We start from the raw sequence: 56,190 nt of genomic DNA on the forward strand, positions 1-56,190 counted from the left end.
GGCGTCCTGGACACCGCCATGGCGCGTGTCGACTTCAAGCCCGAGCTCGTGGTGAAGGCCAGCAACTGCGCCAACGCCGCCGAGTACATCACCGCCGGCAAGGCCGCCGACGGTGCTGTGGTGCCGAAGTACCTCAAGGAGCCGGCCGATCCCGAGATGACCGACGACGAGGGCATCAAGCAGTACCTGTCGCAGGTCAGCGACGTCGCCGACCCGAACAACACGATCACCGTGAGCGGCTGGCTCGCGGGCGACCTGCTGGTCAACACGCTCAAGCAGGCGGCCGCATCCGAGGACGGCCTGACCCGCGAGAGCATCATGAAGGCCGCGCGCGACCAGGACTACGCGTCCCCGGTCCTGCTCGACGGCGTCACCTGGAAGAGCACGGCGGAGCGCTCGGGCGGCGTCAGCGGCTTCGGCCCGTTCGCCTGGTCGCACGCCGACAAGCGGTTCGTGTCGGCCGGAGACGTCCTCGACGTCGACTGATCCATGCCTCACGCGAAGGGCCCGGTCCACCGACCGGGCCCTTCGTCGTGCCCGGACGGGGGTGGACATGAGTGACTTGCCTATCCGTATCAAATTGCTTGAGAGTTGATACGTCGATTGATTCTGGGCATTCTCGCGGAGACAGAGTCACTGTTAAAATGAAAGTATGAACGATGCAGACGTGATCGACGCCGAAGTTGCGGCCGACGACACCATCAGTTTCAGCCGGCACGGGTACGAACGGCGCCGCCCTACGTGGGACGACACGGACATGGCGGACGTCGCGGGGCGGACCGTCGTCGTTTCGGGTGGCACGGCCGGCGTGGGCCTGGGCGCCTCGACGAGCCTGGCGGCTCTCGGCGCCCACGTCGTGATGCTCGGCCGCAATCCCGACCGCGGCGCCGCGGCCGTCCAGGAGGTCACCGCGGCCACCGGGAACAGGGACGTCGAGTGGGTGCCGCTGGATCTCGCCTCGCTGAGCTCCGTGCGCGCCACCGCGGCCACGCTCCTACAGCGCTACCCCCGGATCCACGCGCTGGTCAACAACGCCGGCGGCATGTGGGACACCTGGGAGACCTCGGTCGACGGGATCGAGATGAGCTGGGCCACCAACGTCGTCGGCCCGTACCTGCTGACCGAGCTGCTGCTGGACCGGCTCGCGGAGTCGGCCCCTGCGCGCATCATCGAGATGACGTCCGGTGGCGCCTACAGCCAGCGGTTGACGCTGGGCGAGCTGCGCGGCGAGGAGGACGCCTTCGATCCGAAGGCCACCTACTCGCGGACGAAGCGCGCCCAGATCGTGCTGACGGAGCTGCGTGCCGCCGAGCTGGCCGACCGCGGGATCGTCGCCCACGTGACGCACCCGGGCTGGACGGACTCGCCCGGACTGCGCGAGTCCGGCGCGATGCAGGGCTTCATCCGGCGGTTCGAGTCGGACTTCCGCACGCCCGAGCAGGGCGCCGACACCGCCGTGTGGCTGACCAGCGCCCGCGAGCCCGGCCGGAGCTCCGGACTGTTCTGGCACGATCGTCGCCCCCGCGAGACGCACCGCACCGAGGCCACCCGCGAGACCGACGAGGACCGTCGCGAGCTCGTCGAGCTGTTGCGCCGCACTTGCGGCCTGTCCGCCTGACCCTGCGGAAAGACACCACCGCCCCGACCCTGAGTGGGTCGGGGCGGCGGCGTTTCCGGGGGGCGGCTCAGCTGCTGAACCGCAGCGCCTCGGCCGAGTCGATGTACTCGTCGAGACGCGTGATGAGCCCGTCCTCACCGACGGTGACGACGACACAGGCATGCAGCTGGACCGGCTCGCCGCTGCGCACGTTGATGCCGCGCAGGACGTGTTGCTGGACCACTCCACCGTCGAACACCTGGATCCGGCGGTCGGTGTACTCGCGGTCCGTGACGCGCTCGGAGATCCGGCGCAGCACCTTCGCGTTCTGCTCGACCGTCTGCTCGACGCCGTCGTTGTTGTGCCAGATGACGGCGTCGGGTGCGTAGACGTTGAACAGGTCGGCCGGGTCGCCGGCCTGGGCGGCCGCGATGATGCGGTCGAGCAGCTGGACGTAGGGGTGGCGATCGTTCATGGTCCTCCTCAGATCTGGGCGGTGCGGCGCAGCTCGCGCTTGAGCACCTTGCCGACGGGGTTGCGGGGCAGCTCGTCGCGGATCTCGAGCCGCTCGGGCAGCTTGTAGGAGGCGATCTTCGACTCACGCAGGAACTCGATGAGCTCCTCAAGGGTCAGGGACGCACCCGGGTTGAGCGTGACGACCGCGGCGACGCGCTCGCCCATCTGCTCGTCCGGATCGCCGACGACCGCGACGTCCGCCACGGCCGGGTGCTCGCCGATGAGGGCCTCCATCTCGGCCGGCGCGATGTTCATGCCGCCCCGGATGACGAGGTCCTTCCCGCGATCGAGGTAGCGCAGGAACTGGTTCTGGTCACCGGCGATCTCGAAGATGTCGCCGGTCTTCAGCATCCCCTCCTCGTCGAACGGGTTCGCGCGCGTCTCGGGGTTGAGGTAGCCGGCGAAGACCGTCGGGCCGCCGATGCGCAACTCGCCGGGCACGCCCGGCTCGGTGACCTCCTCGCCCGTGATCGGGTCGACCAGGCGCAGCTGGACCCACTCCGAGACGGCCGAGGACCACGTGACGCCCGGTGCGCCGTAGCGCGGGAAGAACTGCGCGCGGTCGTCCGCTTCGGGGAAGTCCTCGAGGCTCGACAGCAGCGCGATGCCCTCGTTGGAGCCGAAGAAGTTGATGACGCCGATGCCGAGCTTCTCCTGCCAGCCGCGCACCATGACGGGCTGCAGCGGCGCTGAGCCCGAGCCGATGCGGGTCAGGCTCGACAGGTCGATCTGGCTCAGCAGGGCGTCGTTGTGCAGGAGCATCCACAGCAGTGCCGGCGGCGCGACGGTGTAGGTCGCCCGCTCGCCGGCGATCTGGCCCAGGAAGGTCTTGAGGTCGAACGGGTGGTGCTGCACCAGCACGCCGCCCGTGCGCAGCCACGGCAGGAACATGCCGTTGATGCCAGCCATGTTGACCATCGGGAAGGGGTTGAGCAGGACGTCGTCGGCCGTGACCTTCGGGGCGTCGAGGGTCGCCGTGCTGATCGCGATCCACTCCAGGTGTGCGCGGGGCACGCCCTTCGGCTCGCTCTCGGTGCCCGAGGTCCAGCAAATCGTCGCGCAGTCGTTCGCGTCGTTCGGGTCGGCGGCACGGCGCTCGGCGACGCGGGCCCGCTGCTCGTCGGTCGCGACGGCGGGCGACCAGCCCATGACCTGGTCCGAGAGTCCCTCGAGCTCGGTCGCGTCGCTGAACGCGATGACGGTCTCCAGGGTCGGGACGCGCTCGCTCAGGGCGGCGGCCTCCTCGGCCGGCCGGCGGCCCGCGAAGGCGGGCGAGCCGATGAACGCACGGAAGCCGGCCTGGTTCGCCATGCCCACGATCTCGTGCTCTCGGTACTGCATGGGAAGCGGCGAGACGACGATGCCCAGCAGCCACGCGCCGAGGTAGACCTCGGCCAGCTCGATCGTGTTGGGCAGCTGCACGCCGACCACGTCGCCGCGCTGGAGGCCCAACTCGTCGAGGCGTGCCGCGACCGTTTGGACCTCGGCGTCCAGTTCGGCCCACGTGAGCCGTCGCGGAGCCGATCCGAGCAGGTCGGAGCGGTTCGCGGGGTCGACGATCGCGAGTCGGTCGGGCCGCTCGCGCACCTGCTGCAGGTAGAAGTCGTCGAGCGTCTCGTCGGTCCACCACCCCTTCGACTGGAACTCCCGGACCTTCGCCTGCGGATGCAAGCCCCGTGCGATCGACATGGCCTCTCCTCGTGACACTTCAATTGACAGTGTGATACAGATTACTACAATAAACGTAGTCAGTCGACAAGGGAAGAGGTGGGGTCCATGAGCGCCGGACGTCGTACGCCGGTCACCGGCAGCACCGTCGTCGTGACGGGAGCCAATCGCGGGATCGGATTGGCATTCGTCCAGGAGGCTCTTGCCGCCGGAGCGGCGAAGGTCTACGCCGGGGTGCGCGACGTCGGCGACGTCACGGACGAGCTGGTCGCCACGGGCGCCGAGATAGTCGCGCTCGACGTGGTCGACCGCGCCCAGGTGCAGGCCGCGGCCCGCACCTGCTCCGACGCCACCGTGCTGATCAACAACGCCGGACTCTTCACGGGGAACCGCCTCGTCCAGGCTGACGACCCCGACGCCGCCCGCCGCGAGATGGAGGTCAATTACTTCGGCCCGCTCGAGACGACGCGCGCGTTCGCGCCGGTGATCTCGGCCAACGGCGGCGGCGCGATCGTCAACGTGCTGTCGGTCGCGGCCATCGCGCCGACCGCGTTCATGGGCGGCTACTCGACCTCGAAGGCCGCCGCGCTGTACCTCGGCGGCATCGCGCGGGCCGAACTCGAGCCGATGGACGTCGGTGTGACGTCGCTGATCGTCGGCTCCGTCGAGACCCGCATGGCCGCGCACGTCGACGGCCAGAAGGAGGATCCGCGCGACGTCGCCCGGATCGGCCTCAAGGCGATGTCTCGCGGCGACTGGACCTGCGACACCGATCGCATGGCCATCGACTCGCGCGCTCGCATGGCGCGCGACCCCATCCGCTACGAGCGCGGCCTGGGCAAGCTGCTGTTCGTCGACCAGCTGGTCACCAAGCCGTGAGCACGCTCGCGGCCGGCCTGGAGACGCACGGGGACGGCTCGCCGTTCGTGCGGCTCGAGGACGTCGTGCGCCGGAGCGCGGCGCACGACCCCGAGGGCACCGCCCTGATCGAGCCCGGCCGGCGCGTGACGTTCGCCGAGCTCGACGCGTCGAGCAACCGGTTCGCCCGGGCCCTGCTCGCCGACGGCGTGCAGCCGGGGGACCGGGTCTGCCACATCGGCGAGAACAGCGCCGCCTTCTTCGACGTGCTCTACGGCGCGGGCAAGGCCGGCGCGATCCCCGTGCCGATGAACTTCCGGCTCGCGCCGCCCGAGGTGCTGCACATCGTGGAGGATGTCCAGCCCCGCGTGGTCGTCCTCGGCGCCGGCATGGAGCACCACGGCGCCGCGATCGCGGCCGTGCCGGGTGTCGCCCGCGTCGTCACCGTCGAGCCCGCCGACGGGCTGACAGACCTGTCCACCTGGACCTCGGAGCAGCCTGCCACGGACCCGGGCATCGCCCGCGACCCCGAGGACACGGCCGTGATGTTCTACACGTCGGGCACGACGGGCCGGCCCAAGGGCATCGAGCTCACGGGCGTGAACGTCAGCTCGTCGCTGGCCTGCCCGCTGTCGCTCGTGCGGTTCGACCGGGCCTCGGTCGCGCTGGCGCCGGTGCCGTTCTTCCACGTCACGGGCTTCGGACTGGCCCTCATGGCGAACCTCAAGGGCTCGGCCCTGCTGATGATCAACCCGCAGGGTCCGGCCGACCTGCTGCGCGTGTTCCAGGAGTACCGGGTCAGCCACGGCGTGCTGGTCCCTACCGTCATCCAGTTCATGCTGGACCTGCCCGAGTCCCGCACCGGCGACTGGTCCGCGCTGCGCTGCCTCATGTACGGCGGCGCGCCCATGCCCGAGTCGGTCCTGCGCGACGCGACCGACGTCTTCGGCTGTGACTTCATCCAGGGCTACGGCCTCACCGAGTCGACCGGCGGCGTCGCCTTCCTGGCGCCGGAGGACCACCGCACCACCCCCGAGACGGTGCACCGGCTGCGGTCGGTGGGCCGCGTGCGCGGCGGCAACGAACTCCGTGTGATCGACCCGAGGACTGGGGCCGACCAGCCGCCCGGCGAGCGCGGCGAGGTCCTCGTCCGCGGCGGCAACATCATGAAGCGCTACTGGAACCGACCTGAGGAGACGGCGGCGGCGATCGACGCCGACGGCTGGCTGCACACCGGCGACGGCGGCTCCCTCGACGCGGACGGCTATCTCTACCTGCACGACCGGCTCAAGGACATGATCGTCAGTGGCGGCGAGAACGTGTACCCGGCCGAGGTCGAGAGCGTGCTCACGGCCCATCCGGGCGTCGCCCAGGTCGCCGTCATCGGCGTGCCCTCCGACCGGTGGGGCGAGTCGCCCATGGCGATCGTCGTCCGGTCGAGCGGACCCGAGGGAGCCGCGCTCGACGCGGCGGCGGTGATCGGCTGGGCCCGCGAGCGGCTCGCGCACTACAAGTGCCCGGTCGACGTGGCGTTCGTCGACGCCCTGCCCCTCAATGCCAGCGGCAAGCTGCTGAAGGCGCGGCTGCGCGAGGAGTTCGCCGGCTCCTGAGGCGACCGGACGTCGGGGTTCCCCTCCCGGCGACGCGACAGGGGCGGGACCGTCACCGGCCCCGCCCCTGTTCGTCGTGCTCTCAGGCGTGCTGCACGCGGAAGGTGACCCGCCCGAAGTCGATCTCGTCGGGAAGGTCCTGCCCCGCCGCGGTCGCGACGACGTCGATGGCGCTGAGCCGTGCGACGTCGTCCTTGACGAAGCGCACCGTGCGCTCGCCCAGCCGGATGAGGGGCACGTCGTCCCACTCGTCGACCTCGACTCCCAGCACGGCGGCCCAGAGCTCGGCGCGGGCGACCGGGTCGGCCGTGGCGACGTCCATCCCCACCACGTCCTGGATCAGCGGCTCGGCGGGCGTCGCGAAGTCGACGTCGTCCCAGTGCCACGCCTGCGGGTCGGGGATCTCGTCGAGCTCGACGAGCAGACCCATGTCGGCGGGGTGGAACTGGATGATGCGCTTGCCGTGGACGTCCAGGTCGACCGCGATCCGGACACCGGCCGTCTCGGCCGCCGCCAGGTGCGGCGTCAGGTCGCTCACCTGGATCGAGGCGCAGTAGCCGGCGGTGCCGCCGACCTTCGCGAGCCAGCCGTTGATGGGGGCCTTCTCGTTCAGCGGGGCGACCAGCTCGAGGTAGGCGACGTCGCCCACGGGCAGCGTCTCGTCGGCCATGCCGACGTCCTCCAGCATCGGATCGGTGTATCCGGGGGCCAGCCCGAAGAGGGTGCGCAGCCGGTCGCCGTCACCGGCGAAGTCGGCGGTCCCGAGCGCGATCTGGCGCAGGATGGGGAAGGGGGACGTGGTCATCCGATTGTCCTTTCGGCAGCGGCCCAGTGGGGGGCGCGCAGCTCTCGCTTGAGGATCTTCCCCGAGGGGTTCCGGGGGAGCATCTCGATCACCTCGACCGAGGTGGGGCACTTGTAGTGGGCCAGGCGCTCACGGCAGAAAGCGATGATCTCCTCGGCCGTGACGGACTCGCCCTGGTGCGTCACCACGACGGCGTGCGGCGTCTCGCCCCAGCGCTCGGAGGGGATGCCGATGACGGCGACCTCCTGCACGGCCGGGTGCGCCATGAGCGCGTTCTCGACCTCGGCCGGGTACACGTTCTCGCCGCCCGAGACGATCATGTCCTTGAGTCGGTCCTTGAGGAACAGGTAGCCGTCCTCGTCCAGGTAGCCGGCGTCGCCGGTGCGGAACCAGTCGCCGTCGAAGTAGGAGGCCTCCGTCGCGTCGGGCCGGCGCCAGTACGAGCGGGTCACCATCGGGCCGCGGACGATGATCTCGCCGACCTCGCCGGTGGGCAGGTCCTTGCCCTCCCCGTCGACGACGCGGACCTCGACGCCGGGCACCGCGCGACCCGCGGACTGCAGCTTGCTGTCGGCGCCCGTGACGTGGTCCTCGGGACGCAGGATCGTGGTGACGCCGATGGTCTCGGTCAGGCCGTAGCTCTGCGAGAGCTTCGCGTCGAAGATCTTCTGCGTGCCGAGCATGACCGTCTCGGAGATCGGGGAGCCGCCGTAGACCAGGTGCTGCACGCTCGAGTAGTCGGCGGCGGCGGCCTGCGGGTTGGCGATGACCATCGCCATGACCGTCGGGACCATGATCACGTGGGTCGCGCGGTGCGCCACCAGGAGGCCGATCATGCTCTGCGGCGTGACCTCGGTGAACTGGACGATCCGCCCGCCGTGGGCCAGCGAGATGAGCGACCATCCGCCGGCGGCGATGTGGTAGTACGGCGTCGGCACGAGGCTGACCGTGTCCGGCCCGACCTCGAACTGCGCGGCGAAGGCGGCGACCGCGGCGAGCATCGCGTCGCCGGTGGTGGTGACGCCCTTCGGCGTGCCGGTCGTGCCGGAGGAGTACATCAGGGACAGCAGCTCGTCACCGCGCACGTCCTGCTGCGGATCGGTCGTGGACTGCTGTGCGAGCCACGGCTCGTAGCCGACCCAGCCGTCCGGGACGGTGGGCTCTCCCTCCTGGCTGAACACCACGCGCAGGCCGTCGTAGTCGGCGGGCACGAGGTCGGTGAGGTGATCCTCGACCACGAGGACCGAGGGCTCGGCGTCCGACAGGATCCAGGCGATCTCGGGGGCGGACAACCGGAAGTTCAGGGGCACCACGGCGGCGCCGGACTTGGCGGTGCCGAAGAAGAGCTCCCAGAACTCCGTGCCGTTGCGGGCGAGGTAGGCGACCCGGTCGCCGCGCCCGAGGCCGTGGGCCAGGAGGCCCGAGGCGACCTGGTTCGTGCGGGTGTCGATCTCGCCGTACGTGATGGTCCGTCCCTCGCCGACGATCGCGGGCGAGTCGCGGTGCGACCGGCTGCTCGCGCGGAGGAGGTCCGCGACGGTGCGTGCTCCGTTCATGGTGTTCCTTCGGGTGTGGTCCGGTCCTCGATGACCGGGACGATCGTGATGGAGCCGGTGACCAGCGGCTGACGGCACTGGTCGCAGGCGAGGTGGGCCACGAAGTCGTGGCCGCAGGCCGTGTGGGTCTGGACGAGCGCGGGCCCCTCCGGCGAGACGAACCACTTCTGCGCCCACTGCACGGACAGCGCGGTGATGGGGAAGAACGCGCGGCCCTTGTCGGTCAGGTGGTACTCGGGACGTCCGGGGTGGTGCGCGTGCTGGCGGGTCTCGAGGACGCCGAGGGCGCAGAACGAGCGCAGGCGCTCGGCGATGAGGGTGGGGGGCGCGCCGAGCGCGGTCTCGAACTGGCTGAAGCGCACCATGCCGCGGAAGGCCGCCCCGATCAGCGCCGAGGACCACCGGTTCCCGAAGATCTCCAGGGTCTGGGGGTACTGCAGCGAGTTCGGGACCGAGTCGGGTCGACGACGCGTGGAGGAGGCGGGGACCGAGCGCTCCCAGCCGCCGCTGGGGCCCCAGGCCGCGCGGACGTCGCGAGCCTCGACCGGAACGCCGCACGCCCGGCACGTCAGCAGGGGCGCGAACTCGGCGCCGCACGCCTCGTGACGTCGCAGGGGGAGGGCCTCCCCGGCGGGGCCGGTCCAGCTGCGCTCCCACTCCCAGATGGCCAGCATCATCGGCCACAGGGTGCGGCTGCGCGCGGTCGGCAGGTACTCGGCGCGCAGCGGGTTGGTCCGGTAGATGCGCCGCTCGAGCAGGCCGTGCTCGGTCAGTCGGGTGAGCCGGTGGGTCAGCACCGAGTTCGAGATCGGCATGACTTCGCGGAACTCCCCGTAGCGGGTCAGGCCCCGCGACGAGTGACCCAGGATCAGCAGCGACCACTCGTCCCCGAGCAGGCCCAGCATCTGTCCGACGGCGTTCGTCCCGCCCGGTTCGAGCAGCGTGGGTCCCCCGTCGGTCATCGGCCATCCCTCGAAGTCGTGCGGCGTCCCGCGTGGGGACTTGTCATCTGCGTCACACCGTACTACAACTAACGGAGTATCTCTATCAATCGAAGTGAGGATTCATGAGTCGAGCTCTCGACGGCCGGGTCGCCGTCGTCACCGGTGGCGGCAAGGGTCTGGGACGCGCGTTCGCCCTCCATCTGGCCGAGGCCGGAGCCGCGGTCGTGGTGAACAACCGCAACCGCCAGGTCGACGAGAACGGGCTGGGCCCCGCCGACCACGTCGTCGCCGAGATCGTGGCCCGCGGAGGTCGAGCGGTCGCCAACCACGACGACGTCGCCGACCCGGCGATCGGCGACCGGTTGGTCGCGGACGCCCTCGAGCACTTCGGCCGACTCGACATCCTCGTCACCAGCGCCGCCGTCAGCGCCCCGCAGATGGCGCACAAGACGACGGCCGAGAGCTTCCGCCAGGTCATGGACATCAACGTGACCGGCACCGTCCTGCCGGCGGCCGCCGCGATGGCGCACATGCGCCGGGCCGGGTCCGGTCGTGTCGTGCTCATCGCCTCCACCGCCGGCCTGCACGGTGAGACCACCGTGTCGGCGTACGCCGCCAGCAAGGGCGCCGTCATCGCGTTCGGCCGCACGGCCGCCGTCGAGGGCGCCGGCAAGAACGTGCTCACGAACGTCGTCCTGCCCTACGCCACCACCCAGATGACCGAGGCCGGGATGGACCCGCGTCATGCCGACCGCATGCGGTCCGACCTCGTCGCGCCGCTCGTCACCGCCCTGGCCTCCCCGGAGAGCACCATCAACGGCCAGGTCATCGTCGCCGCGGGCTCCGCGTTGCGTGCCGCCGACGCCGTCGAATGGGGCACGGTCGGCTACGACGCCGACCAGCCGATCGAGCCGGCAGTCCTCGAGCAGCTGCTGACGCAGTCGCGTGCGGGCGACCCGCACACCTTCACCCACGCCCAGAACGCCTTCCAGAGCCTCGCCGCGGACCTCGCCGCGAGCTCCCACCCGTAAAGAAGAGGACGCATGTTCGACTACCCCTGGGGCGACTTCGCCCTCAACCTGCTCGTCACCGCCGGTGCCCTGGTCGTGTTCTTCGCGATCGTCATGGCGATCGCGCACCTCGTGAACGACCACTCGATCATCGACATCACGTGGGGCCCGGCGTTCGTCGTCGTCGCCGTCGTGTCGTACCTGATGTCGGCCGGTTCCGACGGCGACGACACCCGCCGCCTCATCGTGCTGGCGCTGACCGCGATCTGGGGCCTCCGCCTCGGCATCTACATCGGCAAGCGCAACATCGGCAAGGGCGAGGACCCGCGCTACACAGCCCTGCTGCGCTCGCGCAAGGGCCGCCCGCTCATCCCGTTCCTGGTCAAGAAGATCTACGGCATGCAGGCCGTGCTGGCCTGGGTCGTGTCGATCCCCGTGCAGTTCGCGGTCTACGTGTCGCGCGGGTTCGACGCCCTCGTCGTGGTGGCCATCGCCATCTGGACCATCGGCTTCCTGTTCGAGGCCGTCGGCGACTGGCAGCTCGCCCGCTTCAAGGCCGATCCGGCGAACGCCGGCAAGATCATGGACCGCGGCCTGTGGGCGTGGACGCGTCACCCCAACTACTTCGGGGACGCGTGCGTGTGGGCCGGACTGTTCCTGCTCACCCTCGGCTCCGCCTGGGGCGTCCTGACGGTGTTCTCGCCGATCCTCATGACGTGGCTGCTGACGACGTTCAGCGGCGCGAAGCTGACGGAGAAGGGCATGCGCCGCAAGCGTGGCCCCGAGTTCGAGGCGTACGTCGCGCGCACCAGCGGCTTCTTCCCGCGGCCGCCGCGGAAGGTGGCGGCAGGACCGAAGTCGTGACGACGTCGGTGGCCGCGCTCGGGTCGATCCTCGACCTGAGCCCGGCCGGCGACGGCGCCTGGATCGGACACGCCGACGGCGTGGCGCTGCCCCAGCTGTACGGCGGCCAGCTCGTGGCGCAGTCGATCATGGCGGCCGGCCACAGCGTGCCCGGCCGGCTCGTCGACTCGCTCCACACGACCTTCCTGCGCCCCGGTCGATCCGACCTCCCGGTCCGGTTCCAGGTCGAGCACCTGCGCGACGGGCGCCAGTTCTCGACCCGCGTGGTCGACGCCGTCCAGGACGACCGGCTCGTGTGCCGCTCGACGATCTCGCTGATGGAGCCCCGCGAGGGGGTGGCGCACTCGCGGCGCCGACCGGTCAGCGCGTCGGTCGAGGACAGCATCGAGCTGCGCGAGCTGGCCGAGGCCGACGGGGGCCTGGGGGAGTACTGGGAGGGGTTCAGCGCGGTCGACGTGCGGGTCTCCCCGGAGTCCGACGAGACGCCCCTGCACTCGGCCGCCCCGGTCCAGAACATCTGGATGCGGGTCGCCGAGGAGCTCGGGGACGACCCGCTGGTCCACCAGGCGGCGATCGGCTACGTCAGCGACCTGATGCTGATGTCGATGGCGGTCGCGCCCCACGGGCACCGGGCCGGCCAGGAACGGAGCCTGGGGGAGCGGTGGAGCGCGGTGTCGCTCGACCACGCCCTGTGGTTCCACCAGCCGGCCCGGGCCGACGAGTGGCTGCTCTTCGAGCACGCCACCCCGACGGCCCACGCGGGCCGGTCGCTGGTCGAGGCGGCCGTGTTCGGGGAACCCGAGTCACAGGTCTGTCACGTCGTGCAGGAGGCTCTGGTCCGTGAGAACTGACATGCTCGGCTTCGAGGGCTGCTACCGACGGATCGATCACCACCGCGACGAGCAGTCGCACGTCTCGGAGGTGTTCATCCCGTCGGCGGCCGCGATCGGGCCGTGGAGCAACGACCATCAGCACGGTGGTCCCGTCGGCGCGCTGCTGACCCGCTCGATGCGGCGGCTGCCGCACGGTGCGCCGGGACGGATCGCCCGGACGACGGTCGAGATCCTCGGCCCGATCGCCATGGCGCCCATCGAGGTCACCGCGCGCGTCGTGCGCCCCGGCCGCAAGGTCGAGCTGCTCTCGGCAGTGGCGCACCAGCGCAGCGAGGCGGGGACGCGACCGGTCGCCCAGGCGTCGGCCTGGTGGTTGCGCACCGACGAGTCGCCCGAGGTCGTGCACTCGCCGGAGCCCCGGCTGGCGGCGCCCACGGACGAGGAGCTGGCACGCGGCGAGGAAGGCGTGCCGGCCAGCTGGCGCCGCGGCTTCGTCGGGTCGCTGCGCTGGGCCGTGCGCACCCGCATCGGCCAGATCGACGGACCGGCGATCGCGTGGGCGTCCATGCCCTACCCGCTGGTCGAGGGGGAGGACGGTGACGACCTCGAGCGCTGCATCGCGATCGCCGACGCGGCCAACGGGGTCGGCTCGCGGTTGAACCCGAAGGACTGGGTGTTCATGAACACCGAGCTCACGGTCCACCTGGCCCAACCCCCGGCCGGGGAGTGGACCGGGATGGTCGCCGAGTCGTGGATCGGCGAGGACGCCGTGGGCATGAGCTCGGCCGTCCTGTCCGACCTCACCGGGCCGGTGGGGCGCGTCGCGCAGAGCCTGCTGCTCGAACGGCTCTGACCCGAGGCGGGGACGACGAAGGGGCCGGAACGATGTTCCGGCCCCTTCGTCATGCGTGGTGCGCGCTCACTTCCAGCGTTCGCTGGCCGGCACGAAGTCCAGCTTGCGGTCGCCGGTGTAGATCTGCTTCGGGCGGGCGATCTTCTGCTCCGGGTCGTCGACGAGCTCGAGCCACTGGGCCAGCCAGCCCGACGTGCGCGGGATGGCGAACAGGACCGTGAACATCTCCGGCGGGAACTGCAGTGCCTCGTAGATCAGGCCGGAGTAGAAGTCGACGTTGGGGTAGAGCTTGCGCTTGACGAAGTACTCGTCCTCGAGCGCGATCTTCTCCAGCTCCTGGGCGACCTCGAGCAGCGGGTTGACGCCGGTGACCTCGAAGACGTCGTCGCAGGCCTTCTTGATGATCGTCGCGCGCGGGTCGTAGTTCTTGTAGACCCGGTGGCCGAAGCCCATCAGGCGCTCTTCGCCGTTCTTGACACCCTCGATGAACGCCGGGACGTTCTCCTTGGTCTTGATGCGCTTGAGCATCTTCAGGACGGCCTCGTTGGCGCCACCGTGCAGCGGGCCGTAGAGGGCCGCGATGCCGGCCGTGACGGCCGAGTACGGGTCGACCTGGCTCGAGCCGACCGAGCGCACGGCGTTCGTGGACGCGTTCTGCTCGTGGTCGGCGTGCAGGATGAACAGCACCTCGAGGGCCTTGGCCAGGCGCGGGTCCGGGTCGTACTTCGGCTCGCTCATGCGGAACAGCATCGAGAGGAAGTTCTCGGTGTACGACAGGTCGTTGTCGGGGTAGATGTAGGGCTTGCCCTGCGCGTGACGGAAGGACCAGGCGCCGAGGGTCGGCATCTTGGCGATCATGCGCACGATCTGCTCGTGACGGATCTGCGGGTCCTTGATGTTGCGGGCCTCGGGGTAGAACGTCGACAGCGCGCCGACGCTCGACAGCAGCATGCCCATGGGGTGCGCGTCGTAGCGGAAGCCCTGCAGCTGGCTCTTGAGGTTCTCGTGCACGAACGTGTGGAACGTGATGTCGTGCACCCACTGGTCGTGCTGCTCCTTCGTGGGCAGCTCGCCGTGGATGAGCAGGTACGCGACCTCCAGGTAGGTGGAGGACTCCGCGAGCTGCTCGATGGGGTAGCCGCGGTACTCGAGGATGCCCTTCTCGCCGTCGATGTACGTGACGGCGCTGCGGGTCGAGGCGGTGTTCGTGAAGCCCGGGTCGTAGACGGCCAGGCCGGGGTCGTCGTCGGACTTGCCGATCTTGCCCAGGTCCGCAGCGCGGATGCTGCCGTCGGTGATCTCGACCTCGTACTCCTCGCCGGAGCGGTTGTCGCGGATGGTCAGCGTCTGCTTATCGGTCACGATCGGGTCTCCTGTGACGTCAGAGTAGTGACGGCCGCGGGGGTGAGCGGCCCACTCCAACTTAGTGTCCCCATGCCTCGGGCGCGAGAGCAGGGTCACGTTCGACCGACCCGTTTTGACCAGGACGGGTACGGCCGGGTAATCTGGGTAGTCGTTGTGTTGCGACGCGTTCAACCGCGCCATCACGACGCGCAGATTCCCGATCACACAGCTTTCGATTAGCAGCGAGAAGGTTACGCCGTGCGTACGTACAGCCCCAAGCCTGCTGACATCACCCGTCAGTGGCACGTCATCGATGCCCAGGACGTCGTCCTGGGCCGTCTCTCCGTCGCCGCGGCGACCCTCCTGCGCGGCAAGCACAAGCCGACATACGCCCCCCACGTGGACGGTGGCGACTTCGTCATCATCGTCAACGCGGACAAGGTCGCGCTGTCCGGCAACAAGCGCTCCGACAAGAACGTCTACCGCCACAGTGGTTACCCGGGCGGCCTCAAGCAGATCTCCTACGGTGACCTGCTCGAGAAGGACGCGCGCAAGGCGATCGAGAAGTCGGTCCGGGGCATGCTCCCCAAGAACCGTCTCGGCCGTCAGCTCATCACGAAGTTGAAGGTCTACGCCGGCCCGGATCATCCGCACGCCGCCCAGAAGCCCCAGCCGTTCGAGATCACGCAGATCTCCCAGTAAGCGAAAAGCGCAGGTTCATCGTGGCTGAGACCACCACCGAAGAGACCGAGTTCACCCCCAACGCCGAGGGCGTCGCCTACACGTCGGAGTCCTCCGGCGCGACCGCGACCAGCGAGATCAACTCGATCATCGCCCCCGGCTCCGCGACGGGCCGCCGCAAGGAGGCCGTCGCCCGCGTCCGGATCGTTCCGGGCACCGGCGTCTGGACCGTCAACGGCAAGCCGCTCGAGGAGCACCTGCCGAACAAGCTGCACCAGCAGATCGCCAAGGAGGCCCTGGCCGTCACCGGTCTGGCGGACTCCTTCGACGTGATCGCTCGTGTCCACGGTGGTGGCATGACCGGCCAGGCCGGCGCGCTGCGCCTGGGTGTGGCCCGTGCCCTCAACGCGATCGACGTCGAGGTGAACCGTCCGACCCTGAAGAAGGCCGGTCTGCTGACGCGCGACTCGCGCATCAAGGAGCGCAAGAAGGCTGGTCTCAAGAAGGCCCGCAAGGCGCCTCAGTACAGCAAGCGCTGATCCGCCGGCGCGTATGGGCCGGATCTTCGGTACCGACGGCGTTCGCGGCCTGGCGAATCGGGACCTGACCGCCGAGCTCGCGGTCGACCTCTCGGTCGCAGCCGCGCACGTGCTCGGCGAGGCCGGTGCGTTCGCCGACCAGCGTCCGACAGCGGTCGTCGCCCGCGACACCCGCGCCTCGGGGGAATTCCTCGAGGCCGCGGTGGTCGCGGGTTTGGCGTCTGCGGGCGTCGACGTCCATCGACTCGGTGTGGTCCCCACGCCGGGTGCGGCGTACCTGACGGCACTGCTCGAGGCCGACATGGGCGTCATGATCTCCGCGAGCCACAACCCGATGCCCGACAACGGCATCAAGTTCCTGGCGCGCGGCGGGGTCAAGCTCGACGACGCGATCGAGGCCGCGATCGAGCAACGCCTCCATGAGGCGTGGGACCGCCCCACCGGCGCCGACGTCGGTCGCGTGGGCGACAGCCACGCCGGTCTGGGTGCCTACGTGCGCCACCTGCTCGACACGCTGCCGATCCGTCTCGACGGCCTGCGCGTGGTCCTGGACTGCGCCAACGGCGCCACCTACGAGGCGGCTCCGGACGCCTTCGAGCGCGCGGGCGCCGAGGTCATCGCGATCCACGCCGCGCCCGACGGTCTCAACATCAACGAGGCGTGCGGATCGACGCACCTCGACGACGTGCGACGCGTCGTGGTCGAGCGGGGTGCCGACGTGGGCTTCGCCTTCGACGGCGACGCCGACCGGTGCCTGGCCGTGGACCAGAACGGCGAGGTCGTCGACGGAGACCAGATCCTGGCGATCCTGGCCCTGCGTGCCAAGCGCGAGGGCCGCCTGGTCGACGACACGGTCGTCGCGACGGTCATGAGCAACCTCGGCTTCACCCAGGCGATGGAGGCCGCCGGCATCACCGTCCGCCGCACCGCCGTCGGTGACCGGTACGTGCTGGAGGCGATGCGCGAGGGCGGGTACAGCCTCGGCGGCGAGCAGTCCGGTCACGTCATCATGAGCCGTTACGCCACCACCGGCGACGGCACCCTGACCGCCCTGCAGCTCGCGGCCGAGATGGCGTCCACCGGCCGGACGATGTCCGAGCTGGCCGCCGTGATGGAGCGACTGCCGCAGGTGCTGCTCAACGTCGGTGGCGTCGATCGTGAAGGGGCCAAGCACCACGAGGTCGTCCTGGCCGAGGTCGCGGCCGCCGAGGCGAAGCTGGGCGACAACGGTCGCGTGCTGCTGCGTCCCTCGGGCACCGAGCAGTTGGTCCGGGTGATGGTCGAGGCGCCCACGGCCGCCCAGGCCCACGAGATCGCCGAGCACCTGGCCGGCGTCGTCCGCACGACGCTCGCGCTCTGACGTGGCGCTCGAGTTCGAGGCCGGCGGGCTCGACCGCGCCGACGTGCGCGCTCTGCTGGCCGAGCACCTCAGTGACATGTTCGCCACCAGTCCGGCCGAGAGTGTCCACGCGCTCGACCTCGACGCGCTGGGCGAGGGTGCCGTCTCGTTCTGGACCGCCCGCGAGGACGGGCGCCTGCTCGGTTGCGGTGCGCTGAAGGACCTCGGGGACGGTCACGGCGAGCTCAAGTCGATGCGCACGACCGCCGACGCGCGCGGGCGGGGTGTGGCCACGGCTCTGCTCGCCCATCTGGTCGCCACGGCGCGTTCGCGGGGATGGACCCGGCTCAGCCTCGAGACGGGCACCGAGCCGTACTTCGCGGCAGCCCGCCGTTTGTACGCGCGCGAGGGCTTCGAGGCGTGCGAGCCGTTCGGCGACTATGCGCTCGACCCGCACAGCGTCTTCCTCACGCGCCCGATCTGACCCTGTCGCCGTCACCGTCGGCGGTGCCAGACTGACCGCATGACCGTGACGATCGAAGTGCTGGACCCGACCGACCACGGGGCCTTCGTCGAGTTCTACGACGTGTACCGCCGTGCCAACGAGCGCGCGATCGACCAGCCGTGGCTGCCCGACGAGCTGCAGGTGCTCATGGTGGGGGACGAGTACCTGCGCAACGACTCGCTGCTGGCGCGGGACGGCGAGGCGGCTGTCGCGGTGGCCCTGGCCGAGCTGCCCGAGCGCGACAACGTCACGACGGCCTACGCGGAGGTGTGGGTGCCGCCCGAGCTGCGTCGGCGCGGGTACGGCAGCGCCCTGATCGAGCTGCTGGAGCGTCGGTCGGCCGAGGACGGACGCGAGCGGATCCTCACCGAGACCCTGCGTCCGCTCGATGCCGAGACGGCGCCGGCGCGGGAGTTCATGCTGGCGCGCGGCTACTCCGCCGACACGACGCTGGTCCAGCGTGAGCTGGACCTGCCCGCGGCCACGCCACCGGCAGACCTCCGGGACGGGTACACGCTGGCCGCCTGGCGAGCAGCTCCTCCGCAGCGGTGGCTCGAGGAGTACGCCCGGCTGCGGGCGCTGCTGAACCAGGAGATGCCGGCGGGCGAGACCCAGCTCGAGAACGAGTACTGGGACCCCGACCGGCTGCTGCACGAGGTCGACCAGTGGAAGCGCCAGGGACGCACCGCCCAGACCGTCGTCGCCGTGGCCCCCGACGGCCGCCTGGCCGGTCACACCCAGCTGCTCTTCCCGGCGAAGTCGACCGAGGTCTACCAGTGGGACACCCTCGTGCTGCCCGAGCACCGCGGTCACGGACTGGGACTGGCCCTCAAGCGTCACGCGATGCGCGAGGCCGCCGACCTGCTGGAGGGCCGCACCCGCGTCGTGACCTGGAACGACGCCCAGAACGACCACATGATCGCCGTCAACGAGGCCCTCGGCTACCGCCCCACGGCGTGGGCCGACCAGTGGGTCAAGAACCTCGCCTGATCCCTCCCGGGAGCGGGGGAGGTCAGAGCTTGCGGAGGCGGACCCACTGGACGCTGTGGTCCGACGACTTGCGCAGCACGAGGTCGGCGCGGCCGCGCGTGGTGGCGACGTTCTCGCGCAGGTTGGGCCAGTTGATCGTGTCCCACAGCTCCTCGGCGCGCAGCTGCGCCTCCTCGTCGGTGTAGGTGCTGTACCGGTGGAAGTAGGAGGCCGGGTCGGCGAACGCGGTCTCGCGCAGGCGCAGGAACCGGCTGATGTACCACCGGCGGATGTCGCGGCTGTTGGCATCGACGTAGATCGAGAAGTCGAAGAAGTCGCTGATCGCCAGGCCGGGCGACCCGTCGCCGCGCGACCGCGGCGGCGCCAGGACGTTGAGGCCCTCGACGATGAGGATGTCGGGCCGCTTCATCGAGATCGTCTCGTCGGTGCGGTCGTAGGTCAGGTGGTCGTAGACCGGCGCCTCGATGACCTCGGCACCGCTCTTGGCCTGCATCACGAACCGCAGCAGCGCCTTGCGGTCGTAGGACTCGGGGAAGCCCTTGCGGTGCATGATCCCGCGGCGCTCGAGCTCGGCGTTCGGCAACAGGAAGCCGTCGGTCGTGATGAGGGCGACGTTCGGGTGGTCGTCGTGCTGGGCCAGCAGGTCACGCAGCAGGCGGGCCGTCGTGGACTTGCCCACCGCCACCGATCCGGCCAGGCCGATGATGAACGGCACGCGATCGGGCTGCGGGTCGCCCAGGAACCGCTCGGTGGCCCGGTAGAGGGCCTCGGCCAGGCGCACGCGCAGGCTGATCAGCTGGGTGAGCGGGACGTACACCTGCTGCACCTCGTCGAGGTCAAGCTCCTCGCCCAGGCCACGGACGCGCTCGACCTCCTCGGGGGACATGGGCTGGACGGCGTCGTGTGCCAACTTCGCCCACGCCGAGCGTTCGAGCTCGACATAGGGGGAGGGGTCCCGTGACATACCGACCATTGTCACCAGCCCTTGCGCCCACCGCGCAGTCGGTACCCTGAACCCATGTGTGGAATCGTCGGATACGTGGGCCATCGCCAGGCGCTGGACGTCGTGATGGGTGGGCTGCGACGCCTCGAATACCGGGGCTATGACTCCACGGGGGTGGGCGTCGTCGACGGCGACCACATCGCCTGGGACAAGAAGGCCGGCAAGCTGGCCAACCTCGATGCCGCGTTGGCGACCCGTCCGCTGCCTGAGTCGACCACCGGGATCGGACACACCCGCTGGGCCACCCACGGCGGCCCGACCGACGCCAATGCGCACCCGCACCTGGACAGCAGCGAGCGGGTCGCGGTCGTGCACAACGGCATCATCGAGAACTTCATGGTCCTGCGCGACGAGCTGGAGGATGCCGGCTACGAGTTCGCGTCCGAGACCGACACCGAGGTCGTGGCGCACCTGCTGCACCGCGAGCTGCAGCAGACCGACGACCTGCCCGAGGCCGTGCGCGCGGTGTGCCGGCGGCTGAAGGGTGCCTTCACCCTCGTCTTCGCCGACGCGCAGAACCCCGGCGTCGTCGTCGGGGCGCGGCGCAACTCGCCGCTGGTCGTCGGCCGGGGCGACGGCGAGAACTTCCTGGGCTCGGACGTCGCCGCGTTCATCGACTACACGGCCGAGGCGATCGAGCTGGGCCAGGACCAGGTCGTCACGATCACCGCCGACTCGATCGAGGTCACCGACTTCCACGGCAACCCCGCGCCGACGACCGAGTACACGGTCGACTGGGACGTCACCGCCGCCGAGAAGGGCGGCTACGAGTGGTTCATGGTCAAGGAGATCGAGGAGCAGCCCAAGGCGGTCGCCGACACGCTGCTGGGCCGGACGGACCCCGACGGACTGCTCCAGCTCGACGAGATGCGGCTGTCCGACGACGAGCTGCGCGAGATCGACAAGATCATCATCATCGCCTGCGGCACCGCGTCGTACGCCGGACTCGTCGCGAAGTACGCGATCGAGCACTGGACCCGGATCCCCTGCGAGGTCGAGCTGGCCTCGGAGTTCCGCTACCGCGACCCGATCATCGACCGCGCGACGCTCGTGGTGGCGATCAGCCAGTCCGGCGAGACGATGGACACCCTGATGGCCATCCGGTACGCCCGCCAGCAGCGCGCCCGGGTGCTCTCGATCTGCAACACCAACGGGTCCACGATCCCGCGCGAGTCCGACGCCGTGATCTACACGCACGCCGGACCCGAGGTCGCCGTCGCGTCCACCAAGGGCTTCCTGTCGCAGGTCGTCGCCTGCTACCTGCTCGGCCTCTACCTGGCCCAGGTCAAGGGCGTGAAGTACGGCGACGAGGTGCGGGTCATCATCGACGAGCTGGAGCAGATCCCCGCGAAGGTCCAGCGGATGCTCGACGACGGCGACCAGGTGCGCAAGCTCGCGGCCGAGCTGGTCGACCGTCGCTCCTTCCTGTTCCTGGGCCGCCACGTCGGCTATCCGGTGGCGCTCGAGGGTGCGCTGAAGCTCAAGGAGCTCGCGTACGTCCACGCCGAGGGCTTCGCGGCCGGCGAGCTCAAGCACGGACCCATCGCGCTGGTCGAGAAGGGCCTGCCGATGTTCGTCATCGTGCCGCCGCGGGCGCGGGACCAGCTGCAGGAGAAGATCGTCAGCAACATCCAGGAGGTCCGGGCCCGCGGGGCCTACACGATCGTCCTGGTCGAGGACGGCGACGACTCCGTGGTGCCGTTCGCCGACGTGGTGATCCGGCTGCCGAAGGTGCCGACGCTGCTGCAGCCGCTCGTGGCCGCGGTGCCCCTGCAGATCTTCGCCTGCGAACTGGCCGAGCTGCTGGGCCACGACGTCGACCAGCCTCGCAACCTGGCGAAGTCCGTCACGGTCGAGTGACCCGATGCTGACCGCCCACACCGTTGCGCAGATCCGCGCAGCGGAGGAGGTCGCAGCCGACCAGCAGGGCTGGGACGGGCTCATGCAGCGCGCCGCCGGTGCGCTGGCCGAGCGTCTGCTCGCACTGGTGCCCGCCGAGGAGACCGCGGTGGTGCTGGTCGGCCCGGGCAACAACGGTGGGGACGCGCTCTTCGCGGCCGCCCACCTCCTCGAGCGCGGCCGCCGGGTGAACCTGTGCCTGCTCGACGCGTCGAAGGTCCACACCGCAGGACTGGCCGCGGCCACCGCTGCCGGCGCACGCGTCGTCGACCGGCCGGACGGCCATCGCTTCGTCGTGGACGCCCTCTTCGGCATCGGCGCCCGCCCCGGGCTCGAGGGCGCGGCCGCGCACTGGGCGGCCTGGATCGAGCGTGAGCGGCCCGTGGTCGTCGCCGTCGACGTGCCGTCGGGGATCGGCGTCGACGACGGGCGCCTCGACGGACCGGCCGTGCGCGCGGACCACACCGTCACGTTCGGCACCGCCAAGTACGGGCTGCTGCTCGGTCCCGCCGCAGCGCTCGCGGGACGGGTCGACGTCGCCGACATCGGCCTGGACCTGTCGGGGGAGCCGGCGCTGGAGTCCCTCCAGCTGGCCGACGGGGCACGGTTCCGCGAGCAGATCGTCCCGGGAGCGGCCGATCACAAGTACAGCCGCGGGGTGCTGGGCATCCGCGCCGGCTCGCCGCAGTACGCCGGTGCCGCGCACCTGTGCGTCGCCGGGGCCCAGGCGGGCCCGGCGGGGATGGTCCGCTTCGTCGGCGAGCCGGAGCTGTCGCGCCGCGTCGTGGACCGGGCTCCCGAGGTCGTGGCCGCCGACGGCCGTGTCCAGGCCTGGGTGGTCGGACCGGGCGGGCAGGACTCGCCCGAGCCGCTGGCGGCCGCGCTGGCCGACGAGGTCCCGGTCGTCGTCGACGCCACTGCGCTCGGACACCTGCCCGCCACCTTCGCCACCGACGCCCTGCTGACGCCCCATGCCGGCGAACTGGCGGCGATGCTGGGCAGCGACCGCGACGACGTCGAGGCCGACCCGCTCACGCACGCCCGGCGCGCCGCCGAGCGCTGGTCCGCGACCGTCCTGCTCAAGGGGCCGCGCACGCTCGTCGTGTCCGCCGACGGCAGGGTGAGGGTCAACACCTCGGGCACGCCCTGGCTGGGCACCGCCGGGGCCGGCGACGTCCTGGCCGGCTTCGCCGGATCGCTGCTGGCCCGGGGCCTCGATGCCTTCGACGCCGGATCCATCGCCGCGCTCGTGCACGGGCTCGCGGCCGAGCGGCTGGGCGGCCCGTTCGTCGCCTCGGACGTCGCCCGCGCGATGCCGCGGCTGTTGCAGCAGTTCTGTGCCGGACCCGGCCAGGACCACCGAACCGGAGACCTGACATGAACGCCGACCTCCTCGTCGACCTCGACCAGTACCGCGCGAACCTCGCGGCGCTGCGGGCGTACGCCCCCGACGCGCTGCAGATGGCGGTCGTCAAGGCCAACGCCTACGGCCACGGCATGGTGCCGATGGCGCGCGCGGCGCGTCAGGGCGGGGCCGACTGGCTGGGCGTCGCCACCCCGGCGGAGGCACTGGAGCTGCGTGCGGCCGGCGACCGCGGCCCGCTGCTGTGCTGGCTGGCGGTGCCCGGGGCGCCGTTCGCCGAGCTGGTCGCCGCGGATGTCGAGGTCACCGCCTCGGGGGTCGACCAGTTGCAGGCGATCGCCGCAGCCGGCGACCGGCCCCGCGTCCAGCTGAAGGTCGACACCGGCCTGTCGCGCAATGGGGCGTTCGGACCCCAGTGGGACGAGCTCGTCGCGGCCGCGGCCCGGCTCCAGGAGGCCGGCAGCATCGAGGTGTCGGGCATCTGGTCCCACTTCGCCAGCGCCGACGACCCCGACAACCCGTCGAACGACCACCAGGAGTCGGTCTTCCGCGCGGCCGTCGACCAGCTGGCGTCCGCCGGCGTCGATCCGGGCGTGCGGCACCTGGCCAACTCGGCGGCGGCGGTCACCCGGCCGTCGTCGCACTTCGACCTCGTCCGGATGGGCATCGCCTCCTACGGCATCGACCCGGACCCGGCCGTCCACGTGCCCGAGGTCCGTCCCGTGCTGACGGCGCGCACGGTCCTGGCGAACGTCAAGCGGGTCCCGGCGGGTGCCTCCGTGTCGTACGGCTGGCGCTGGACCGCCGACCGCGAGACGACCCTGGGGCTCGTCCCGGTCGGATACGGCGAGGGCATTCACCGCACGGCCTCGAACCGGGCCGAGGTGGGGTTCGACGGGAAGCGTGCACCCGTCCGTGGGACGATCTGCATGGACCAGTTGGTCGTCGACCTGGGCGACCGACCCGCCCGGATCGGTGATCCGGTCACGGTGTTCGGGCCCGGAGACGACGGCGAGCCGACCGCTCAGGACTGGGCGGACGCCGCGGGGACGATCGCCTACGAGATCGTGACGCGGCTGGCCGGACGCTGGTCCCGCACCTACCGAGGAGAACGATGACGTCGGTCGCAGGACGGGTCGCCGCCACCGCGGGTGCCTTCGCGGCGGCGGGCGTCGCGGGTGCCGCCGCGACGGTGTTGAAGAACCGCAAGACCCACCAACGACGGCTGTCGCGCGGTGACGACGTCGAGTTCGGCACGGTCCGGGGCGACTCCTACTACGTCTCGGCCTCCGACGACGTCCCCATCCACGTCGAGATCGACGAAGGGCCCGGGCCGACGATCGTGTTCGTGCACGGGTGGATGTGCGACCTCGACACGTGGCACTTCCAGCGACTGGCCCTGCGCGGCCACGCCCGGCTGGTCTTCATGGAGTTGCGCTCGCACGGCCGGTCCGGCCGCAGCGGGCCCCGGAACTCGTCGCTGCACGACATGGCCGACGACCTCCACCGGGTGATCGACGCCCACGCCCCCGAGGGGCCGGTCGTGCTGGTCGGCCACTCGATGGGCGGCATGGCGGTCATGCAGCTGGCCCAACTGGCTCCCGAGCTGTTCGAGGACCGCGTCGCCGGGGTGGTGCTGGTCAGCACCAGCGCGGGCAAGCTCATGCGCCGCAGTCCGGCGCTGCGCTTCGTCGTGCCCATGATCAAGGCCGCCACCCCGCTGTTGGACTGGGGCCGCGAGTTCAACAGCTACGCCATCATCCGGCGGTGGGCCTTCGGCCCGCACGCGCAAGCGGCCCGGGTCGACATGGCCGACGAGATGATCCTGCGCGCCCCCACCACCGTGATCCTGAACTTCTACGACAACTTCGTCGAGCTCGACCTCGGGGCCGGGCTGGACGCGATCTCGCAGTGCCGCACGTCGGTGGTGTGCGGCACGAAGGACGTCATGACTCCGCTGAGCCACAGTCGCTGGCTGGCCCGGCACATCGCCGGTGCCGAGCTCGTTCCCGTCAACGACGCGGGGCACATGGTGATGCTCGAGGAGTGCGAGCAGGTGACGGAGGCGATCGAGCGCGTCCTCAAGGACATCGCATGAGCAGCGCGGAGATGGAGGAGCAGCGGTGAGCACCGAGCTGGACGTCGAGCTGGTCGGGGCCGAGCGGGCGGCGGAGGTGCTCCAGGTCATCCACCGCGCCTTCGCGACGCGGCCGGCGCTCGACCCGCCCGCCACGGCGGGGGACGAGACGCTCGAGACCGTGGCCGCGACGCTCGAACGCGACGGTGGGCTGCTGGCCACGCGCCGCGGGCTGCCCATGGGCGCGATCTTGTTCGACCGGAGCCGGCCGGGGATGCTCGGCCTCAAGCGCGTCAGCGTCGATCCCCTCGGACGCGACCGGGGTGTGGCCTCGGTGATGGTCGGTGTCGCCGAGGACGTCGCCGAGGAGGGGGAGATGGACGGCATCTGGCTGCACGTCCGCGAGGAGCTGCCCGACAACATCCGCTTCTGGAGCCACCGGCACTACCTGCCGGTGCGCCAGGACGGTCGCACGATCGAGATGGGCAAGACGCTGTGGCTGGCGCGCGAGGTGCCCGACGCCGATGCGATGCGCGACCTCGCGGCGCGGGTGGCGACGCTCCTGCGTGCCGGTGACCTGCTCGTCCTGACCGGCGATCTCGGCGCGGGCAAGACGACCTTCACCCAGGGCCTCGGCGAGGCGCTGGGCGTGCGCGGCCCGGTCACGTCGCCGACGTTCGTCATCGCGCGGACCCATCCCAGCGAGGTCGGTGGACCGGCGCTGGTGCACGTCGACGCCTACCGGCTGGGCAGCGCCGCCGAGATCGACGACATCGACCTGGACGCCACGACCGACGAGTCGGTCACGGTCGTCGAGTGGGGGGCCGGCATGGCGGAGCAGCTCTCGGACAGCTGGCTGTCCGTCGCCATCGAGGCGCGGCTCGCCAGCCCCGGCGATCCCCTGGGCACGGCGTCGGGCGTCGAGTCCGACGAGATGCGCGTCGTGACGATCCGTCCGCGCGGCCGGCGCTGGCTGGAAGTCCCGCTGCGCAGCACGCTGCTGGGCTGACGCTGCGGCCGGTGCCTGGCGTGGTCCCCGTTCGGCCCGCAACTACGCTGGTGTCGTGCTGCTGCTCGCGTTCGACACCGCCACCCCGGCGATCTCCGTCGCCGTTCATGACGGCTCCTCCGTCGTCGCCGAGGCGACGGGCGAGGGGACCATGGCCCACGGAGAGCTGCTGGCCCCCGCGATCAGCGAGGCGCTCCAGCGAGCCGGTGCGACCGCCGCCGACCTGACCGACGTCGCCGTCGGCGTGGGCCCGGGTCCGTTCACCGGCCTGCGCGTCGGCGTCGTCACGGCGCTGACGCTCGGCCAGACGCTGGGCCTCACGACCCACGGCGTGTGCTCGCTCGACATCCTCGCCGCCGAGGCCGCCTCGCTGTTCGACTCCGAATTCGTCGTGGCCACGGATGCGCGGCGCAAGGAGGTCTACTGGGGGCGCTTCACGGCCGAGGGGGTCCGGGTCGCCGGACCCGAGGTCGACTTCGCCGAGACCGTCGCCGCCCTGGGGCTCCCGGTCGTCGGCCGCGGTGGACAGCTGTACGCCGATCGTCTGGACTGGTTCGAGGACGCGCCGCTGGACCCGTCCGCCGCCGCGCTGGCCACCCTGGTCGCCGGCGGGGGAGCGGTCGAGCTGCCGCTGGAGCCGCTGTACCTGCGCCGACCCGACGCGACACCCCAGGTCGCCCCCAAGCTCGTATGATCCGCGCGGCCGGCCTCCGCGACCTGGACACCCTCGAGTCGATCGAGAAGGCCAGCTTCGGTCCCGACGCCTGGACGGCCGCCCAGGTCCGCGACGAGCTCGTCGCGGACCGGATCGTGCTGGCACTGGTCGACGAGTTCGGGGTTCGCGGCTATGCCTCGCTGCGACTCTTCGCCCCCGACGCCGAGCTGATGCGGATCGCGGTCGGCCTGGGCTCGCGCCGTGAGGGCGTGGGCTCGCGGTTGCTCGCCGCGGTCCAGGACGCGGCGCGGGCGCGCGGCGCCGAGCGGTTGCTGCTCGAGGTCGCCGACGACAACGAGGCGGCCCTGGCGATGTACCGCGGTGCGGGGTACGACGAGATCGGCCGCCGTCGCGCCTACTACCGGTCCGGGGCCGACGCCGTGCTGATGGAGCTGCGGCTGTCATGAGTGACGTGATGGAGTCCATCCGCTCGTGGCCGTGGGCCTGGGCGTGGCTCGCCTTCTTCGTGATCGTCCTGCTGCGCGCGGGCGGCACCTACGGGATCGGCCGGGCCGTCGCGGCCGGCCTCCTGCGCGATCGTCGCCCGGGGCGACGCGTGCGCCTGGCGATGGCGCAGGTCGAGCGCTGGGGTCCGCCGGCCGTCACCGTGAGCTTCTTCACGGTGGGCGCCCAGACCGCCGTCAACCTCGGCGCGGGCCTGGCCAAGATGACGTTTCCCCGCTATCTGACGGGCCTGGTGCCCGGCGCCGTGATCTGGGCGACGATCTGGTCGACGATCGGCATGAGTGCCTTCCTGGCGGTCTTCACCGGGGGTGCCGAGCGTGCCTCATGGCTCCTCGTCCTGGTCGTGGCGGTCGTCCTCGTCGTGCTCCTGCGCCGGTCGATCCGGCACTCGACACCCGCGGCGGAGCGCTTCCGGGACTGACCTCGAGCCCGCTGCGAGCCCTTTAGCGCCATGGCATGGTGGAGGTATGAGTGATCCGCGTAATCCTGCCCCGGCACCTGCCCAGTACCCGACCCAGCAGCAGAACGACGACACGCTCATGAACCGTGAGCCGTTCGATCCGTTGGACGAGGGCATCAGCCCGCCCGAGCGCTGGTCCCCCGGCGAGGGTTTCGGCACGACGGTCGAAGAACAGCTCGAGGGGGAGTCCTTCGACCTGCGGCTCTCGCAGGAGGTGCCCGACGTCGATCCCGATGCCGAGTGGAGCGAGGAGAACCTCGACGACGGCGAGGTCGGCGGAGCCCGCTCCGGCCGTCTGGTGGACCCCGACGGCGGCATCGGCGAGGACCGGGTGGCCGAGCTCGTCGGTGAGGACGTCGGCATCGACGGTGCCGCTGCGAGCGCCGAGGAGGCTGCCGTCCACGTCGTCGAGGACGAGTGACGAGACCCCGGCCGGGTGAACGCGCGTGCACTAGGGTTCTGGCATGCGCGACCTGACGTATCCGCCGGTCATCGGCACGGCCAAGACGCTGTTCCGCGTGCTGGGAATGAAGTTCCAGACCTCCGGCACCGAGCACATCCCGCGCGAGGGCGGAGCCATCTTGGCCTCCAACCACGTCAGCTACGTCGACTTCATCTTCAACGGGCTGGCGGCGGTGCCCTCGGGGCGCCTCGTGCGCTTCATGGCGAAGAAGGAGGCCTTCGACCACAAGGTCTCCGGCCCGCTGATGCGCTCGATGCACCACATCCCCGTCGACCGCGCGCAGGGCGAGGGCTCGCTGCACGCGGCGGCCGACTACGCCCGCGCCGGTGAGATCGTCGGGATCTTCCCCGAGGCGACCATCAGCCGCTCGATGGAGGTCAAGGAGATCAAGACCGGCGCCGTCCGTGCGGCCGCCGAGGCCGGGGTCCCCCTGATCCCGATGGTCGTGTGGGGCACCCAGCTGCTCAAGACCAAGGACCACGAGGCCGACCTGTGGGGTCGCGGCAAGACCGTCGCGCTCCACGTCGGTGCGCCGATCCCGGTCACGGGCGAGGATCCCGTCGCCGAGACCGAGCAGTTGCACGCGGCGCTGGCCGCCCTGCTCGACAAGGCCATCCGCGAGTACCCGATCTCGCCCGAGGGTCAGTGGTGGGCTCCGGCCCGGTACGGCGGCACCGCCCCGACGCCCGAGGAGGCCCGCCGCCTCGATCTCGAGGAGAAGGCGGCTCGCGAGGCCAAGCGCGCCCAGCGCAGTTGAGTCTTCGCCCGCCTGAGAGAATGGGCGGGTGAGTGAGCCGCTGGTGCTGGGCATCGAGTCCTCCTGTGACGAGACCGGCGTGGGCATCGTGCGGGGCACCACCCTGCTGGCCCACGCGGTCGCCTCGAGCGTGGAGGAGCACGTGCGCTTCGGTGGCGTCGTGCCCGAGGTCGCCAGCCGCGCCCATCTCGAGGCGATGGTGCCCACGCTCGAGCAGGCCTACGAGCAGGCCGGGGTCGACGTCCGCGACGTCGACGCGATCGCCGTCACGAGCGGCCCGGGGCTGACCGGCGCACTGCTGGTGGGCGTCGCCGCCGCCAAGGCCCTCGCGCTGGCCCACGACAAGCCCCTCTACGGCGTCAACCACCTGGCCGCGCACGTCGCGGTCGACCAGCTCGAGCACGGCCGGTACACCGAGCCGGCCATCGCGCTGCTGGTCAGCGGCGGCCACACCGAGCTGCTGCTGGTCAACGACATCGCCACCGACATCACCTTGCTGGGCGGCACGATCGACGATGCCGCCGGCGAAGCCTTCGACAAGGTCGCGCGCCTGCTGGGCCTGCCGTACCCCGGGGGACCCGAGATCGACCGGGTCGCCCGCGACGGCGACCCCAAGGCGATCGCCTTCCCGCGCGGCCTCACCACCGGCCGTGACCTCGACCGTTACCGGTGGGACTTCTCGTTCTCCGGTCTCAAGAGCGCCGTGGCGCGCCACGTGCAGCACGAGCAGCGCATGGGCCGACCGGTCGCCGTCGCCGACGTGGCGGCCTCGTTCCAGGACGCGGTCTGCGACGTCCTCAGCCGCAAGGCGATCAAGGCGTGCGTCGACCACGACGTGCCCCGCCTGATCATGGGCGGCGGCGTCGCGGCCAACGGCCGGCTGCGCCACTTCGTGCTGGAGCGGGCCGCGAAGGCCGGTGTCGAGGTCCGCATCCCGCCGCCGTCGCTGTGCACCGACAACGGCGCCATGGTCGCTGCGCTCGGCGCCGAGGTCGTCCGCCGCGGCATCGCGCCCTCGCCGCTGGACCTGCCGGTCGACTCGAGCCTGCCGGTCACCCGCATCGTCGCCTGACCCGCTGGCGAATCCTCGCCCCCCAGCCCCGAGATTTGCTCCCCTTCCGACGTTTCAGGCCCGTTGAAACGTCGAAAAGAGAGCAAATCTCGGGAAGAGGGCGGGCGGTCAGGGCCGGCGGCGGTGGAACCGCACGAGGTCGCCGGGGCGCACCTGGGCCAGGGCATCGGTGTCGACGACGACGCCGATGACGGGGTAGCCGCCCGTCACGGGGTGGTCCGGCCCCAGCACCACGGGGCGGCCCGAGCTGGTCACCTGGATGCTGCCGCGCACGACGGGCTCGCTCTCGAGTTCACCCGGGCGGGCACGTTCGAGCGGAGGACCCTCGAGCCGGACGCCGATGCGATCCGAGACCGGGTCGACCCGCCACGGGCAGGACAGCAGGGTGGTGATCGCCGCGGGGGTGAACCAGTCGTCGCGCGGGCCGAGGACCACGCCGACGCCGACGTCCCCGGCGGCGAGGTAGGCGGGCACCGTCTCGAGGGACACCGCGCCATGGGGTGGGCCGACGATCAGCTCGTCACCCGGCGACAGCGGCGCCGGACCCAGCGCGGCCATCGTGTCGAAGGACCGGCTGCCCAGCACGGGCTCGGGCACGAAGCCACCGCCGACGCCGAGGGTCCAGCGCATCCCGACGGTGGGTGCACCCAGCCGCAGGACGTCGCCACGGCGCAGCGAGAGCACGCGACCGGAGGCGACGGGCCGCCCGTCGACGGACACGGGCCCCACGGCACCGGTCACGGCGACGACGTGGGATGCGGTGGCGACGACGGCCAGGCCACCGCCGACGGCCTCGAGCACGGCATGGCCCTCCGGGTTGCCCACCAGGCGGTTGGCCGCGCGGAGAGCGCGCTGGTCGAAGGCGCCCGACGGGCCGACACCCAGGTCGGCCAGTCCGGGGCGCCCCTGGTCCTGCACCAGCGTCAGCGGCCCCGGCTCCAGCACGCGCAGGCTCATCGGTCGACCGCCACGAATCGCACGACGTCACCGGGACGCAGCAGGGCCGGATCCTCACGGCCGAGGTCCCACAGCGGCGCGTCCGTCCGGCCGATGAGCTGCCAGCCGCCGGGGGAGGAGCGGGGATAGATGCCGCTGAACGGCCCGGCCAGTGCGACGGAGCCCGCGTCGACCCGCGGCCGCGGCTGGTCGAGGCGGGGCACCTCGAGCCGGGGGTCACCGCCGGTCAGATAGGCGAATCCCGGCGCGAAGCCGGCGAACCCGACGGTCCAGGGCGATCCGGTGTGCCGGCGGACGACCTCGTCGACGGCCAGGCCGCAGTGGCGGCCGACGTCCGCGAGGTCGGGCCCGTCGTAGACGACCTCGACCTCCATCTCGCGCCCTCGGACGACCTCGAGGTCGGACACCTCCGTCGACGCGACCAGAGCACGCAGCTCGTCGGGCCGCCCTCGGAGCAGGACCGTGCGCGCTCCGAGCGCGGGGGCGTGTTCGCGCAGGGCCGCGTGCCAGCGGCGGGCCTCCTCGGCGTCCTCGCAGTCGAGCAGGACGGCGGCCTCGCCGCAGGGCAGGACGCGCACGTCAGCCGAACGCCCGGACGTGGACGGCGTGGTGGGCCATGAGGTCGCGGACGCGGCCGAGCAGCAGCTCAGCGCCGGGGCTGTCGCTGTGGACGCAGACCGAGTCGACGGCGTCCACGAGGGACAGCGCCTGCTGTGCGGCGGCGTCGGGGTCGGTGAGGACGGCGCCGGCCTCGCCGCGCGGGACGAGCGAGCCGTCACCGGCGTAGGCGCGGTCGGCGAATCCTTCGTGCACGGTCGCGACACCGGCCTCCCGTGCCAGCTGGAGCGCCAGCGAGCCCGGCATCCCGACCAGGGGCAGTGGCAGGGCATCGCCCAGGAGGGCCTCCACGACCGCCGCGGCCTGGGCCGGGTCGTGACTGATCCGGTGGTAGAGCGCGCCATGGGGCTTGACGTAGCCGACGACGCCGCCGAACGGGGCGGCCAGCGCCCGGAGGTGGTCGATCTGTCGACGCACCTCCTCGGCCAGATCCCGCGGGGCGAGGTCCATGTCGCGCCGGCCGAAGCCCTCGCGGTCCGGGTAACCGACCTGGGCGCCGATGGCGACGCCGTGCTCGACGGCCGCGCTGCAGGTGGACGCGATCAGGTCGTCGTCGCCGGCGTACGCGCCGCAGCAGACGTTGGCACTGGTGACGAGGGCGAGCAGTCGGCGGTCCTCGCCGGAGGCCCATCGCTCGGCCGACTCGCCCAGGTCCACGTTGAGGTCGACGCTGGCGGGCATGGCCCGACGCTACCGGTCAGCGACACCGCTCGACCAGGAAGGCGCGACCCTCGCCGGCGACGCGGGTCAGCACGACCGTGGCGGACCGCGACCCCGTGAGCTTCAGTCGCGCGATGAGCCGCTCGGGGACGATGTCGACGCCGCGCTTCTTGACGGTGAGCGTCCCGATGTCGCGCTCGCGCAGGGCCGTCCGCAACTGCTTCTCGCGGAAGGGCAGCTCCGCCTCGACCCGGAACGCGCGGCCGTACGGCTCGGCCTCCGGGGAGTCCGTCGTGACCCACGCGATGTGCGGATCGAGCAGGTGTCCGCCGAGGTCGTCCGCCAGCTCGGCGACGAGGCCCGCGCGGATGACGGCGTCGTCCGGCTCGACCAGATGGGACAACACGGGACCGGTGGCGGCGACGGTGCCGCGGTCGACCTTCGTCGCCCCCGACGGCAGCATCGTGGCCCGGCGTGCAGGGCCGGGACCGAAGCCCGCGCCCCACAGGCAGGCCTCGACCAGATCGCCGCCGTCGGACACCCATTCGGCCTGCACGCCGGGTGGCACCGCGTCGTGGGCGATGCCGGGCATCACCTTGGCGACGGCGCGTCCGCGCAGCAGACCGGTCACGAAGTCCCACGACGGGACGAGCGCGTCCAGCCGGAACGTGCGACCCGTGCCGTCGCGGCGGGCCGGATCGACGAATGCCACCTCGTCGGGCTCGAGCGTCGTCGTGGTGGCGTCGCCCACCTCGACGGTTCCGTCGAGGTCCAGTGCCGCGAGGTTCGCCCGGGCGATCCGGGCGCGGACGGGGTCCTGCTCGATGCCGCGGACCGCGAGCCCGGCGCGCGCCAGAGCGATGAGGTCGCCACCGATCCCGCACCCGAGATCGATGACGCGCGTGCCGCCGAGCTCGACCAGGCGGGCGGCCCGGTGCGCGGCGACGGGAGAACGGGTGGACTGCTCGAGGGCGTCCGGCGTGAAGTACATCCGCGCGGCATCCTCGCCGAACTTCGCCGTCGCTCGCCGCCGCAGTGCGTGCTGCGACATGGCGGCGGCGACCAGCTCCGCAGGGTGGTCACGACGCAGCCGGGTGCCGAGCGCCAGATCGGACTCGGAGCCCGAGCGCTCGGCGATGTGCCCCAACAGGACCTGGCCCTCGTCGTCGAGCAGTGACTCGAAGGTCGCCAGGTCCATGGGTCACATTGTCCCCGCGTCCGGCCCTCAGGTCGTCGCGGCCCGGTCCTCCTCCTCGGTGACCAACGTGGCGACCTCGTCGTCGACGGGATCGGACAGGTAGCGCTCGAGGCTGTCGTCCAGCTCCTGCAGCCACGGAGTGTGATGGACCGAGGCCATCGTGCCGGTGAGGACGGAGGGGTAGACCTTGTCCCGGTAGGTGAGGACGTCCTCCTGCTTGTCCGCCTTCCATGCGAGGAAGATCTCGACCACGCGGTCCAGGTCGAACGCGGGGTAGTCCGTCAGGTCGATCAGGTCGCGGATGTAGTCGGCCTGGAACCGGATCTCGTCGCCGGCGGTCTGCAGGGACGCGAAGCGCTCGCGCCACGCGTCGATGTCGCGCCGCTGCTCGGCAGCATCCGGCAGGGCGATCCGGCCCATGATCACGTCGCGGACGTACCAGGCCTGCGCGTCGAACATGTTGAACGTGAACCACTGGTCCTGGGCGCCGAGGTAGAACAGCCGGTCGTTCGCCTCGGAGACCACGCCGCGGTACAGGTGGTCCGGGTACAGGCAGTTCGGCGAGTCCAGGGCGAGGTCCGACGGCAGGAACGGGTAGTGGTGCAGGTAGCCGGTGCACAGCACGACGGCGTCGAAGCGCCGCGTCTCACCGTTGGAGAAGTGCACGACCGAGCCGTCGAACCGCTCGACGAGCGGCAGCTCCTCCATGCCCTCGGGCCAGTCGAACCCCATCGGCGCGGTGCGATAGCTGAAGGTGACGGACCGGGCGCCCATCTTGAACGACTGCACGCCGATGTCCTCGGCCGAGTAGCTGGCGCCGATCAGCAGGACGTCCTGGCCGGCGAGTCCTTCGGCGCCGCGGAAGTCGTGCGCGTGGCAGAGGCGACCGGGGAACGTCTCGATGCCGGTGAAGTACGGCGTGTTCGGGGTGCTGAAGTGACCCGAGCCCACGACGACGTGGTCGAACTCCCGCGCGGACGTGGTGCCGGTCTCGAGGTCCTCGACGGTGACGGTGAACCGCTCGGTCTGCGGATCGAAGTCGACCCAGCGCACGACGGTGGAGAATTGGACGTACTTCTTCACTCCGCTGTTCTCGGCGCGGCCGTTGATGTAGTCCCAGAGCACCTCGCGAGGCGGGTACGACGAGATCGGCCGGCCGAAGTGGTCGTCGAAGGTGTACTCGGCGAACTCGAGGGCCTCCTTCGGGCCGTTCGACCACAGGTGGCGATACATGCTCGAGTGGACCGGCTCGCCGTGCTCGTCCAGGCCGGTCCGCCAGGTGTAGTTCCACTGCCCGCCCCAGTCGGCTTGCTTCTCGTAACAGACGATTTCGGGGATCTCGCCGCCGGCTCGCGCCGCCGATTCGAAGGCCCTCAGTTGGGCCATCCCGCTGGGTCCTGCTCCGATGATCGCGACGCTCTGGGTCAAGTCTTCCTCTCCGGCCACGCAGGCCCGGGTTCAGGGGCGCGCGACCCGGGGGCGGCGCCGCATGGTCCGGTGCCGCGTCGATGGACGGGCACCAGGGGCCATCCATCGTAGTGGGGGCGGGTCGTCGGTCGGCCGGGTGCTGCGTGGACCCTCGGCGCGACGTGCCTCTGTCCGGGCTAAATCAAAGTTGAATTCATGTTTGACTAAATCGGGGGACGACCCCCAGAATGCGGTGAGACCCAGATCACACGACCGAAGGACATGCCGTGCACCAGAAGACCATTTCGTCGGCACTGGCGGCGGCGCTCGCCGCCGTCACCCTGGCGGCGTGCAGCGGCGGTGGAGACACGACGGACGTCGCCGCCGGCGAGGCCCCGAAGGACATCACCCTCGCCGTACGGAACGACGTCGACACCTTCGACCCGGCCCTGAGCGCCTATGAGAACGGCGCGAGCCAGGTCTACGAGGCGCTCTACGACACGTTGATCCGCATCGACCTGAAGTCCGGGGAGTACGTCCCGGCGATCGCGTCGAGCTGGAAGAACACGCCCACGCGCGCCGAGTTCGTCATCAAGGAGAACCTGACCTGCAGCGACGGATCGCCGCTGAAGCCCTCGGACGTCGCGGCGTCGATCGAGCGCCTCGCCGACCCCTCGACGGGCTCGGTCCTGACGGGCCGCATGTTCGGCGCGGCGGGCGTGAAGTCGGTCGTGGCCGATGACGAGGCCCACACGCTGGCCATCGAGCTCAAGGGCCCGCACATCGACATGCTCGACGGCCTGCGCAGTGCCTTCATCGTCTGCCCGTCCGGTCTGGCGGACACCGAGAAGCTCGCGACGGTGCCGGCGGGCTCGGGGCCGTACCGGTTGGCGTCCAGCACCCGCGGCGACTCCTACGTCCTCGAGCGGTGGGACTCCCCGGCGGTCGAGGAGGACGCCTCGCTGCCGGAGCGCATCACGATGAAGATCGTGACCGCCGACTCCACGCGTGCCAACCTCTTCGAGACCGACGCGGCGGACATCGTCTCGATCGTCGGCAGGGACGCCGCGCGACTGACGAAGGAGCACGCGCCGATCAAGGGCCGGGCCAACGGCACCGAGTCGCTCATGTTCAACCAGCGCCCGGGTCGCCCCGGCGCCGATCCGCAGGTGCGGCGCATCATCGCGCAGGCGGTCGACGCCGAGGGCTATGCGAAGGCCGCATCGTTCGGTGTCGCCGACCCGATCAGGACGATGCTCTCGCCGACGATGGAGTGCTACGACGAGACGAACGAGCAGCACACGCTGCCGTTCGACGCCGCCGCGGCGAAGGCTGCTCTGGCTGACGCCGGCTATGGTCCCGGCGGCAAGACGCTGTCGGTGATCGTCGTCGGCATGGAGTCGCAGAACTCCGGTCCGGAGTACCTCGCCGAGGCGCTGCGCGACATTGGCATCGACGTCGAGGTCAAGAACGGCAGCCTGGCGCAGTTGGTCGCCATCGTCTACGAGGAGCGGGAGCCGTGGGACCTCGTGGTCTTCCCGATGATCTCGGAGGCACGCAGTCCGTTCCCGATGGTGACCAAGACCAGCTCGAACCTCGGTGAAGGTGGCTCGTACAACTACGGGCGCATCAAGAACGAGCAGTACGACGCCCTGGTCGAGCGCGTGGCCGGTGAGGACGGCGACCAGCGCTGCGCCACGTGGTCGGAGGCCGAGGAGTCCCTGCTGAAGCGCCACGACGTCGTTCCGCTGCTGTGGTCGACGGCGGACTACTTCAGCAAGGACCTCGAGTTCGACGCCGGATACCGGGTGCTCAACCTGCGCACGATCCGGGCCAAGGGCTGAGACCGGCGGGGGGCCGGGCCGAGGCCCGGCCCCCGTCGCGCTCCGGGTGCTTGGCACTCCGTTGGGGTGAGTGCCAGCCGGTGCTACGCTGAGGTCTGGCACTCCCCCCGGGTGAGTGCCAACCCGAACGTTACTCATCCGAAAGGGGAGGTCGACCAGTGTCGGTCACCATCAAGCCGCTCGAAGATCGCATCGTCATCAAGGCCGGAGAGGCCGAGCAGACCACCGCGTCGGGTCTCGTCATCCCCGACACCGCCAAGGAGAAGCCGCAGGAGGGCGAGGTCGTGGCCGTGGGCCCCGGTCGCGTCAGCGACAGCGGCGAGCGCATCCCCGTCGACGTTGCCGTCGGCGACAAGGTCCTCTTCAGCAAGTACGGCGGCACCGAGGTCAAGCACGGCGGCGAGGAGTTCCTCATCCTCAACGCCCGTGACGTTCTCGCCGTCATCGCCTGAGTCCACCCGCCCAACCTCTTCAGGGAGCACTCATGCCCAAGATTCTGGAATTCGACGAGGGCGCACGCCGCGCCCTCGAACGTGGTGTCGACAAGCTTGCCGACACCGTCAAGGTGACCCTCGGCCCCAAGGGCCGTTACGTCGTCCTCGACAAGAAGTGGGGCGCCCCCACGATCACGAACGACGGCGTGTCCGTCGCGCGTGAGATCGAGCTGGACGACCCGTTCGAGAACCTCGGCGCGCAGCTGGCCAAGGAAGTCGCCACCAAGACGAACGACGTCGCCGGTGACGGCACCACGACCGCCACGGTCCTGGCCCAGGCCATGGTCCACGAGGGCCTGCGCCACGTCGCGGCCGGCGCGAACCCGGTCGGCCTGAAGAAGGGCATCGAGAAGGCCGTCGAGGCCGTCACCGCCGAGCTGCACGAGCGTGCTCGCGTGATCGACTCGGTGGCCGACATGTCCGCCGTCGCCACGGTCTCGAGCCGTGACTCGGTGATCGGCGAGCTCATCGCCGAGGCCTTCGACAAGGTCGGCAAGGACGGTGTCATCACCGTCGAGGAGTCCAACACCATGGGCACCGACCTCGAGTTCACCGAGGGCATGCAGTTCGACAAGGGCTACCTGTCCCCGTACATGGTGACCGACACCGAGCGCATGGAGGCCGTCCTCGACGATCCCTACATCCTCGTCAACCAGGGCAAGATCTCGGCCGTGGCCGACCTCCTGCCGCTGCTGGAGAAGGTCGTCCAGTCGGGCAAGAGCCTGTTCATCATCGCCGAGGACATCGAGGGCGAGGCCCTGTCCACGATCGTGGTGAACAAGATCCGCGGCACGTTCACGTCCGTCGCGGTCAAGGCTCCGGCCTTCGGTGATCGCCGCAAGGCGATGCTGCAGGACATCGCGACCCTGACCGGCGCGACCGTCGTCACCACCGACGTCGGCCTCAAGCTCGACCAGGTCGGCCTCGAGGTGCTGGGCACCGCCCGTCGCGTCGTCGTCACCAAGGACGACACGACGATCATCGACGGCGGCGGCGACCAGGCCGAGGTCGAGGGCCGCGTGGCCCAGATCAAGGCCGAGTTCGAGCAGACCGACTCCGAGTGGGATCGCGAGAAGCTCCAGGAGCGCCTCGCCAAGCTGGCCGGTGGCGTCTGCGTCATCCGCGTCGGCGCGGCCACCGAGGTCGAGCTCAAGGAGAAGAAGCACCGCATCGAGGACGCCGTCTCGGCGACCCGCGCGGCCATCGAGGAGGGCATCGTCCCCGGCGGTGGCTCGGCGCTGGTCCACGCGGTCGCCGTGCTGGACAAGGACCTGGACCTGACCGGCGACGAGGCCCTGGGCGTGCGTATCGTCCGCAAGGGTGCCGACGCCCCGCTGGAGTGGATCGCCCGCAACGGCGGCGTCTCCGGCGAGGTCGTGGTGTCGAAGGTGCGCGAGTCGGGCGAGGGCTACAACGCCGCGACCGACGAGTACGGTGACCTGCTCGCGCAGGGCATCCTCGACCCGGTCAAGGTCACGCGTTCGGCTCTGGCGAACGCCGCCTCGATCGCGGCCATGCTTCTCACCACCGAGACTCTCGTGGTGGACAAGCCGGCCGATGAGGGCGACGAGCACGCCGGTCACAATCACTGATCGACTGCTCTGCACGACGAAGGCCCCGGGCGCTGCCCGGGGCCTTCGTCGTCCCCTGGGTGAGACGGGGGAGGACAGCGCGGGACGAGCCCAATAACCTAGGTCCCGACCCGGTGTCCGCTCCCGTTGATAGGACGTCTTCCATGACAACGCCAGTGACCACCTGCCCGTGGTGGTGCACCGATCACCGCACCGGAGCGACGGCAGAGGACGAACAGCACGCCCGAACGTTCCCCGCGCCCGGCGGGGCGTGGGTCGTGATCCTGCTGGGCGCTCTGCCCGCCGATCGCCCCGAGCTCGCCTATGCGGCCGAGTCCTACGCGAGGTCGCCGGACCAGGGGCGGGCCTTCGCCGCGGCCCTGCGCGACGCGGCCGACCTGTTCGAGCAGGTCGTCGCCGAATGGCACCGCCGCGACGGGTCCGCCGGCGGCGACGGGGTCAGCGCTTGCCGGACTCCATGAACTCGCGCACCTGGACCATGAGGTCGCCCAGTTCCAGGCCGAGGGCGGCCTCCAGGGCGAGGATCGTGTCCAGGCTCGGGTTGGCCGACGATCGTCCGACGGAGTTGTTGTTGCGGTTGTTCTCGAGGTTCTGGATCTGGTTGCGACTCAGGCCGGACTGGTGCGCCAGCTCCTCCTGCGTCATCGAGAGCTCCTCGCGGCGCCGGCGCAGCCAAGCCGCGAACGCTCCTGCGACTTCGGCCGTCCGGTCGGAAGGGGTGCGCTTGGGCATGCACAACATCATGGGCCCAATGGGGCACGAGTACAGCCCAATGCAGTAGGTCGCGACCTGCCTGCTGTCCAGCCCGCGGGAAACTCCGTGACGCGCCTCACATCCTATGTTACATTCACAATGTCACATCCGATGACCGAGGAGACCGCCATGACCGTCACCGACGATCGCGCCGCCGTCGAGTTCCGCCAGTCCATCGACATGGACACCGAGCTCGAGCGTCTGCTCGAGTCGGCCGCCGTCCTGTCGTACGACCCCGATCAGGAGATCGACTGGGCCAAGCCCCTCGATCCGACCAAGTACGGGCTCAACCCCGAGTGGTCGACGCTCTACGGCACGGCGCTGTGGGACCGGATGAGCGAGCAGCAGCGGATCGACCTCACCCGTCACGAGGTCGGCTCCATCATGAGCACCGGCATCTGGTTCGAGACGATGCTGCAGTCGATGGTCCTGCGCTCGCAGTACTCGGCCGACTACGGCGACCCGGAGTTCCGCTTCGCCCTCACCGAGATCGCCGACGAGTGCCGCCACTCGCTGATGTTCAGCAAGACCTGCAGCAAGATGGGCGTCCCGCACTACCGTCCGCGCCGCCTCTTCCACGAGCTGGCCCGCGTCTTCCGCACCACCGCCAACGGCGAGATGTCCTACGCGGCGATCCTGGTCGCCGAGGAGGTCCTCGACGTCATGCAGCGCGATTGGATGCGCGGCGAGAACGTGCTCGAGGAGGTGCGCACGAGCAGCAAGATCCACGTGGTCGAGGAGGCGCGCCACATGAAGTTCGCGCGCCTGGAGATCCGCGAGCACCTCTCCGGCATCTCCAAGCCGCGCCGGCACCTGGCCGCCCTGGCCATCGCGATCGTGGCGGCCATCATCGTCGACTCGCTGGTCAACGACGACGTCTACGCCAACGTCGGCCTCGATCCCGAGGAGGCCAAGGCGGCCGTCAAGACCAACACCCACCACCAGAACCTCATGCGGATGAGCTGCGTCCACCTCATGGACTTCCTCTCCGAGGTCGGCCTGCTGACGCCGTCGGCGATGCGGATCTACCGCACCGTCCACATGCTCTGAGCGCCCGCCGACGCACCGCCGACCCCTCGAGAGACCAACCGTGGCCTACGCGATCACCCAGTCCTGCTGCAAGGACGCCTCGTGCGTCTCGGTCTGCCCCGTGGACTGCATCCATCCCACGCCGGACGAGCCCGACTTCGGCACGGCCGAGATCCTCTACGTCGATCCGCAGGTCTGCATCGACTGCGGCGCCTGCGCCGACGCGTGCCCGGTCGCGGCCCCCAAGGCCATCGACCTGCTGCGTGGCTCCGAGGCGGTGTTCGCCCAGCTGAACGCGGCGTACTTCGAGCAGCGTCCCGAGCGCGAGAGCCCGCAGACCCACACGTGGGACGAGATGGGCGGGGACCTGCTGCGCCCGTTGTCCATCGCCATCGTGGGCACCGGCCCGGCAGCGGCCTACGCGGCCCGCGAGCTGCTGCTCTCGACCGACGCGAAGATCACGATGATCGACAGGTTGCCCGTGCCGGGTGGGCTGGTGCGCGGGGGAGTGGCCCCCGACCACACCGACACCAAGAAGTTCGCCGAGCTCTTCCACTGGGCCTACAAGCACCCCCGCACGAAGATGGTGATGAACGTCGAGGTGGGCCGCGACATCTCGCACCAGGAGGTGCTGCAGCACCACGACGCCGTCATCTACGGCGTCGGCGCGCGACGCGACCGCGAGCTCGGGGTCCCCGGTGAGGACCTGGCCGGCGTCTACGCGGCGCCGGACGTCGTCGGCTGGTACAACGGCGCGCTCGACATCGACACGACCGGCGTCGTCCTCGCCGGTGACCGGGTGGTGGTCGTGGGCAACGGCAACGTCGCCCTCGACCTGGCGCGGCTGCTGTTGCACGACCCCGCCGTGCTGGCGCGGACCGACATGCCCGATCACGCCGTGAAGGCGTTCCGCGACCTCGACGTCCGCGAAGTCGTCCTGCTCGGTCGGCGCGGTCCCTCGGCCGCCGCGTTCACCCGTCCCGAGCTGCTGATGATGCCGCCGGGGATCGACGTGGTGGTGGCGCGCGACGAGTTCACCGAGGGCGAGCTGGCCGAGGCCGAGCCGGACTCCAACGCCGCGGTGCTGGCCGCCCTGCCGCTGGTCGACGTCGACCTGACGGCGCCGCCGAGCGAGCGCCGCCGGCTCGTGTTCGCCTTCGGTCGTCAGGTGGTCTCGGTCGAGGGCGAGCAGCGGGTCGAGGCCGTGCAGGTCGCCCCGTCCGGCGTGTCCGAGCAGGCCGTCACGGTGCCCTGCGGCACCTTGATCCGCGCCACCGGTCACCGGGGCACCCCGGTGCCGGGGCTGCCGTTCGACGAGGAGACCGCGACCGTGCCGAACGAGTCGGGCCGGGTCGTCGATCCGGCGAGCGGGCAGCAGGTGCCCGGCACCTACGTCGTGGGGTGGATCAAGCGCGGCGCGAACGGGGGGATCGGCACCAACCGCACTTGCGCCCACGAGACGATCGCCGCGATCGTCGCCGACGCGAACGCAGGGCGGATCGCGCCGCCGCCGCGCCCCCGGCGCGCCTTCGGAGCGTTCGTGCGGATGCGCGTCGACCACGTCGTGGGACGCCGTCGCATGCTCGCGATCGAGAAGGCCGAGGAGAAGCGAGGCGCCCGGGAGGGCCGTCCGCGGGTCAAGTTCGAGTCCGTCGACCAGATGCTGAAGGTCAGCCCCGTCACGCCCGTGCACTGACGTCGCGGATCACGTCCGGGCCGGTCGGAAGGCCGTTCGGCCGCGAGTAGACTTGGCCCATGGTGGGCATCCCCGACAAGTTCGCGTCCCTTGGTCTGACCTACGACGACGTCCTGCTCCTCCCCGGAGAGACGGACGTCATCCCCAGCGAGGTCGACACGACGACCCGGCTGACGCGGGAGATCTCCCTGCGGATCCCGCTGCTGTCGAGCGCGATGGACACCGTCACGGAGTCCCGCATGGCGATCGCGATGGCCCGTGAGGGCGGCATCGGCATCCTGCACCGCAACCTCTCGATCGACGACCAGGCCTACCAGGTCGATCTCGTCAAGCGCACCCAGACGGGCATGATCCCCAACCCCGTCACCATCGGGCCCAAGGCGACCCTCGAGGAGCTCGACGAGCGCTGCGGCGAGTACCGCGTCTCGGGGCTTCCGGTCGTCGACGAGGACAACACCCTGTTGGGCATCGTCACGAACCGCGACCTGCGCTTCACGCCCGTCGCCGAGTGGTCCACCACCCTCGTCCACGACGTCATGACGCACATGCCGCTGATCACCGGCCCGGTCGGCATCAGCCGTGAGGACGCCTCCGCGCTGCTGCGCCAGCACAAGCGCGAGCGCCTGCCGATCGTCGACGCCGACGGCAAGCTAGCCGGACTCATCACGGTCAAGGACTTCGTGAAGTCCGAGCAGTTCCCGATGGCCAGCAAGGACGCCGAGGGACGTCTGCTGGTGGGTGCCGCGGTCGGCTTCTTCGGTGACGCCTACGAGCGTGCCGGACGGCTCATGGAGGCCGGCGTCGACGTGCTCGTGGTCGACACCGCCCACGGTCACGCCCGCGCCCTGCTCGACATGGTCCGCAAGCTGAAGGCCGATCCCGCCTTCGCGAACGTCCAGGTCATCGGTGGCAACGTCGCCACGCGCGACGGCGCCCAGGCGCTCGTCGACGCGGGCGTGGACGCGGTCAAGGTCGGCGTCGGCCCGGGCTCGATCTGCACCACCCGCGTCGTCGCGGGTGTCGGCGTGCCGCAGATCTCGGCCGTCTACGAGGCCTCCCTGGCGGCCGAGCCCGCGGGTGTGCCGGTCATCGCCGACGGTGGCCTGCAGTACTCCGGCGACATCGCCAAGGCGCTCGTCGCCGGTGCCGAGAGCGTCATGGTCGGGTCCCTGTTGGCCGGCTGCGAGGAGAGCCCCGGCGAGCTGATCTTCGTCGCGGGAAAGCAGTACAAGACCTACCGCGGCATGGGCTCGGTCGGCGCGATGGCCTCGCGCGGCAAGAAGTCCTACTCCAAGGACCGCTACTTCCAGGCCGACGTCACGAACGACGAGAAGATCGTGCCCGAGGGCATCGAGGGGCGCGTCGCCTACCGCGGCCCGCTGTCGTCGGTGGCCCACCAGCTGATCGGCGGCCTGCACCAGTCGATGTTCTACGTCGGCTCGCGCACCATCCCCGAGCTGCGGGAGCGCGGCCGGTTCGTCCGGATCACCACGGCCGGACTCAAGGAGAGCCACCCGCACGACATCCAGATGACCGTCGAGGCGCCCAACTACACGATCCTGTGACGTCGGGGCGTCGTGAGCGCCCGATAGGCTGTCAGCCGTGAGCATCGACATCGGATTGGCCAAGCGCGGTCGCCAGGGTTACCACTTCGACGACATCGCGATCGTCCCGAGTCGGCGGACGCGCGACCCGCACGAGGTCTCCACCGACTGGCAGATCGACGCCTACCGGTTCGACCTGCCGATCATCGCGGCGCCGATGGACTCGGTCATGAGTCCCGAGACCGCGATCGCCCTGGGCAAGTTCGGCGGCCTGGGCGTGCTGAACCTCGAGGGTCTGTGGACCCGGTACGAGGATCCGCTGCCGCTGCTGGAGGAGATCGCCCGGATCGAGCCGGCGCAGGTCACCCCGCGCCTGCAGCAGATCTACAGCGAGCCGATCAAGGCCGAGCTCATCACCGCTCGCCTGCACGAGATCCGCGCGGCGGGTGTCACCGTCGCCGGTGCCCTGAGCCCGGGTCACACCAAGCAGTTCGCCGACGCGGTCGTCCAGGCCGGCGTCGACCTGTTCGTCATCCGCGGCACCACGGTCTCGGCCGAGCACGTGTCGGGCAACGCCGAGCCGCTGAACCTCAAGGAGTTCATCTACGAGCTCGACGTGCCGGTCATCGTCGGCGGGTGCGCGACGCACCAGGCCGCGCTGCACCTCATGCGCACCGGCGCCGCCGGCGTGCTGGTCGGCTTCGGCGGTGGCGCCACGCACACGACCCGCAGCGTCCTGGGCGTGGCCGTGCCGATGGCGTCGGCCGTCTCCGACGTCGCCGCTGCGCGGCGCGACTACCTCGACGAGTCCGGTGGCCGCTACGTGCACGTCATCGCCGACGGATCGATCGGTCGCAGTGGCGACCTGACCAAGGCCTTCGCCTGTGGCGCCGACGCCGTCATGATCGGCTCGCCCTTCGCGCGCGCGACCGACGCGCCCGGTCGCGGGTTCCACTGGGGCGCCGAGGCCTGGCACGGCGACCTTCCCCGCGGCGAGCGGGTCGAGATCGGCACGGTGGGCTCGCTCGAGCAGGTGCTGTTCGGTCCCTCGAACGTCCCCGACGGCACGATGAACCTGGTCGGCGCGCTGCGCCGGGCCATGGCCACCACCGGCTACACCGATCTCAAGGAGTTCCAGCGGATCGAGGTCGTGCTCGGGTGACGCTGACGGTCGCCACGGGTCAGTTCGCCTCGCAGGGCGACGTCGAGGCCGACATCGCCACGGTGGTCCGGGCCGTCGAGTTGGCCCGTGGCGCCGACCTGCTGGTCATGCCCGAGCTCTTCCTGGGCGGGTACCGAATGCCGCCGATCGTCGTGGGCGAGACCGATCCGCGACTGCGTCCCATCGAGACGGCCGCGGCCGAGGCCGCCATGGTGGTGCTGGTCGGAGCCTGCCTCGACGGGCCTGACGGCTTCACGATCTCCACGCTGGCGTTCGGCCTCGGCGACGATCCCGCCGGCCGCCGCGTGTACGACAAGCAGAACCCGTGCGATGCCGAGAACGAGCACGTCGTCCCCGGTGCCGACAGCGTGATCATCGACGTCCGGGGGTGGTCCGTGGGCCTGTCGATCTGTTACGACGGGTGCTTCCCCGAGCACGCGCGCGCCGTCGCCCTGGCCGGTGCGGAGGTGTACGCCGCCTCGGTCGCGTACTTCACCGGCAGTGCCCACCGGCGCGAGCTGTACTACCGGGCCCGCGCGCTCGAGAACGGCATGTACGCGGTCGTCAGCGGGCTGACGGGGTCGGTGGCCGGCGCGGACTTCGACGGTGGCAGCGCCGTGTACGACCCCGAGGGGCGCGTCGTCGCTGAGGTCGGAACGGGGGAGGGCGTGGCGGTCGCCACGCTCGACCGCCCCCTGCTCAAGGCGACGAGGGCTCAGCACGCGATGCTCGCCGACCTGCGCGAGCCGGGACCGGTGGTGCGACGGTGAGCGCCCGGATCGTCGAGGTCGACTTCCTCGACCCGCGTGCGGTCGCGCTGCGGGCCCGGATGTCCCAGGAGATGAGCGACCTCTACGGACGGCCTCGCCACACGGTCGGCGCCGAGGACATCGATCCCGACGCGGTGATCGCCTGTCTCCTCGTCCTCGACGGCGACGAGCCGGTCGGCACGGTCAGCCTGCGCCGGCTGCGCGACCTGGTCGAGATCAAGCGCATGTTCCTGCTGCCGAGCACGCGGGGCACGGGACTGGCGCCCCGGCTCCTGGCCGAGATCGAAGCGCGAGCGGCCCGGGTCACCGACCGGGTCGTGCTGCACACGGGCGAGCGGCAGCGCGCCGCGATCGCGCTGTACGAGCGCTCGGGATACGCGCCCATCGAGGTCTACCCGCCCTACGACCAGGTGCCGGAGTCGCTCTGCTTCGCCAAGACCCTGGCGGCGCAGCAGCCGGCGTAGGGGCGTTCGCTCTATGTGACACGGAGTGTGTCACATTCGGTTACTTCGCGGTATCGTCCTCTCATGCCTGATGTCGCCCAGATCACAGTCAGCCCCGCGCGGATCGCCGAACTCACGGCCCTCATCCGGGCGACGGGCACCGAGACGCGCACGACCGTCACCCCGCTCACGGGCGCCGACATCGCCACGGTCCCGGTCTCGACCGAGCAGGACGTGCTCGACGCCTTCGCGGTCGCCCGCGTCGCCCAGCGGGCCTGGGCCCGGACGTCGTTGCGGCGTCGCAAGCGGGCGCTGCTGCGGTTGCACGACCTGATCCTGAAGAACCGCGAGGAGCTGCTCGATCTCGTGCAGCTGGAGTCGGGCAAGGCTCGGGCGCACGCGTTCGACGAGGTGCTCCACACCGCGCTGACCGGCCGCTACTACGGCCGCCGGCTCTCGCGCATCCTCGGTCCGCACCGGATCGCGGGTGCGTACCCCGTGCTCACCGGGATCCGCCAGTACCACCAGCCCAAGGGCGTCGTCGGGCTCATCACGCCGTGGAACTACCCGCTGTCGATGGCGCTGGTCGACGGACTGGCCGCCGTGGCCGCCGGCAACGCCGTCGTCCACAAGCCCGACAGCCAGGCGCCGCTCACGGCGCTCGCGATCATCCAGCTGATGCACCGCGCCGGCTTCCCGAAGGACCTGTGGCAGGTCGTCAGCGGCGCGGGATCGACGATCGGGTCGACGATCATCGACAACTCCGACTACATCTGCTTCACCGGTTCGACCGCCACCGGCAAGCGCATCGCCGCGCAGTGCTCCGAGCGGCTCATCGGCTGCTCGCTCGAGCTCGGCGGCAAGAACCCGATGATCGTCCTGCCCGGCGCCGACGTCCAGAAGACGGTCGAGGGCACGATCAACGCCGCGTTCAGCTCGGCCGGTCAGCTCTGCGTGTCCATCGAGCGCATCTACGTCCACGAGTCGATCTACGACCAGTACCGCGACGCGCTCGCCGAGCGGCTCGAGCGGCTGAGCTACGGCGCGAACGCCGACTGGGAGGCCGAGATGGGGACGCTCGTGTCGCCCGCGCAGCTGGCCACCATCGAGAAGCACGTCGCCGACGCGATCGACCACGGAGCCACCGTCGTCTCGGGCGGCCGGGCCCGCCCCGACATCGCACCGTGGTTCCACGAGCCCACCGTGCTCGAGAACGTGCCCGAGACCGCACTGTGCTTCGCCGAGGAGACCTTCGGCCCGCTCGTGTCGCTGTACCCGTACCGCGGCGTCGGCGAGGCGATCGCGCAGGCGAACGACACCGTCTACGGGCTCAACGCCAGCGTCTGGGGACCGGTCCGCCGGGCCCGCAAGGTGGCTCCGAGGATCCAGGCGGGCACCGTCAACGTCAACGAGGGCTTCGCCGCCACGTTCGGCAGCATCGGCGCGCCCATGGGCGGGATGAAGCAGTCCGGCACCGGGCGCCGTCAGGGCGCCGAGGGCCTGCTGCGCTTCACCGAGAGCCAGTCCGTCGGTGTCCAGCGGCTCGTGCCGGTCGGCGGCCCGCCGCAGCTGTCCAAGCGCACCTTCACCACCGTGCTGACGGTCGGGCTGGTGCTGATGCGCCGATTCAGCCGGAAGGCCTGAGAGGGGTCACCATGAGCGAGTTCGATTACGACGTCGTCATCGTCGGATCCGGGTTCGGCGGCAGCGTCTCGGCGCTGCGGCTGACCGAGAAGGGCTATAAGGTCCTCGTGCTGGAGTCCGGCCGCCGGTTCGCCGACGACCAGTTCGCCAAGAACTCCTGGCACCTGCGCGACTACCTGTGGGCGCCGAAGCTGGGCTGCTACGGCATCCAGCGGATCAACCTGCTGCGCAACTCGCTGGTGCTGGCCGGTGCCGGGGTCGGCGGTGGCTCGCTGGTGTACGCGAACACCCTCTACGAGCCGCTCGACCCGTTCTACGAGGACCCGGCCTGGAGCCACATCACCGACTGGAAGAGCGAGCTCGCGCCGTACTACGACCAGGCCAAGCGCATGCTCGGCGTGAACACGGTCGCGAAGATGACCCCCGCCGACCGGGTGGTCAAGGAGGCCGCCGACCGGTTGGGCTACGGCGACACGTTCCACTTCGCGCCGGTCGGTGTGCTGTTCGGCGAGAACGAGGGCCAGGACGTCGGCGACCCGTACTTCGGCGGCGCCGGACCGGCTCGCAGGACCTGCATCAACTGCGGTGAGTGCATGTCGGGCTGCCGGCACAACGCCAAGAACACGCTGGTCAAGAACTACCTGTACCTGGCCGAGCAGGCCGGCGCCGAGGTCCGTGAGCTCACGACCGTGGTCGACGTGCGGCCCCGCGCCGGAGGCGGTTACGAGGTGCACTCGAAGTCCACGAAGAAGTGGCGCGGCACGCAGCCGGTCATCCGGGCCGAGCAGGTCGTGTTCTCGGCCGCCTCCCTGGGCACGCAGCGGCTGCTGCACCGCCTGCGCGACTCCGGCAGCCTCCCGAACATCTCCGATCGCCTGGGCCTGCTGACCCGGACGAACTCCGAGGCGCTGATGGGCTCGGTCGCGATGCACCGCGAGGTCGACTACACCCGGGGCGTCGCGATCACCTCCTCGATCCACCCCGACCCCACGACGCACATCGAGCCGGTCCGGTACGGCAAGGGCTCGAACGTGATGATGTTCGTCCAGATGGTGCTCTCCACCGACGGCAGCGGACACGATGAGCCCAAGCTGCGGACGGTCCTCAAGAACATCCTCAAGCTCGGCCCGCGCCTGCCCAAGCTCTACGACGCGTTCCACTGGTCCGAGCGCACCGTGATCGCCCTCGTGATGCAGGCCCGCGACAACTCGATCACGACCTACACGAAGCGGCGGCTGTTCGGCGGTCGCAAGATGACCACGAAGCAGGGCACGGGCGAGCCCAACCCTACCTACATCGCGTCGGCGCACCGCGCCGTGACCGAGATGGCCGACTACATGGACGGAGTGCCCGGCGGCATCGTCACCGAGCCCATCGGCATCCCCATGACCGCGCACTTCCTGGGCGGGTGTGCCATCGGCGACTCGCCGCAGACCGGCGTCATCGACCCCTACCAGCGCCTGTACGGCCACGAGGGACTGCACGTGATCGACGGCGCGGCCATCACGGCCAACCTGGGCGTGAACCCCTCGCTGACGATCACGGCTCAGGCCGAGCGGGCCGTGGCGCTCTGGCCGAACCGCGGCGAGCCCGACCAGCGGCCGGCGCTGGGCCAGCCGTACCGCCGGCTCGAGCCGGTCATGCCCAAGAACCCGGTCGTCCCGGTCGACGCCCCCGCGGCCTATCGGCTGCCCATCGTCGGGGTGTCCTGAGGCGCTGGTTTACCACGGTCCCGTGGTAAACCAGCGCCTCCCAAGGGAAACTTCCTTGGGGACGAGCCAGATTGCCTGGGGAAGTCACCCGAGGGGAAGGTGAACCGCATTCCTGCCGAACTGCCGACGGGAATGTTCCAATGAAGCCGCGAGTTCGTGGGCCCACGTGCGGACGCGGGAAGCAGCGAGTTCGTTCCATGTCCATCGGGTCATTCCCCGTCCCGTGGCGCGGACGAGGTCTTCACGCCGTTTCTCCCGGATGAGGGCTTCCCGCCCATCGCCGTACGCGCTGTACTTCCTCATCCCATCGAACTCGCCCACGTGACGATGGAGTTCCCACTCGAAGTCGACGCGCGCCAGGGTGCTGCCGTCGGCGTTGGTGATGGTCGATTGAAGCTCAGGACGGGGTACACCGTGGCGCCAGAGGTGGTAGAGGGAGCGCGATTCGCCGACCGACTCGATTCGTCCGTCGGCCAGACGGATGGCCAGGCGGGCGTGTGAGTAGCCCGGCCAGCGGTTGAAGCGGGTCTCGAGATCGAGCAGCTCCTCCTTCGTCGACAACCCGGCGTGAAGGGCCGATGAAACGGCCACCACACCAGACTCCGTGCCGTCGAGAGAGGCGAGTTCGAACAGGGAACGAGCGGGGGAAACGACGCGGACCCCCTCCACGCGAGTCAACTCCCCTGAGGGCACCTCGGCTTCGTGGTGGACCACACCGGCCTCGCGTCGACCGCCTTTGCCGTCGAGATGGGTCACGTGCACGTGGCGAAAGGCCGGCCGGTACATCTCGATCCCGTGCAGGGCCGCGGCGGAGTGGTGGGAGAGCGCCACGCCGGGACCCAGACGATCGAGTACGGCTCTGCAGTGGACGAGATGGCGTTCCACAACGCTGAGTGCGTCGTAAACCTGGCGGTCGACGTAGGTTCCATGACGCAGCCTGGTCAAGAACGACTGGTGTACGAGCAGGCGGATCATTCGGTCGCTGTAACCCATGGAGACCAAATCCCTGCGCAGGAGATGTCCGCCGTTGGTCGCGAGTGCGTCGCGCAGTTCTGCATGCATGGCCTGAGGCTGTCGGCTGGTTCGCCCGAGGAGAACGGCCTCAGCGGAGCCTGTTGATCTCGGAAGTGCTCACCGCGGGCCTGTGGAGAGTGCTTCCCCAGGCAAGTGCGCGCTGCCCCAGGGAAGTTTCCCCAGGGAGGCGGCGGTTTACCACGGCACCGTGGTAAACCGTCAGTCCCGCAGCGGCCGGAAGACGCCCGCGGGGGTCAGGACGAGGTCGACGGGCCGGTCGTGCGTCTCGTGGGGGACGTGGGGGAGGAGCTCGTCCTCGAACACCAGCGCGCACACCACGCCGTCGAAGCCGGCCAGCGCGCGGTCGTAGTAGCCGGCGCCCCGGCCGAGCCGGTTGCCGCCGTGGTCGACGGCCAGTGCCGGGACGAGCGCGATGTCGCAGGTCGCCAGGGCGTCGGGACCCAGGTCCGCGCCGACGGGCTCGGGGACGCCGAGCGATCCGGCGCGGACGGCGTCGGTCGCGTGCTCGACCCACGTCAGGGAGCGATCCGGATGACTCACGGGCACCAGCACCGTGACCTGCCGATCCTGCAGCCATTGCAGGAGAGGAGCGGTGCCCGGCTCGCTGGGCATGGAGAGGTAGGCCGCCACCCGGGCCGCGCGGGCCAAGGCCGGCAACGCGGCCGCGTGGAGGGCGATCGCCTCGGCGGCGGCCACCCGATCCTGGGGTGATCTCGTGCGCCGCCCCGCGGCCAGTGACGTGCGCAACTGAACCTTCTCACTGATCACGTCGGCCGACATGCCGCTAGCCTAGGCCCGATGAAAGCACTGGCAGACGCACAGGACAAGATGCGCTCGGACGGACTTCCCGAGCAGGCGATCGACGTCTTCACGGCGTTCTACCACCAGCTGGAGGAAGGTGCGTCGGGCCTGATCCCCGAGTCCGACGTCGATCCGCTGACCGATGTCGAGAGCATCGCGCGTCTGGACTTCGACGACGAGACCTTGCGCCGCGCGGCCGCCGAGACGGTCGTCATCAAGCTCAACGGCGGACTCGGCACGACGATGGGCATGAAGCAGGCCAAGTCGCTGTTGCCGATCAAGCACCGGCTGAGCTTCCTGGACCTGATCGTCGACCAGGTCTGGCACGTGCGGTCCACCCTCGGCGTGGACCTGCCGCTGCTGTTCATGAACAGCTTCCGCACCCGCGACGACACCCTGGCCGCGCTGGCGCGCTACCCCGAGCTCAAGGTCGGCGATCTGCCGTTGGACTTCGTCCAGAACCGTGAGCCGCGGCTGGACGCCGAGACCCTCGAGCCCGTCGAGTGGCCGGCCGATCCCTCGCTGGAGTGGTGCCCGCCCGGCCACGCCGACCTCTACACCGCCCTGGACGCGTCCGGTGTGCTCGACCAGCTGATCGAGGCGGGGTATCGCTATGCCTCGATCTCGAACGCCGACAACCTCGGTGCCGTGCCCGATCCCGCGATGATGGCGTGGTTCGCGGAGACGGGCGCGCCCTACGCCGCCGAGGTGTGCCGTCGCACGCCGGCCGACGTCAAGGGCGGACACCTCGTCGTGCGCAAGTCCGACGGCCGCCTGATCCTGCGCGAGACCGCGCAGATCGCCCCGGAGGACCGCGAGGCCGCCGCCGACCTGCACGTGCACAAGTACTTCCACACGAACAATCTGTGGTTCGACCTGCACGCGCTGCGCGCCGAGCTCGACCGGGCGAACGGCGTGCTCGACCTGCCGCTGATCCGCAACCAGAAGCGGGTCGACCCGACCGATCCCGCCAGCCCCGAGGTGATCCAGATCGAGTCCGCGATGGGCGCGGCGATCTCGGTGTTCGAGGGTGCGACCGCGATCGAGGTCGACCGGGCGCGGTTCCTGCCGGTCAAGACGACCGACGACCTGCTGTTGCTGCGCTCCGACGTCTACGACGTGGGCCCGGACTACCAGCTGCGCGCCCGTCTCGACGACGTTCCGGCGGTCGATCTGGACAAGCGCTACTTCGGCGCGATCGCCGAGTTCGACAAGCGACTGCCGTTCTCGGTGTCGTTGCTGTACGCCACGTCCCTGACCGTGCGCGGCGACTGGAGCTTCGGTGAAGGCGTCGTCGTGCGCGGCGATGTCGTGCTCGAGGACGAGGGCCGGGCGCGCCACGTGGCGTCCGGAACCGTGCTGTCCGGGATCTGAGTCCGTCCGCCGGTTAGGCTGGCACGCATGTCGTCAGGTCAACTGCCCCCGCGGACGCGTCCCGTCAGCGTGGCCCCCGGTCGCCTGACGGTCGAAGACCATCTCGAGACCATCTTGCGTGGCGTCGGCCCGTTGGCGGCCTACGACCAGCCGGTCGTCGAGTCGCTGGGCCTGAGCCTGCACGAGGACGTCCTGGCCAATGAGGACCTGCCACGGTTCTCCTCGGCTGCCGTCGACGGGTACGCCGTCAACGCCACCGACGTCGTCGGGGCCCGTCCCGGCGAGCCGGTCGAGTTGCCGGTCGTGGCCGAGATCGTCGCCGGCCTGGGCAAGCCGTTCGCCATCAGCGCCGGCTCGTGCGTGCGGATCATGGCCGGAGCGCCGCTGCCGCGCGGCGCCGACGCCGTCGTGCCGGCCGACTCGACCGACGGAGGGCGCACCAAGGTCGCGATCGGCCGCGCCGTGCTGGCCGGGGCGGGCGTGCGCCACGCGGCCGGAGACCTCTCCCGCGGCGCCGTCGCGCTTCCCGAGGGAGCCGTGCTCGGCCCCCGCGAGATCGGACTGCTCGCCGCGATCGGCCGCGACCGCGTCCGGGCCCGTCCGCGTCCGCGCGTCGTGGTCATGTCGACCGGTCGTGAGCTGCGCGAGCCCGGAGCCCACCTCGAGGTGGACTCCGTGTTCGATGCGAACTCCTCCATGCTCGCCGCCGCCGTTCGCGACCTCGGCGCCATCGCCTACCGCGTCGGCGTCGTCGACGACGATCCGGCCGTCTTCAAGCGCGTGCTCTCCGACCAGTTGGTGCGTGCCGACCTGGTCGTCACGACCGGCGGCATCACCGGCGACGACCGGGCCCTGGTCAAGCGCACGCTGACCGAGGTCGGCGAGGTGGCGTTCTCCGACGTCGCCATGACCCCGGGCCGCACCCACGGGTTCGGCCGGGTCTTCGAGGAGCAGACGCCCGTCATCACGCTGCCCGGCGACCCGGTGTCGGCCTATGTCGGGTTCGAGGTCTTCGTGGTGCCGGCGATCCGGCGGATGCTCGGGCGCACGCCCTACCGCCGCCCGCAGGTGCACGCGGTCCTGGCCGAGGACCTGAGGTCCGACACGGGGCTGCGCGAGTACCGCCCGGCGTTCTTCGAGGTCACGCACCGAGGCGCCAAGGTCACCCCGCTGCCGCACACCGGCCCGCACCTGGTCGGAGCGCTGGCCAAGGCCAACGCGTTGATCGTCGTGGGCGAGGACGAGAGCGCGCTCAATCTCGGCGACACCGTCCGCACCCTGGTGCTGGACCGCAACTTCTGATGGCTCGCGGCTGGCCGGCGACGCTGTCGGACGGACTCATCGGCGTGCGGCCGCTCGTGCGCCGCGACGCCTCCGCCTGGGCCCGGCTGCGCACCGAGAACCTCGAGTGGCTGGGTCCGTGGGAGGCCACGCTGCCCCGGGGCGAGGGCGTCGCGCCGGAGTCGTACGGCGCGACGATCGGCGCCCTGCGGCGGCGCGCCCGCGAGGGCACCGCGATGCCGTTCGCGATCACCTGGGCCGGGACGATGGTCGGTCAGGTGACGGTCAGCGGGATCACGCGCGGCTCGGCGTTGTGGGCCAGCATCGGCTATTGGGTGGCGCGCAGTCACGCGGGCCGGGGCGTCACTCCCACCGCCGTCGCGCTCGTGTGCGACCACCTGTTCACGCAGGTCGGGCTCCATCGGATCGAGATCTCCATCCGCCCCGAGAACGCCGCGAGCCTGCGAGTCGTCGAGAAGCTGGGTTTCGCCGAGTTCGGGCTGGCGCCGCGCTACCTGCACATCGCGGGGGACTGGCGCGACCACCGGCTGTTCCAATTGCTGCGAGAAGACGTGCCCGACGGGGTCCTGCACCGGCTGCGCCACGGCTCTGCCGACAGCTGAGTGACGCACGCCCGACGAACTCCGGGGCGACACGCCCCCGTCCCTCCCACGGATCACGTCCGTCACGACCTACGGTTTCAAACGTGGAGGGTTCCAGCGGACTGATCGTCGCATTCGTCGTCGCACTGTGGGCGGCGTACTTCGTCCCGCTCGTCCTGCGTCGCTACGACGAGGCGGGCAAGAACTCGTCCCTCGACCAGGACGGACCGACCCGACGTGTGGTCGAGCCCCGTCGCGTCACCGTCACCGCCCAGGAGCGTCCCGTCGAGCAGAAGCGCCCGGCGCCGGCCGCCCCGGCCCCCCTGAAGAGGACTTCCCCTCGTGTCGACCGGACTTCTCCGGCGGTCGACACGCAGCGTCCGCGCGTCTCGCGCGAAGCCGCTCGCATCGCCGCCCGCCGTCGCCGCAACGTGCTGCTGACGCTGGTCGCCGTGCTGGCGGTGCTCTCCGGTCTCGCGATCGCTCGTGTCACCGCGGTGTGGACCCCGGCCATCGGTGTCGGCCTGATCGTCGCCTGGCTCGTGTTGTGCCGCGTCATGGTCCGCCAGGAGCGTGGCATCGGTCGCCAGAGTGAGGGTCGTTCGTCGGCCGGCCTGGGTGCTGCTGTTCGTCGCCTGCGCGCTGTCCCGGCCGCCACCGGCCGTCTGTTCAGCTGGGCGTCGGGCCGCGTCACCGAGGGCGGCTCGAAGGCTGCCGTCGGCGGCACCGCCGCCGACGAGGAGATGACCGTCGTCGTCTCCGACCAGGTCGAGGACTACGACCCGAACCGCCGCAACGTCATGGAGATGGACGCCCCGCTGGGTGCCGACGCCTTGGACGAGCAGCTGCAGATCGCGGTCCCCAGCGTCTCGGCCACCACGGGCGAGCCGGTCTGGGATCCGCTGCCGATCACGGTTCCGACGTACGTCAGCAAGCCGCGTGCCGGTCGCACCGTGCGCACCATCGAGTTCGGTCAGCCCGGCGCCTGGACGTCCGGTCACGTCGAGGGTGAGCAGACCGAACTGCCCGGCATCGCAGGCGATGAGGGCGACACCGGCACCGAGCAGCGCGCCGTCGGTCACTGACCTGCGGCACGCAGACCGACCCGCGGATGTGATCGGCGGAACGGTTTTGCTAGGCTGGACCACGGCCTTGGGGCATTGGCGCAGTTGGTAGCGCGCTTCGTTCGCATCGAAGAGGTCAGGAGTTCGAATCTCCTATGCTCCACCCGAGACGGCGCCTCCGGATTCTTCCGGGGGCGCCGTCGTCGTTCAGCCTGCGGCCCGCCGCGGCGTCGTTTCCCGCCGCGTAGGCTCGGGCCGTGCGCGGTCCCGACATCCCCTCCACGCCTGTGTCGGCACTGGGGCCCGTGCTGCTCGTCCTGATCGGCGGCGCGGTGGGCACGCTCGTGCGGGCCGTGCTCGAGGACACGTTCGCGGCGGGCCCGGGGGAGTGGCCCTGGACCACCTTCGCCATCAACGTGTCCGGATCGTTCCTGCTGGGCGCGCTCGTGTCGGCGCTCGCGGTACGCGGTGACGACAGCGGTGGGCGTCGCCGAGTGCGGCTTGCCGTGGGCACCGGCGTCCTCGGCGGCTTCACGACGTACAGCACGTTCATCGTCGAGGTCGACGAGCTGCTGCGCGACGGGGCGCTCGGTCTGGGCACGGCCTACGCGCTGGGCAGTGTCGTCGCCGGTGTCCTGGCGGCGGGGCTGGGCGTGCTGCTCGGGGGCGCGCGGACGACGCCGGTCGATCCGGACGAGGCCGGCCGATGATCGGC

57 protein-coding genes and 1 tRNA gene (2 of these 58 running past the window's edge) are annotated in these 56,190 nt (G+C 70.8%); 43 read left to right on the forward strand and 15 right to left on the reverse strand.

Annotation, left to right across the window (positions count from 1 at the left end):
- Positions 1-486: the final stretch of an ABC transporter substrate-binding protein gene (locus H9L21_RS02855; protein WP_154595768.1), read on the forward strand. The gene continues 795 nt to the left of window position 1, outside the view; 486 of the gene's 1,281 nt are visible here — the last part of the coding sequence; the start codon falls outside the window, past its left edge; the stop codon is at positions 484-486.
- 166 nt (positions 487-652) lie between these two features.
- Positions 653-1,618, forward strand: a complete 966-nt coding sequence (locus H9L21_RS02860; RefSeq protein ID WP_154595767.1) for an SDR family NAD(P)-dependent oxidoreductase — start codon at positions 653-655, stop codon at positions 1,616-1,618.
- A gap of 67 nt (positions 1,619-1,685) precedes the next feature.
- On the opposite strand, the gene H9L21_RS02865 is transcribed toward H9L21_RS02860, so the two are convergent.
- Complete coding sequence (locus tag H9L21_RS02865; RefSeq protein WP_154595766.1) at positions 1,686-2,072, reverse strand: nuclear transport factor 2 family protein; 387 nt, start codon at positions 2,070-2,072, stop codon at positions 1,686-1,688.
- A gap of 8 nt (positions 2,073-2,080) precedes the next feature.
- Positions 2,081-3,802, reverse strand: coding sequence for a class I adenylate-forming enzyme family protein (locus H9L21_RS02870; protein ID WP_154595765.1), 1,722 nt, complete (start codon positions 3,800-3,802; stop codon positions 2,081-2,083).
- A gap of 87 nt (positions 3,803-3,889) precedes the next feature.
- Here H9L21_RS02870 and H9L21_RS02875 point away from each other — a divergent pair, with 87 nt between their 5' ends.
- Both H9L21_RS02875 and H9L21_RS02880 read left to right on the forward strand, forming a co-directional pair.
- Positions 3,890-4,660 carry an SDR family oxidoreductase gene (locus H9L21_RS02875; RefSeq protein ID WP_154595764.1) on the forward strand — a complete coding sequence of 257 codons (771 nt, stop codon included), beginning with the start codon at positions 3,890-3,892 and terminating at the stop codon, positions 4,658-4,660.
- On the forward strand, positions 4,657-6,249 hold the full coding sequence (locus H9L21_RS02880; RefSeq protein WP_187411735.1) for a long-chain-fatty-acid--CoA ligase: 1,593 nt from the start codon (positions 4,657-4,659) through the stop codon (positions 6,247-6,249). The genes H9L21_RS02875 and H9L21_RS02880 overlap by 4 nt, the downstream gene beginning before the upstream one ends.
- Before the next feature lie 82 nt (positions 6,250-6,331).
- Here H9L21_RS02880 and H9L21_RS02885 read toward each other — a convergent pair whose 3' ends face one another.
- From H9L21_RS02885 to H9L21_RS02895, 3 genes are read right to left on the reverse strand one after another with little or no spacing between them, the layout of a single operon-like run.
- Positions 6,332-7,054, reverse strand: coding sequence for a VOC family protein (locus H9L21_RS02885; protein WP_154595763.1), 723 nt, complete (start codon positions 7,052-7,054; stop codon positions 6,332-6,334).
- Positions 7,051-8,610, reverse strand: coding sequence for a long-chain-fatty-acid--CoA ligase (locus H9L21_RS02890; RefSeq protein ID WP_154595762.1), 1,560 nt, complete (start codon positions 8,608-8,610; stop codon positions 7,051-7,053). Before H9L21_RS02890 ends, H9L21_RS02885 begins: the two co-directional genes overlap by 4 nt.
- On the reverse strand, positions 8,607-9,572 hold the full coding sequence (locus tag H9L21_RS02895; RefSeq protein ID WP_154595761.1) for a winged helix-turn-helix transcriptional regulator: 966 nt from the start codon (positions 9,570-9,572) through the stop codon (positions 8,607-8,609). The genes H9L21_RS02890 and H9L21_RS02895 overlap by 4 nt, the downstream gene beginning before the upstream one ends.
- A gap of 104 nt (positions 9,573-9,676) precedes the next feature.
- Between H9L21_RS02895 and H9L21_RS02900 the strand changes: the two genes are divergently transcribed.
- Genes H9L21_RS02900 through H9L21_RS02915 form a run of 4 tightly spaced genes read left to right on the forward strand, consistent with a single transcriptional unit; the run spans position 9,677 to position 13,114 of the window.
- Positions 9,677-10,585, forward strand: coding sequence for an SDR family NAD(P)-dependent oxidoreductase (locus H9L21_RS02900; protein ID WP_154595760.1), 909 nt, complete (start codon positions 9,677-9,679; stop codon positions 10,583-10,585).
- A 12-nt stretch (positions 10,586-10,597) separates the two neighbouring features.
- The gene (locus tag H9L21_RS02905; protein ID WP_154595759.1) at positions 10,598-11,428 is read left to right on the forward strand and encodes a DUF1295 domain-containing protein; all 831 of its coding nucleotides are present in this window, start codon (positions 10,598-10,600) and stop codon (positions 11,426-11,428) included.
- Positions 11,425-12,279, forward strand: coding sequence for an acyl-CoA thioesterase (locus H9L21_RS02910; RefSeq protein ID WP_255467209.1), 855 nt, complete (start codon positions 11,425-11,427; stop codon positions 12,277-12,279). The genes H9L21_RS02905 and H9L21_RS02910 overlap by 4 nt, the downstream gene beginning before the upstream one ends.
- Positions 12,269-13,114, forward strand: coding sequence for a thioesterase family protein (locus H9L21_RS02915; protein WP_154595758.1), 846 nt, complete (start codon positions 12,269-12,271; stop codon positions 13,112-13,114). Before H9L21_RS02910 ends, H9L21_RS02915 begins: the two co-directional genes overlap by 11 nt.
- Positions 13,115-13,180: 66 nt before the next feature.
- On the opposite strand, the gene H9L21_RS02920 is transcribed toward H9L21_RS02915, so the two are convergent.
- On the reverse strand, positions 13,181-14,476 hold the full coding sequence (locus tag H9L21_RS02920; protein ID WP_187411736.1) for a citrate synthase: 1,296 nt from the start codon (positions 14,474-14,476) through the stop codon (positions 13,181-13,183).
- 240 nt (positions 14,477-14,716) lie between these two features.
- On the opposite strand from H9L21_RS02920, the gene rplM reads away from it, so the two are divergent.
- The 5 genes from rplM to H9L21_RS02945 are packed head-to-tail and all read left to right on the forward strand — an operon-like array spanning position 14,717 to position 18,512.
- The gene (gene rplM / locus H9L21_RS02925; protein ID WP_187411737.1) at positions 14,717-15,160 is read left to right on the forward strand and encodes a 50S ribosomal protein L13; all 444 of its coding nucleotides are present in this window, start codon (positions 14,717-14,719) and stop codon (positions 15,158-15,160) included.
- A gap of 20 nt (positions 15,161-15,180) precedes the next feature.
- Complete coding sequence (rpsI, locus tag H9L21_RS02930; RefSeq protein WP_187411738.1) at positions 15,181-15,678, forward strand: 30S ribosomal protein S9; 498 nt, start codon at positions 15,181-15,183, stop codon at positions 15,676-15,678.
- A 13-nt stretch (positions 15,679-15,691) separates the two neighbouring features.
- Complete coding sequence (gene glmM, locus H9L21_RS02935; protein ID WP_154595757.1) at positions 15,692-17,038, forward strand: phosphoglucosamine mutase; 1,347 nt, start codon at positions 15,692-15,694, stop codon at positions 17,036-17,038.
- Between the two features lies 1 nt (position 17,039).
- Positions 17,040-17,501, forward strand: coding sequence for a GNAT family N-acetyltransferase (locus H9L21_RS02940; protein WP_187411739.1), 462 nt, complete (start codon positions 17,040-17,042; stop codon positions 17,499-17,501).
- Between the two features lie 39 nt (positions 17,502-17,540).
- Positions 17,541-18,512 (forward strand): GNAT family N-acetyltransferase, encoded by a 972-nt coding sequence (locus H9L21_RS02945; protein WP_154595756.1) that lies wholly within the window; start codon positions 17,541-17,543, stop codon positions 18,510-18,512.
- A 22-nt stretch (positions 18,513-18,534) separates the two neighbouring features.
- On the opposite strand, the gene coaA is transcribed toward H9L21_RS02945, so the two are convergent.
- Positions 18,535-19,485, reverse strand: coding sequence for a type I pantothenate kinase (gene coaA / locus H9L21_RS02950; RefSeq protein ID WP_154595755.1), 951 nt, complete (start codon positions 19,483-19,485; stop codon positions 18,535-18,537).
- A 45-nt stretch (positions 19,486-19,530) separates the two neighbouring features.
- Between coaA and glmS the strand changes: the two genes are divergently transcribed.
- The 11 genes from glmS to tsaD are packed head-to-tail and all read left to right on the forward strand — an operon-like array spanning position 19,531 to position 29,795.
- Entirely contained in the window at positions 19,531-21,375 is a 1,845-nt protein-coding gene (gene glmS, locus H9L21_RS02955; RefSeq protein WP_154595754.1) for a glutamine--fructose-6-phosphate transaminase (isomerizing), read from the forward strand.
- 4 nt (positions 21,376-21,379) lie between these two features.
- On the forward strand, positions 21,380-22,795 hold the full coding sequence (locus H9L21_RS02960; protein ID WP_154595753.1) for an NAD(P)H-hydrate epimerase: 1,416 nt from the start codon (positions 21,380-21,382) through the stop codon (positions 22,793-22,795).
- Complete coding sequence (gene alr / locus H9L21_RS02965) at positions 22,792-23,895, forward strand: alanine racemase (RefSeq protein ID WP_154595752.1); 1,104 nt, start codon at positions 22,792-22,794, stop codon at positions 23,893-23,895. The genes H9L21_RS02960 and alr overlap by 4 nt, the downstream gene beginning before the upstream one ends.
- Positions 23,892-24,875, forward strand: coding sequence for an alpha/beta fold hydrolase (locus H9L21_RS02970; protein WP_154595751.1), 984 nt, complete (start codon positions 23,892-23,894; stop codon positions 24,873-24,875). Before alr ends, H9L21_RS02970 begins: the two co-directional genes overlap by 4 nt.
- Positions 24,876-24,900: 25 nt before the next feature.
- Positions 24,901-25,863, forward strand: coding sequence for a tRNA (adenosine(37)-N6)-threonylcarbamoyltransferase complex ATPase subunit type 1 TsaE (tsaE, locus tag H9L21_RS02975; protein WP_222865834.1), 963 nt, complete (start codon positions 24,901-24,903; stop codon positions 25,861-25,863).
- A gap of 55 nt (positions 25,864-25,918) precedes the next feature.
- Positions 25,919-26,557, forward strand: coding sequence for a tRNA (adenosine(37)-N6)-threonylcarbamoyltransferase complex dimerization subunit type 1 TsaB (gene tsaB / locus H9L21_RS02980; RefSeq protein WP_187411740.1), 639 nt, complete (start codon positions 25,919-25,921; stop codon positions 26,555-26,557).
- Positions 26,554-26,985: a GNAT family N-acetyltransferase gene (locus H9L21_RS02985; RefSeq protein ID WP_154595750.1), complete on the forward strand. Its 432-nt coding sequence runs from the start codon at positions 26,554-26,556 to the stop codon at positions 26,983-26,985. Before tsaB ends, H9L21_RS02985 begins: the two co-directional genes overlap by 4 nt.
- A complete protein-coding gene (locus tag H9L21_RS02990; protein ID WP_222865835.1) occupies positions 26,982-27,464 on the forward strand; it encodes a VTT domain-containing protein in 483 nt (160 codons plus the stop codon). Before H9L21_RS02985 ends, H9L21_RS02990 begins: the two co-directional genes overlap by 4 nt.
- 46 nt (positions 27,465-27,510) lie before the next feature.
- Positions 27,511-27,924 carry a DUF5709 domain-containing protein gene (locus tag H9L21_RS02995; protein ID WP_154595749.1) on the forward strand — a complete coding sequence of 138 codons (414 nt, stop codon included), beginning with the start codon at positions 27,511-27,513 and terminating at the stop codon, positions 27,922-27,924.
- A gap of 43 nt (positions 27,925-27,967) precedes the next feature.
- A complete protein-coding gene (locus H9L21_RS03000) occupies positions 27,968-28,723 on the forward strand; it encodes a lysophospholipid acyltransferase family protein (RefSeq protein WP_154595748.1) in 756 nt (251 codons plus the stop codon).
- A 28-nt stretch (positions 28,724-28,751) separates the two neighbouring features.
- Positions 28,752-29,795 (forward strand): tRNA (adenosine(37)-N6)-threonylcarbamoyltransferase complex transferase subunit TsaD, encoded by a 1,044-nt coding sequence (gene tsaD, locus H9L21_RS03005; RefSeq protein WP_222865836.1) that lies wholly within the window; start codon positions 28,752-28,754, stop codon positions 29,793-29,795.
- A gap of 108 nt (positions 29,796-29,903) precedes the next feature.
- On the opposite strand, the gene H9L21_RS03010 is transcribed toward tsaD, so the two are convergent.
- From H9L21_RS03010 to H9L21_RS03030, 5 genes are read right to left on the reverse strand one after another with little or no spacing between them, the layout of a single operon-like run.
- Complete coding sequence (locus H9L21_RS03010) at positions 29,904-30,752, reverse strand: 5-oxoprolinase subunit C family protein (protein WP_154595747.1); 849 nt, start codon at positions 30,750-30,752, stop codon at positions 29,904-29,906.
- The gene (locus tag H9L21_RS03015; RefSeq protein ID WP_187411741.1) at positions 30,749-31,330 is read right to left on the reverse strand and encodes a 5-oxoprolinase subunit B family protein; all 582 of its coding nucleotides are present in this window, start codon (positions 31,328-31,330) and stop codon (positions 30,749-30,751) included. Before H9L21_RS03015 ends, H9L21_RS03010 begins: the two co-directional genes overlap by 4 nt.
- A gap of 1 nt (position 31,331) precedes the next feature.
- Positions 31,332-32,051, reverse strand: coding sequence for a 5-oxoprolinase subunit PxpA (locus H9L21_RS03020; protein ID WP_154595746.1), 720 nt, complete (start codon positions 32,049-32,051; stop codon positions 31,332-31,334).
- Positions 32,052-32,067: 16 nt separating this feature from the next.
- Positions 32,068-33,228 (reverse strand): THUMP-like domain-containing protein, encoded by a 1,161-nt coding sequence (locus H9L21_RS03025; protein ID WP_154595745.1) that lies wholly within the window; start codon positions 33,226-33,228, stop codon positions 32,068-32,070.
- A gap of 27 nt (positions 33,229-33,255) precedes the next feature.
- The gene (locus H9L21_RS03030; RefSeq protein ID WP_222865837.1) at positions 33,256-34,656 is read right to left on the reverse strand and encodes a trimethylamine monooxygenase; all 1,401 of its coding nucleotides are present in this window, start codon (positions 34,654-34,656) and stop codon (positions 33,256-33,258) included.
- Positions 34,657-34,922: 266 nt separating this feature from the next.
- On the opposite strand from H9L21_RS03030, the gene H9L21_RS03035 reads away from it, so the two are divergent.
- The 4 genes from H9L21_RS03035 to H9L21_RS03050 all read left to right on the forward strand — a co-directional run bounded on the left by H9L21_RS03035 (position 34,923) and on the right by H9L21_RS03050 (position 39,026).
- A complete protein-coding gene (locus tag H9L21_RS03035) occupies positions 34,923-36,479 on the forward strand; it encodes an ABC transporter substrate-binding protein (RefSeq protein ID WP_154595744.1) in 1,557 nt (518 codons plus the stop codon).
- A 158-nt stretch (positions 36,480-36,637) separates the two neighbouring features.
- A complete protein-coding gene (gene groES / locus H9L21_RS03040) occupies positions 36,638-36,931 on the forward strand; it encodes a co-chaperone GroES (RefSeq protein WP_078698994.1) in 294 nt (97 codons plus the stop codon).
- A gap of 32 nt (positions 36,932-36,963) precedes the next feature.
- Positions 36,964-38,565 carry a chaperonin GroEL gene (gene groL, locus H9L21_RS03045; RefSeq protein ID WP_154595742.1) on the forward strand — a complete coding sequence of 534 codons (1,602 nt, stop codon included), beginning with the start codon at positions 36,964-36,966 and terminating at the stop codon, positions 38,563-38,565.
- Positions 38,566-38,708: 143 nt separating this feature from the next.
- Entirely contained in the window at positions 38,709-39,026 is a 318-nt protein-coding gene (locus tag H9L21_RS03050; protein WP_154595741.1) for a hypothetical protein, read from the forward strand.
- On the opposite strand, the gene H9L21_RS03055 is transcribed toward H9L21_RS03050, so the two are convergent.
- Complete coding sequence (locus H9L21_RS03055) at positions 39,004-39,297, reverse strand: helix-turn-helix domain-containing protein (RefSeq protein ID WP_187411742.1); 294 nt, start codon at positions 39,295-39,297, stop codon at positions 39,004-39,006. The genes H9L21_RS03050 and H9L21_RS03055 overlap by 23 nt on opposite strands.
- A 132-nt stretch (positions 39,298-39,429) precedes the next feature.
- On the opposite strand from H9L21_RS03055, the gene H9L21_RS03060 reads away from it, so the two are divergent.
- From H9L21_RS03060 to H9L21_RS03095, 8 genes are all read left to right on the forward strand, one after another.
- On the forward strand, positions 39,430-40,368 hold the full coding sequence (locus H9L21_RS03060) for an AurF N-oxygenase family protein (RefSeq protein ID WP_230081296.1): 939 nt from the start codon (positions 39,430-39,432) through the stop codon (positions 40,366-40,368).
- Positions 40,369-40,408: 40 nt separating this feature from the next.
- Positions 40,409-42,043 carry an FAD-dependent oxidoreductase gene (locus H9L21_RS03065; protein WP_187411743.1) on the forward strand — a complete coding sequence of 545 codons (1,635 nt, stop codon included), beginning with the start codon at positions 40,409-40,411 and terminating at the stop codon, positions 42,041-42,043.
- Positions 42,044-42,102: 59 nt separating this feature from the next.
- Entirely contained in the window at positions 42,103-43,608 is a 1,506-nt protein-coding gene (guaB, locus tag H9L21_RS03070; RefSeq protein ID WP_154595739.1) for an IMP dehydrogenase, read from the forward strand.
- Between the two features lie 43 nt (positions 43,609-43,651).
- Positions 43,652-44,749 carry a GuaB3 family IMP dehydrogenase-related protein gene (locus H9L21_RS03075; protein ID WP_222865905.1) on the forward strand — a complete coding sequence of 366 codons (1,098 nt, stop codon included), beginning with the start codon at positions 43,652-43,654 and terminating at the stop codon, positions 44,747-44,749.
- Positions 44,746-45,519 carry a carbon-nitrogen hydrolase family protein gene (locus H9L21_RS03080; protein ID WP_154595737.1) on the forward strand — a complete coding sequence of 258 codons (774 nt, stop codon included), beginning with the start codon at positions 44,746-44,748 and terminating at the stop codon, positions 45,517-45,519. The genes H9L21_RS03075 and H9L21_RS03080 overlap by 4 nt, the downstream gene beginning before the upstream one ends.
- On the forward strand, positions 45,516-45,983 hold the full coding sequence (locus tag H9L21_RS03085; RefSeq protein ID WP_154595736.1) for a GNAT family N-acetyltransferase: 468 nt from the start codon (positions 45,516-45,518) through the stop codon (positions 45,981-45,983). Before H9L21_RS03080 ends, H9L21_RS03085 begins: the two co-directional genes overlap by 4 nt.
- 63 nt (positions 45,984-46,046) lie before the next feature.
- A complete protein-coding gene (locus H9L21_RS03090) occupies positions 46,047-47,606 on the forward strand; it encodes a succinic semialdehyde dehydrogenase (protein WP_154595735.1) in 1,560 nt (519 codons plus the stop codon).
- Positions 47,607-47,617: 11 nt separating this feature from the next.
- Positions 47,618-49,318, forward strand: a complete 1,701-nt coding sequence (locus H9L21_RS03095) for a GMC family oxidoreductase (protein ID WP_154595734.1) — start codon at positions 47,618-47,620, stop codon at positions 49,316-49,318.
- Between the two features lie 84 nt (positions 49,319-49,402).
- Here the strand turns inward: H9L21_RS03095 and H9L21_RS03100 are convergent, their stop codons facing one another.
- Positions 49,403-50,380, reverse strand: a complete 978-nt coding sequence (locus tag H9L21_RS03100) for a type IV toxin-antitoxin system AbiEi family antitoxin (RefSeq protein WP_154595733.1) — start codon at positions 50,378-50,380, stop codon at positions 49,403-49,405.
- Between the two features lie 171 nt (positions 50,381-50,551).
- Positions 50,552-51,133, reverse strand: a complete 582-nt coding sequence (locus tag H9L21_RS03105; RefSeq protein ID WP_154595732.1) for a 5-formyltetrahydrofolate cyclo-ligase — start codon at positions 51,131-51,133, stop codon at positions 50,552-50,554.
- Positions 51,134-51,151: 18 nt separating this feature from the next.
- On the opposite strand from H9L21_RS03105, the gene H9L21_RS03110 reads away from it, so the two are divergent.
- The 7 genes from H9L21_RS03110 to H9L21_RS03140 all read left to right on the forward strand — a co-directional run.
- Positions 51,152-52,528 (forward strand): UTP--glucose-1-phosphate uridylyltransferase, encoded by a 1,377-nt coding sequence (locus H9L21_RS03110; protein ID WP_154595731.1) that lies wholly within the window; start codon positions 51,152-51,154, stop codon positions 52,526-52,528.
- Between the two features lie 27 nt (positions 52,529-52,555).
- Positions 52,556-53,830: a molybdotransferase-like divisome protein Glp gene (glp, locus tag H9L21_RS03115; RefSeq protein ID WP_154595730.1), complete on the forward strand. Its 1,275-nt coding sequence runs from the start codon at positions 52,556-52,558 to the stop codon at positions 53,828-53,830.
- Positions 53,830-54,432 carry a GNAT family N-acetyltransferase gene (locus H9L21_RS03120; protein ID WP_154595729.1) on the forward strand — a complete coding sequence of 201 codons (603 nt, stop codon included), beginning with the start codon at positions 53,830-53,832 and terminating at the stop codon, positions 54,430-54,432. The genes glp and H9L21_RS03120 overlap by 1 nt, the downstream gene beginning before the upstream one ends.
- 83 nt (positions 54,433-54,515) lie before the next feature.
- Positions 54,516-55,496, forward strand: coding sequence for a divisome protein SepX/GlpR (gene sepX / locus H9L21_RS03125; RefSeq protein ID WP_154595728.1), 981 nt, complete (start codon positions 54,516-54,518; stop codon positions 55,494-55,496).
- A gap of 69 nt (positions 55,497-55,565) precedes the next feature.
- Positions 55,566-55,638 (forward strand) — tRNA-Ala (locus tag H9L21_RS03130).
- A 94-nt stretch (positions 55,639-55,732) separates the two neighbouring features.
- Positions 55,733-56,185, forward strand: coding sequence for a fluoride efflux transporter FluC (locus H9L21_RS03135; protein ID WP_255467227.1), 453 nt, complete (start codon positions 55,733-55,735; stop codon positions 56,183-56,185).
- Positions 56,182-56,190, forward strand: the 5' portion of a protein-coding gene (locus tag H9L21_RS03140; protein WP_154595727.1) for a fluoride efflux transporter FluC. 363 nt of this gene lie beyond the right edge of the window; only the first 9 of its 372 coding nucleotides appear in the window; it begins with the start codon at positions 56,182-56,184; its stop codon lies beyond the right edge, outside the window. The genes H9L21_RS03135 and H9L21_RS03140 overlap by 4 nt, the downstream gene beginning before the upstream one ends.

The sequence above is a fragment of the Aeromicrobium senzhongii genome, assembly GCF_014334735.1.
GTDB lineage: Bacteria > Actinomycetota > Actinomycetes > Propionibacteriales > Nocardioidaceae > Aeromicrobium > Aeromicrobium senzhongii.

What these genes read in the sequence shown, in the direction of transcription:
- H9L21_RS02860 (WP_154595767.1), top strand. Translation starts at nt 653, where the DNA reads ATGAACGATGCAGACGTGATCGACGCCGAAGTTGCGGCCGACGACACC.
- H9L21_RS02865 (WP_154595766.1), bottom strand. Translation starts at nt 2,072, where the DNA reads ATGAACGATCGCCACCCCTACGTCCAGCTGCTCGACCGCATCATCGCG.
- H9L21_RS02870 (WP_154595765.1), bottom strand. Translation starts at nt 3,802, where the DNA reads ATGTCGATCGCACGGGGCTTGCATCCGCAGGCGAAGGTCCGGGAGTTC.
- H9L21_RS02875 (WP_154595764.1), top strand. Translation starts at nt 3,890, where the DNA reads ATGAGCGCCGGACGTCGTACGCCGGTCACCGGCAGCACCGTCGTCGTG.
- H9L21_RS02885 (WP_154595763.1), bottom strand. Translation starts at nt 7,054, where the DNA reads ATGACCACGTCCCCCTTCCCCATCCTGCGCCAGATCGCGCTCGGGACC.
- H9L21_RS02890 (WP_154595762.1), bottom strand. Translation starts at nt 8,610, where the DNA reads ATGAACGGAGCACGCACCGTCGCGGACCTCCTCCGCGCGAGCAGCCGG.
- H9L21_RS02895 (WP_154595761.1), bottom strand. Translation starts at nt 9,572, where the DNA reads ATGACCGACGGGGGACCCACGCTGCTCGAACCGGGCGGGACGAACGCC.
- H9L21_RS02900 (WP_154595760.1), top strand. Translation starts at nt 9,677, where the DNA reads ATGAGTCGAGCTCTCGACGGCCGGGTCGCCGTCGTCACCGGTGGCGGC.
- H9L21_RS02905 (WP_154595759.1), top strand. Translation starts at nt 10,598, where the DNA reads ATGTTCGACTACCCCTGGGGCGACTTCGCCCTCAACCTGCTCGTCACC.
- glmM (WP_154595757.1), top strand. Translation starts at nt 15,692, where the DNA reads ATGGGCCGGATCTTCGGTACCGACGGCGTTCGCGGCCTGGCGAATCGG.
- H9L21_RS02945 (WP_154595756.1), top strand. Translation starts at nt 17,541, where the DNA reads ATGACCGTGACGATCGAAGTGCTGGACCCGACCGACCACGGGGCCTTC.
- coaA (WP_154595755.1), bottom strand. Translation starts at nt 19,485, where the DNA reads ATGGTCGGTATGTCACGGGACCCCTCCCCCTATGTCGAGCTCGAACGC.
- glmS (WP_154595754.1), top strand. Translation starts at nt 19,531, where the DNA reads ATGTGTGGAATCGTCGGATACGTGGGCCATCGCCAGGCGCTGGACGTC.
- H9L21_RS02960 (WP_154595753.1), top strand. Translation starts at nt 21,380, where the DNA reads ATGCTGACCGCCCACACCGTTGCGCAGATCCGCGCAGCGGAGGAGGTC.
- alr (WP_154595752.1), top strand. Translation starts at nt 22,792, where the DNA reads ATGAACGCCGACCTCCTCGTCGACCTCGACCAGTACCGCGCGAACCTC.
- H9L21_RS02970 (WP_154595751.1), top strand. Translation starts at nt 23,892, where the DNA reads ATGACGTCGGTCGCAGGACGGGTCGCCGCCACCGCGGGTGCCTTCGCG.
- H9L21_RS02985 (WP_154595750.1), top strand. Translation starts at nt 26,554, where the DNA reads ATGATCCGCGCGGCCGGCCTCCGCGACCTGGACACCCTCGAGTCGATC.
- H9L21_RS02990 (WP_222865835.1), top strand. Translation starts at nt 26,982, where the DNA reads ATGAGTGACGTGATGGAGTCCATCCGCTCGTGGCCGTGGGCCTGGGCG.
- H9L21_RS02995 (WP_154595749.1), top strand. Translation starts at nt 27,511, where the DNA reads ATGAGTGATCCGCGTAATCCTGCCCCGGCACCTGCCCAGTACCCGACC.
- H9L21_RS03000 (WP_154595748.1), top strand. Translation starts at nt 27,968, where the DNA reads ATGCGCGACCTGACGTATCCGCCGGTCATCGGCACGGCCAAGACGCTG.
- H9L21_RS03010 (WP_154595747.1), bottom strand. Translation starts at nt 30,752, where the DNA reads ATGAGCCTGCGCGTGCTGGAGCCGGGGCCGCTGACGCTGGTGCAGGAC.
- H9L21_RS03020 (WP_154595746.1), bottom strand. Translation starts at nt 32,051, where the DNA reads ATGCCCGCCAGCGTCGACCTCAACGTGGACCTGGGCGAGTCGGCCGAG.
- H9L21_RS03025 (WP_154595745.1), bottom strand. Translation starts at nt 33,228, where the DNA reads ATGGACCTGGCGACCTTCGAGTCACTGCTCGACGACGAGGGCCAGGTC.
- groL (WP_154595742.1), top strand. Translation starts at nt 36,964, where the DNA reads ATGCCCAAGATTCTGGAATTCGACGAGGGCGCACGCCGCGCCCTCGAA.
- H9L21_RS03050 (WP_154595741.1), top strand. Translation starts at nt 38,709, where the DNA reads ATGACAACGCCAGTGACCACCTGCCCGTGGTGGTGCACCGATCACCGC.
- H9L21_RS03055 (WP_187411742.1), bottom strand. Translation starts at nt 39,297, where the DNA reads ATGCCCAAGCGCACCCCTTCCGACCGGACGGCCGAAGTCGCAGGAGCG.
- H9L21_RS03060 (WP_230081296.1), top strand. Translation starts at nt 39,430, where the DNA reads ATGACCGAGGAGACCGCCATGACCGTCACCGACGATCGCGCCGCCGTC.
- guaB (WP_154595739.1), top strand. Translation starts at nt 42,103, where the DNA reads ATGGTGGGCATCCCCGACAAGTTCGCGTCCCTTGGTCTGACCTACGAC.
- H9L21_RS03090 (WP_154595735.1), top strand. Translation starts at nt 46,047, where the DNA reads ATGCCTGATGTCGCCCAGATCACAGTCAGCCCCGCGCGGATCGCCGAA.
- H9L21_RS03095 (WP_154595734.1), top strand. Translation starts at nt 47,618, where the DNA reads ATGAGCGAGTTCGATTACGACGTCGTCATCGTCGGATCCGGGTTCGGC.
- H9L21_RS03100 (WP_154595733.1), bottom strand. Translation starts at nt 50,380, where the DNA reads ATGCATGCAGAACTGCGCGACGCACTCGCGACCAACGGCGGACATCTC.
- H9L21_RS03105 (WP_154595732.1), bottom strand. Translation starts at nt 51,133, where the DNA reads ATGTCGGCCGACGTGATCAGTGAGAAGGTTCAGTTGCGCACGTCACTG.
- H9L21_RS03110 (WP_154595731.1), top strand. Translation starts at nt 51,152, where the DNA reads ATGAAAGCACTGGCAGACGCACAGGACAAGATGCGCTCGGACGGACTT.
- glp (WP_154595730.1), top strand. Translation starts at nt 52,556, where the DNA reads ATGTCGTCAGGTCAACTGCCCCCGCGGACGCGTCCCGTCAGCGTGGCC.
- H9L21_RS03120 (WP_154595729.1), top strand. Translation starts at nt 53,830, where the DNA reads ATGGCTCGCGGCTGGCCGGCGACGCTGTCGGACGGACTCATCGGCGTG.